Annotated in this window: 53 protein-coding genes, 3 tRNA genes and 5 pseudogenes (2 of these 61 cut by a window edge); 19 read left to right on the top strand and 42 right to left on the bottom strand. The window is 59.6% G+C overall.

The window, feature by feature from the left end:
• Positions 1-298, top strand: the 3' portion of a protein-coding gene (gene hspQ / locus G3A56_RS01230) for a heat shock protein HspQ (RefSeq protein ID WP_035242421.1). It extends 32 nt beyond the left edge of the window; the window shows 298 of its 330 coding nt (coding positions 33-330); its start codon lies off the left edge, out of view; it ends in the stop codon at positions 296-298.
• 95 nt (positions 299-393) lie between these two features.
• On the opposite strand, the pseudogene G3A56_RS01225 reads toward hspQ, so the two are convergent.
• Positions 394-1,049, bottom strand: a pseudogene (locus G3A56_RS01225) (invasion associated locus B family protein).
• 326 nt (positions 1,050-1,375) lie between these two features.
• Between G3A56_RS01225 and G3A56_RS01220 the strand changes: the two are divergent.
• From G3A56_RS01220 to G3A56_RS01210, 3 genes and pseudogenes are all read left to right on the top strand, one after another.
• Positions 1,376-3,222 (top strand): annotated as a pseudogene (locus G3A56_RS01220) (extracellular solute-binding protein).
• Between the two features lie 39 nt (positions 3,223-3,261).
• Positions 3,262-3,930, top strand: coding sequence for a DsbA family oxidoreductase (locus G3A56_RS01215; RefSeq protein WP_082184389.1), 669 nt, complete (start codon positions 3,262-3,264; stop codon positions 3,928-3,930).
• 52 nt (positions 3,931-3,982) lie between these two features.
• A complete protein-coding gene (locus G3A56_RS01210; protein WP_082184390.1) occupies positions 3,983-4,924 on the top strand; it encodes a DMT family transporter in 942 nt (313 codons plus the stop codon).
• 46 nt (positions 4,925-4,970) lie between these two features.
• Here G3A56_RS01210 and G3A56_RS01205 read toward each other — a convergent pair whose 3' ends face one another.
• The 3 genes from G3A56_RS01205 to G3A56_RS01195 form a co-directional block, all read right to left on the bottom strand.
• Positions 4,971-5,309: a hypothetical protein gene (locus G3A56_RS01205; RefSeq protein WP_035242419.1), complete on the bottom strand. Its 339-nt coding sequence runs from the start codon at positions 5,307-5,309 to the stop codon at positions 4,971-4,973.
• Positions 5,310-5,748: 439 nt separating this feature from the next.
• Positions 5,749-9,246: a transcription-repair coupling factor gene (mfd, locus tag G3A56_RS01200; RefSeq protein ID WP_082184391.1), complete on the bottom strand. Its 3,498-nt coding sequence runs from the start codon at positions 9,244-9,246 to the stop codon at positions 5,749-5,751.
• Positions 9,247-9,249: 3 nt separating this feature from the next.
• Entirely contained in the window at positions 9,250-9,561 is a 312-nt protein-coding gene (locus tag G3A56_RS01195) for an FAD assembly factor SdhE (protein ID WP_082184711.1), read from the bottom strand.
• A 406-nt stretch (positions 9,562-9,967) separates the two neighbouring features.
• Here G3A56_RS01195 and recG point away from each other — a divergent pair, with 406 nt between their 5' ends.
• Positions 9,968-12,073, top strand: coding sequence for an ATP-dependent DNA helicase RecG (gene recG / locus G3A56_RS01190; protein WP_082184393.1), 2,106 nt, complete (start codon positions 9,968-9,970; stop codon positions 12,071-12,073).
• 14 nt (positions 12,074-12,087) lie between these two features.
• Positions 12,088-12,360: a hypothetical protein gene (locus G3A56_RS01185; RefSeq protein ID WP_082184394.1), complete on the top strand. Its 273-nt coding sequence runs from the start codon at positions 12,088-12,090 to the stop codon at positions 12,358-12,360.
• A gap of 24 nt (positions 12,361-12,384) precedes the next feature.
• Here the strand turns inward: G3A56_RS01185 and G3A56_RS01180 are convergent, their stop codons facing one another.
• The 12 genes from G3A56_RS01180 to pcsA form a co-directional block, all read right to left on the bottom strand.
• Entirely contained in the window at positions 12,385-12,675 is a 291-nt protein-coding gene (locus G3A56_RS01180; protein ID WP_082184395.1) for a type II toxin-antitoxin system RelE/ParE family toxin, read from the bottom strand.
• The gene (locus G3A56_RS01175; protein WP_164056573.1) at positions 12,672-12,920 is read right to left on the bottom strand and encodes a CopG family ribbon-helix-helix protein; all 249 of its coding nucleotides are present in this window, start codon (positions 12,918-12,920) and stop codon (positions 12,672-12,674) included. The genes G3A56_RS01180 and G3A56_RS01175 overlap by 4 nt, the downstream gene beginning before the upstream one ends.
• Before the next feature lie 98 nt (positions 12,921-13,018).
• A complete protein-coding gene (locus G3A56_RS01170) occupies positions 13,019-13,687 on the bottom strand; it encodes a DUF502 domain-containing protein (RefSeq protein WP_003495510.1) in 669 nt (222 codons plus the stop codon).
• 13 nt (positions 13,688-13,700) lie between these two features.
• Positions 13,701-14,204: a GNAT family N-acetyltransferase gene (locus G3A56_RS01165; RefSeq protein WP_082184397.1), complete on the bottom strand. Its 504-nt coding sequence runs from the start codon at positions 14,202-14,204 to the stop codon at positions 13,701-13,703.
• The gene (gene glmS / locus G3A56_RS01160) at positions 14,201-16,027 is read right to left on the bottom strand and encodes a glutamine--fructose-6-phosphate transaminase (isomerizing) (RefSeq protein ID WP_082184398.1); all 1,827 of its coding nucleotides are present in this window, start codon (positions 16,025-16,027) and stop codon (positions 14,201-14,203) included. The genes G3A56_RS01165 and glmS overlap by 4 nt, the downstream gene beginning before the upstream one ends.
• 102 nt (positions 16,028-16,129) lie before the next feature.
• Positions 16,130-17,491: a bifunctional UDP-N-acetylglucosamine diphosphorylase/glucosamine-1-phosphate N-acetyltransferase GlmU gene (gene glmU, locus G3A56_RS01155; protein ID WP_035242412.1), complete on the bottom strand. Its 1,362-nt coding sequence runs from the start codon at positions 17,489-17,491 to the stop codon at positions 16,130-16,132.
• 206 nt (positions 17,492-17,697) lie between these two features.
• Positions 17,698-18,435 carry a FadR/GntR family transcriptional regulator gene (locus tag G3A56_RS01150; protein ID WP_082184399.1) on the bottom strand — a complete coding sequence of 246 codons (738 nt, stop codon included), beginning with the start codon at positions 18,433-18,435 and terminating at the stop codon, positions 17,698-17,700.
• A 311-nt stretch (positions 18,436-18,746) separates the two neighbouring features.
• On the bottom strand, positions 18,747-19,820 hold the full coding sequence (locus G3A56_RS01145; RefSeq protein ID WP_003495497.1) for a BMP family ABC transporter substrate-binding protein: 1,074 nt from the start codon (positions 19,818-19,820) through the stop codon (positions 18,747-18,749).
• 35 nt (positions 19,821-19,855) lie between these two features.
• A complete protein-coding gene (locus tag G3A56_RS01140) occupies positions 19,856-20,776 on the bottom strand; it encodes an ABC transporter permease (RefSeq protein WP_164056571.1) in 921 nt (306 codons plus the stop codon).
• The gene (locus tag G3A56_RS01135) at positions 20,776-21,867 is read right to left on the bottom strand and encodes an ABC transporter permease (protein ID WP_082184401.1); all 1,092 of its coding nucleotides are present in this window, start codon (positions 21,865-21,867) and stop codon (positions 20,776-20,778) included. Before G3A56_RS01135 ends, G3A56_RS01140 begins: the two co-directional genes overlap by 1 nt.
• The gene (locus tag G3A56_RS01130; protein WP_164056569.1) at positions 21,857-23,413 is read right to left on the bottom strand and encodes an ABC transporter ATP-binding protein; all 1,557 of its coding nucleotides are present in this window, start codon (positions 23,411-23,413) and stop codon (positions 21,857-21,859) included. Before G3A56_RS01130 ends, G3A56_RS01135 begins: the two co-directional genes overlap by 11 nt.
• A 351-nt stretch (positions 23,414-23,764) precedes the next feature.
• Entirely contained in the window at positions 23,765-24,490 is a 726-nt protein-coding gene (gene pcsA / locus G3A56_RS01125; protein WP_082184713.1) for a phosphatidylcholine synthase, read from the bottom strand.
• Positions 24,491-24,699: 209 nt separating this feature from the next.
• Between pcsA and G3A56_RS01120 the strand changes: the two genes are divergently transcribed.
• Positions 24,700-25,908 (top strand): UbiH/UbiF family hydroxylase, encoded by a 1,209-nt coding sequence (locus G3A56_RS01120; protein ID WP_082184402.1) that lies wholly within the window; start codon positions 24,700-24,702, stop codon positions 25,906-25,908.
• On the opposite strand, the gene G3A56_RS01115 is transcribed toward G3A56_RS01120, so the two are convergent.
• Positions 25,892-26,830, bottom strand: a complete 939-nt coding sequence (locus G3A56_RS01115; RefSeq protein WP_082184403.1) for an AEC family transporter — start codon at positions 26,828-26,830, stop codon at positions 25,892-25,894. The two genes, G3A56_RS01120 and G3A56_RS01115, sit on opposite strands and share 17 nt — an antisense overlap.
• 34 nt (positions 26,831-26,864) lie before the next feature.
• Positions 26,865-27,610, bottom strand: a pseudogene (locus tag G3A56_RS01110) (cytochrome c biogenesis CcdA family protein).
• Positions 27,611-27,895: 285 nt separating this feature from the next.
• Between G3A56_RS01110 and G3A56_RS01105 the strand changes: the two are divergent.
• A tRNA-Lys gene (locus G3A56_RS01105) sits at positions 27,896-27,971 on the top strand.
• Between the two features lie 183 nt (positions 27,972-28,154).
• Here G3A56_RS01105 and G3A56_RS01100 read toward each other — a convergent pair.
• From G3A56_RS01100 to G3A56_RS01090, 3 genes and pseudogenes are all read right to left on the bottom strand, one after another.
• Positions 28,155-28,898, bottom strand: a complete 744-nt coding sequence (locus G3A56_RS01100) for a glycosyltransferase family 25 protein (RefSeq protein WP_082184405.1) — start codon at positions 28,896-28,898, stop codon at positions 28,155-28,157.
• Between the two features lie 128 nt (positions 28,899-29,026).
• Positions 29,027-30,271, bottom strand: a complete 1,245-nt coding sequence (locus tag G3A56_RS01095) for a YcbK family protein (protein ID WP_164056029.1) — start codon at positions 30,269-30,271, stop codon at positions 29,027-29,029.
• A 157-nt stretch (positions 30,272-30,428) separates the two neighbouring features.
• A pseudogene (locus G3A56_RS01090) lies at positions 30,429-30,868 on the bottom strand (VOC family protein).
• Positions 30,869-31,060: 192 nt separating this feature from the next.
• Between G3A56_RS01090 and G3A56_RS01085 the strand changes: the two are divergent.
• Both G3A56_RS01085 and G3A56_RS01080 read left to right on the top strand, forming a co-directional pair.
• A complete protein-coding gene (locus G3A56_RS01085) occupies positions 31,061-31,639 on the top strand; it encodes a cold-shock protein (RefSeq protein WP_035242409.1) in 579 nt (192 codons plus the stop codon).
• Positions 31,639-32,121 carry a DUF192 domain-containing protein gene (locus G3A56_RS01080; protein ID WP_164056028.1) on the top strand — a complete coding sequence of 161 codons (483 nt, stop codon included), beginning with the start codon at positions 31,639-31,641 and terminating at the stop codon, positions 32,119-32,121. The genes G3A56_RS01085 and G3A56_RS01080 overlap by 1 nt, the downstream gene beginning before the upstream one ends.
• Before the next feature lie 59 nt (positions 32,122-32,180).
• Here the strand turns inward: G3A56_RS01080 and G3A56_RS01075 are convergent, their stop codons facing one another.
• On the bottom strand, positions 32,181-32,429 hold the full coding sequence (locus G3A56_RS01075) for a BON domain-containing protein (protein ID WP_003495474.1): 249 nt from the start codon (positions 32,427-32,429) through the stop codon (positions 32,181-32,183).
• Positions 32,430-32,642: 213 nt separating this feature from the next.
• On the opposite strand from G3A56_RS01075, the gene G3A56_RS01070 reads away from it, so the two are divergent.
• Positions 32,643-32,912: a DUF982 domain-containing protein gene (locus G3A56_RS01070; RefSeq protein ID WP_035242407.1), complete on the top strand. Its 270-nt coding sequence runs from the start codon at positions 32,643-32,645 to the stop codon at positions 32,910-32,912.
• Positions 32,913-33,127: 215 nt separating this feature from the next.
• Positions 33,128-34,270, top strand: a complete 1,143-nt coding sequence (locus G3A56_RS01065) for a ceramide glucosyltransferase (protein ID WP_164056027.1) — start codon at positions 33,128-33,130, stop codon at positions 34,268-34,270.
• Between the two features lie 55 nt (positions 34,271-34,325).
• Here G3A56_RS01065 and G3A56_RS01060 read toward each other — a convergent pair.
• Positions 34,326-34,402: transfer RNA gene (locus tag G3A56_RS01060), tRNA-Pro, on the bottom strand.
• Positions 34,403-34,669: 267 nt separating this feature from the next.
• Between G3A56_RS01060 and G3A56_RS01055 the strand changes: the two genes are divergently transcribed.
• A complete protein-coding gene (locus G3A56_RS01055; protein ID WP_003495468.1) occupies positions 34,670-34,975 on the top strand; it encodes an ETC complex I subunit in 306 nt (101 codons plus the stop codon).
• Between the two features lie 42 nt (positions 34,976-35,017).
• A tRNA-Arg gene (locus tag G3A56_RS01050) sits at positions 35,018-35,094 on the top strand.
• Positions 35,095-35,168: 74 nt separating this feature from the next.
• Here G3A56_RS01050 and G3A56_RS01045 read toward each other — a convergent pair.
• The 7 genes and pseudogenes from G3A56_RS01045 to G3A56_RS01015 form a co-directional block, all read right to left on the bottom strand.
• Positions 35,169-35,852 carry a DUF4405 domain-containing protein gene (locus G3A56_RS01045; protein ID WP_003495433.1) on the bottom strand — a complete coding sequence of 228 codons (684 nt, stop codon included), beginning with the start codon at positions 35,850-35,852 and terminating at the stop codon, positions 35,169-35,171.
• A complete protein-coding gene (locus G3A56_RS01040) occupies positions 35,849-36,310 on the bottom strand; it encodes a cytochrome P460 family protein (RefSeq protein WP_003495432.1) in 462 nt (153 codons plus the stop codon). The genes G3A56_RS01045 and G3A56_RS01040 overlap by 4 nt, the downstream gene beginning before the upstream one ends.
• Positions 36,311-36,318: 8 nt before the next feature.
• Positions 36,319-36,807, bottom strand: coding sequence for a (R)-mandelonitrile lyase (locus tag G3A56_RS01035; RefSeq protein WP_082182502.1), 489 nt, complete (start codon positions 36,805-36,807; stop codon positions 36,319-36,321).
• Between the two features lie 3 nt (positions 36,808-36,810).
• The gene (locus G3A56_RS01030; protein ID WP_082184452.1) at positions 36,811-37,167 is read right to left on the bottom strand and encodes a carboxymuconolactone decarboxylase family protein; all 357 of its coding nucleotides are present in this window, start codon (positions 37,165-37,167) and stop codon (positions 36,811-36,813) included.
• Between the two features lie 185 nt (positions 37,168-37,352).
• Entirely contained in the window at positions 37,353-38,363 is a 1,011-nt protein-coding gene (locus G3A56_RS01025) for an alpha/beta hydrolase (protein ID WP_246231050.1), read from the bottom strand.
• Positions 38,364-38,530: 167 nt separating this feature from the next.
• Positions 38,531-39,616, bottom strand: a complete 1,086-nt coding sequence (locus tag G3A56_RS01020) for an alpha/beta hydrolase (RefSeq protein WP_175414377.1) — start codon at positions 39,614-39,616, stop codon at positions 38,531-38,533.
• Positions 39,617-39,736: 120 nt separating this feature from the next.
• A pseudogene (locus tag G3A56_RS01015) lies at positions 39,737-40,629 on the bottom strand (LysR family transcriptional regulator).
• Between the two features lie 114 nt (positions 40,630-40,743).
• Here G3A56_RS01015 and G3A56_RS01010 point away from each other — a divergent pair.
• Positions 40,744-41,733, top strand: a complete 990-nt coding sequence (locus tag G3A56_RS01010; RefSeq protein ID WP_082182504.1) for an aldo/keto reductase — start codon at positions 40,744-40,746, stop codon at positions 41,731-41,733.
• A gap of 123 nt (positions 41,734-41,856) precedes the next feature.
• Here G3A56_RS01010 and G3A56_RS01005 read toward each other — a convergent pair whose 3' ends face one another.
• The 6 genes from G3A56_RS01005 to G3A56_RS28365 form a co-directional block, all read right to left on the bottom strand.
• Positions 41,857-43,149 (bottom strand): ABC transporter substrate-binding protein, encoded by a 1,293-nt coding sequence (locus G3A56_RS01005; protein ID WP_082184454.1) that lies wholly within the window; start codon positions 43,147-43,149, stop codon positions 41,857-41,859.
• Between the two features lie 72 nt (positions 43,150-43,221).
• Positions 43,222-44,058: a carbohydrate ABC transporter permease gene (locus G3A56_RS01000; RefSeq protein WP_082182505.1), complete on the bottom strand. Its 837-nt coding sequence runs from the start codon at positions 44,056-44,058 to the stop codon at positions 43,222-43,224.
• Positions 44,055-44,957, bottom strand: a complete 903-nt coding sequence (locus G3A56_RS00995; RefSeq protein WP_082182506.1) for a carbohydrate ABC transporter permease — start codon at positions 44,955-44,957, stop codon at positions 44,055-44,057. The genes G3A56_RS01000 and G3A56_RS00995 overlap by 4 nt, the downstream gene beginning before the upstream one ends.
• Positions 44,941-46,140 carry an ABC transporter ATP-binding protein gene (locus G3A56_RS00990; protein WP_246231048.1) on the bottom strand — a complete coding sequence of 400 codons (1,200 nt, stop codon included), beginning with the start codon at positions 46,138-46,140 and terminating at the stop codon, positions 44,941-44,943. Before G3A56_RS00990 ends, G3A56_RS00995 begins: the two co-directional genes overlap by 17 nt.
• 167 nt (positions 46,141-46,307) lie before the next feature.
• On the bottom strand, positions 46,308-47,264 hold the full coding sequence (locus G3A56_RS00985; protein ID WP_082182507.1) for a MurR/RpiR family transcriptional regulator: 957 nt from the start codon (positions 47,262-47,264) through the stop codon (positions 46,308-46,310).
• Positions 47,265-47,277: 13 nt separating this feature from the next.
• Entirely contained in the window at positions 47,278-47,433 is a 156-nt protein-coding gene (locus G3A56_RS28365; protein ID WP_003495420.1) for a hypothetical protein, read from the bottom strand.
• A 236-nt stretch (positions 47,434-47,669) separates the two neighbouring features.
• On the opposite strand from G3A56_RS28365, the gene G3A56_RS00980 reads away from it, so the two are divergent.
• The 4 genes from G3A56_RS00980 (at position 47,670) to G3A56_RS00965 (ending at position 51,238) form a co-directional block, all read left to right on the top strand.
• Entirely contained in the window at positions 47,670-48,968 is a 1,299-nt protein-coding gene (locus G3A56_RS00980; RefSeq protein WP_082182508.1) for an efflux RND transporter periplasmic adaptor subunit, read from the top strand.
• Positions 48,969-48,982: 14 nt separating this feature from the next.
• Entirely contained in the window at positions 48,983-49,702 is a 720-nt protein-coding gene (locus G3A56_RS00975; protein ID WP_003495418.1) for an ABC transporter ATP-binding protein, read from the top strand.
• Positions 49,692-50,900 carry an ABC transporter permease gene (locus G3A56_RS00970; RefSeq protein WP_082182509.1) on the top strand — a complete coding sequence of 403 codons (1,209 nt, stop codon included), beginning with the start codon at positions 49,692-49,694 and terminating at the stop codon, positions 50,898-50,900. Before G3A56_RS00975 ends, G3A56_RS00970 begins: the two co-directional genes overlap by 11 nt.
• Before the next feature lie 62 nt (positions 50,901-50,962).
• Entirely contained in the window at positions 50,963-51,238 is a 276-nt protein-coding gene (locus G3A56_RS00965; protein WP_082182510.1) for a hypothetical protein, read from the top strand.
• A gap of 217 nt (positions 51,239-51,455) precedes the next feature.
• Here the strand turns inward: G3A56_RS00965 and sufA are convergent, their stop codons facing one another.
• The 6 genes from sufA to sufB all read right to left on the bottom strand — a co-directional run.
• Positions 51,456-51,845, bottom strand: coding sequence for a Fe-S cluster assembly scaffold SufA (gene sufA / locus G3A56_RS00960; RefSeq protein ID WP_082182511.1), 390 nt, complete (start codon positions 51,843-51,845; stop codon positions 51,456-51,458).
• A 105-nt stretch (positions 51,846-51,950) separates the two neighbouring features.
• Positions 51,951-52,334, bottom strand: a complete 384-nt coding sequence (locus G3A56_RS00955; protein ID WP_003495414.1) for an SUF system Fe-S cluster assembly protein — start codon at positions 52,332-52,334, stop codon at positions 51,951-51,953.
• A 36-nt stretch (positions 52,335-52,370) separates the two neighbouring features.
• The gene (locus G3A56_RS00950; protein WP_082182512.1) at positions 52,371-53,621 is read right to left on the bottom strand and encodes a cysteine desulfurase; all 1,251 of its coding nucleotides are present in this window, start codon (positions 53,619-53,621) and stop codon (positions 52,371-52,373) included.
• Complete coding sequence (gene sufD / locus G3A56_RS00945; RefSeq protein ID WP_082184456.1) at positions 53,614-54,885, bottom strand: Fe-S cluster assembly protein SufD; 1,272 nt, start codon at positions 54,883-54,885, stop codon at positions 53,614-53,616. Before sufD ends, G3A56_RS00950 begins: the two co-directional genes overlap by 8 nt.
• A 22-nt stretch (positions 54,886-54,907) precedes the next feature.
• Positions 54,908-55,663: a Fe-S cluster assembly ATPase SufC gene (gene sufC / locus G3A56_RS00940; RefSeq protein ID WP_003522658.1), complete on the bottom strand. Its 756-nt coding sequence runs from the start codon at positions 55,661-55,663 to the stop codon at positions 54,908-54,910.
• A 72-nt stretch (positions 55,664-55,735) separates the two neighbouring features.
• Positions 55,736-56,516: the 3' portion of a Fe-S cluster assembly protein SufB gene (gene sufB, locus G3A56_RS00935; RefSeq protein ID WP_006698793.1), read on the bottom strand. Its footprint extends 689 nt past the window's final position; only the last 781 of its 1,470 coding nucleotides appear in the window; its start codon lies off the right edge, out of view; its stop codon occupies positions 55,736-55,738.

Here is a 56,516-nt window from a genome sequence, read left to right as displayed (position 1 = left end):
CGAGATCGTCCGCCACAAGGTGTTTCCGTTCCGCGGTGTGGTCATCGACGTGGACCCGGAATATGCCAATACCGAGGAATGGTGGAACGCCATCCCTGCGGAAATCAGGCCGGATCGCGACCAGCCCTTCTATCATCTTCTGGCCGAAAACGAGGAGACTGAATATGTCGCCTATGTTTCCGAGCAGAACCTCGTCCACGACGAAAGCGAGACACCGCTGCGCAATCCCAATATCGGCCGCATCTTCGACAAGGCGCCGAATGGAGAATGGCGTCCGAAGATGTCGACCGCACATTGAACGCGGTTCAGGCGGCGGATCTCACCAATCCCGAGACATAAAAAAACCGGTCTGTTTCCAGACCGGTTTTTTGTTCTTGAAGCTTGGGCTCGCAATCAGGGCTTCGGCGCGCCCTTGGCGGCGTCCTGGGCGGCTTCCAGCTTCTTGCGGGCTTCCTCAGCCTTCTTCTGCATGCCTTCCTGAAGGCTGCGCTGGCTTTCGGCAAGCTGCGACTGGCTGATCGCGGGGCCGTCATAAGCACCCGTGAAGCCGGTCAGCGCAATCTTGATGGGGTTCGGCGCGCGGCGGAAGTTGATCGAGGTGAAGACCACCTCACTACCCTTCTTCAGCGATGCGATCATGGCGTCCGTCAGCGGAACTTCGGCCGTGCACTTGTCGGGAAGGCAAACGGCATAATCGAGCTTCTGGCCCTTGCCGCCGTCGATCTGCATCATCACGCCCGGGGCACGAGACGCGCGGTCGGAACGGAGACCTGCAGCAGCTTGCGGTTAACCTTGCCTTCAACGGTGATGAGGCCGACAGCGGTGATCATCTGGCCGTTCTGGGCAAGAACCACGTTCTGCACGACGCAGACATCGTTGTCTTCCTGCTTGGAGCAGGTCTTGAACCAGCCGAGCGGAGGAGCGCCGGCGCCCTGAGCGGCGGGAGCAGCATCCTGCGCCTGCGAGATGGCCGGAGCGGACATTGCGCCGAGAGAGAGGACCAGAGCGGACAGAGCCGTCCGGGTGAATGTGTTTGCCTTTTGCATCATAAGAGTTCCGTCTCCTGAATGTCTGCCAGAACAGCACCGCTGAGGTTCTGCTCGCCGATGGCGGTATCCTTCTGCCCGTTCAACTGTCGTTTAAATGAGGCAAATGCGTGACCCGTCTCTTCCGGCCACCCTGTTACATGCCGATCGCGGCGATATCCAGCACTTCTTTAACTTTTTCTTGAGGTGGGCCAAGATTTCCCGCCCTCGCATGGGTCCGGCCATGGGCCTGTGCTACATATTTGCCAGAATCATAACGAAAAAACCAATCATGACGATAAACCGATCATCATGACAAATCGGACGGACAGTTGAGACAGGATAATAAGATGCGCGACCTTGCGGCCCTCATCCCCGCATTGTTTCTTTTGGGTTCATCCCTGCTTCCCGCCGGGAGCGCCCAGGCGCAGCCGCTTCATGGCATTTCCATGCACGGCACGCCCGCGCTGCCGGCAGATTTCCACCACTTCCCCTATGTCAATCCGGATGTGAAGAAAGGCGGCCGCATTTCCTATGGTGTCGTCGGTACCTTCGACAGCCTCAACCCCTTCGTTCTCAAGGGAATGCGCACCACGGCGCGCGGCGTCTGGGACCCGGAATTCGGCAATCTGCTCTACGAACCGCTGATGCAGCGCTCAAGCGACGAGCCTTTCAGCCTTTACGGCCTGCTGGCCGAAACCGCGGAATGGGATGAAGAGCGCACTTTCATCCAGTTCAACATCAATCCCAGGGCCAAGTGGTCGGATGGCGAACCGGTGACGCCTGACGATGTGATCTTCACCTTCAACCTGCTGAAAGAGAAAGGCCGCCCGCCTTTCAACAGCCGCCTCGACGGTGTGGCGAAGCTGGAAAAGATCGGCGATCACGGCGTGCGTTTCACCTTCAACGACAGGGCGAACCGCGAAACGCCGCTCATTCTCGCCTCCTCCACTCCGATTTTGCCGAAACATGCAATCGATCCGGAAAAATTCGAGCAGGCGGGCCTCGGCGCGGTCGTCGGTTCGGGTCCGTACCGAATCAAGACCCTGCGGCCCGGCGAGCGAATCATCTGGGAGCGAAACCCCGACTACTGGGGCAAGGACATTCCAAGCAAGGTCGGCTTCGAGAATTACGACGAGATCAGCGTCACCTATTTCCTCCAGGTCACCACCATGTTCGAGGCCTTCAAGAAGGGCGATATCGACATCTATCCCGAAGGCGACGCCATCAACGGTACCTCCGACACCTCGCATTGGGGGCAGGCCTACAACTTTCCCGCCGTCCATCGCGGCGATATCGTCAAGGACGTTTTCCAGCCGCGCCTGCCATCCGGTATGTTCGGTCTTGTCTTCAACACCCGCCGCGCGGTCTTTGCCGACGAAAAGGTGCGCGAGGGCCTGTCCTACGCGCTTGATTTCGAATGGATGAACAAGAACATCCTCGGCGGCGCCTTCAAGCGTACGCAGAGCTATTGGCAGAACTCCGCGCTTGGTGCCTATGGCAATGCCGCCGACGAGCGCGAGCTTGCGCTGCTCGGCGATGCGGCCAAAACCATGCCACCCGAACTTCTGGCGGGAACCTACGCCCTGCCGACCACAGACGGGACCGGTGCGGATCGCAAGGTTCTGAAATTGGCAGTCGATAAGCTGAAAGAGGCCGGATACAGCATCAAGAATGGCAAAATGTCCGACGCCAATGGCCGTCAGCTTGCATTCGAGATCATGACGCAGAACCCGGCGCAGGAGCGCATCGCACTTGCCTATCAGCGTTCGCTGAACCTGATCGGCGTCGCCATGGGCATCCGTTCTGTTGACGACGGCCAGTATCAGGCCCGCTCCAACAGCTTCGATTACGACATGATCATCCGCTCCCTGCCCTCCTCGCTTTCGCCGGGGCCGAGCAGCTCAACCGCTGGAGTTCACTGTCGCGGGATGCACAGGGCAGCTTCAACTATGCGGGCGCGGCGAGCCCCGACATAGACCGCATGATCGAGGCCCTTTTGCAGGCCCGCTCGACGGAGGATTTCCAGGCGGCTGTGCGCGGTTATGACCGCCTGCTGGTTGCCGGTCACTACGTCATTCCGCTCTACTACATCGGCGCACAATGGATAGCCCGCTGGAAATATATCGACCGCCCGGATATGACCCCGATATCAGGCAATCAGAAACAGACCTGGTGGGATGCACGGGCGCAATAGACCGCCCCTGCCCGGTCCAAGACAACGGAAGATAAAGCCATGGAACGCATCGTTATCGACGTCGTATCGGATATGGTCTGCCCCTGGTGTTATCTGGGCAAGGCGAGACTCGATCTCGCCATTGCCGAGGTGCAGGACGAAATCAGCATCGACGTGAACTGGCGGCCTTACCGCCTCAACCCGGATTATCGGCCGGAAGGCGTCGACCAGAAAGCTGCTCTCGAAGAAAAGCTCGGCAAGGAGCGCCTCGAACAGGCGCACACCACTCTGGTGCAACTCGGCAGGGAAGTCGGCATCCATTACGATTTCGATGCGATCAAGATCGGCCCGAACACGCTCGACGCCCACCGCCTGTCGCTCTGGGCACATGCCGAAGGTCGCGACGTTCAGGAGAAGGTCGTCACCGGCCTGTTCAAGGCGAATTTCGAGGAAGGCCGCAACATCGGCGATCACGCCGTACTGACCGACATTGCCGAAAAGGCAGGCATGGACGCCAAGGTGGTGACGCGGCTGCTCGCATCGGATGCGGACAAGGACACCGTCATTGCAGAAATTGATGCGGCGCAGCAAATGGGCGTCGCCGGCGTGCCGTTTTTCATCCTCGACCAGAAATATGCCATCAGCGGCGCGCAAACGCCTGATGTATTGATTGCTGCACTGCGGGATATTGCAAAAATCAAGGCGGACGAGCATAAGTCGATGAACTGACGGTCGAACCACCGGCAGCTTACCCTAACCGATAAACTGTTGGTGTTTTCCCGTGTCCGACCAGACCCTGAAAGGCATTCTGCTTGCCTTTGCCGCCTTCGCTGCCTACGCATGGAGCGACGCGAGCGTTAAACTCATAGAAGGCCAGATTTCACCGATCGAATCGGCCTTCTTCGGCGCCGTCTTCGGCCTCGTCGCCCTGCCCCTCATCCGAAAGCGCAACGACCGCTGGATGGACATCGTCAGGACGACAAACCGCCCGCTCTGGCTCATCCGCTTTTTTGCCTCCGGCATCGGGGCGGTCGGCAGCGTCACCGCCTTCACGCACCTCTCCATGGCCGAAGCCTTTGCGCTGATTTTCCTGCTGCCTTCCTTCGTCACCATTATGTCTGTGGTGTTTTTGAAGGAACAGGTCGGCATCAAGCGCTGGTCGGCGGTCATCATCGGCTTTATTGGTGTGCTGATCATCCTGCGGCCCGGCTTCCGCGAACTGGGCATCGGCCATCTCGGCGCTATCCTCGGTGGTCTAAGCGGCGCGCTGTCCATCGTGATCTTCCGCGCCATGGGGCCGTCGGAAAAAAACGTCTCGCTTTATGGCGCGGGCGTGCTGGGCTGTCTGGTGATCAGCGGCCTGGCCATGATCCCCACTTTCGTGCCGCCAAGCGGCGAGCAATGGCTGCTTCTGGCCGGTTACGGCCTGTTTGCCGCCGTCGGCAACGTGCTGGTCATGTATGCCGCCCGTTACGCCCCGGCCGCCATGATCGGACCGACGCAATATAGCCAGATGCTCTGGGCCATCCTGTTCGGTTACCTTATCTTTGGCGACCATATCGATGGCTGGATGCTGATCGGCATAGCGCTCATTGTCGGCTCGGGTCTTCTGACGCTCATCCGTGAAAAACAGCGAAAAGTGCCGATGCCGGCCTCCATCGCCGCCACCGACCAGAATGTCGCCGTCGGCATCACGCCGGAAGACGCGCCCAGAACCCTTTAGTCGCGGCTCGTTCTTCCATAGCTATTTTACTGTTGGCAGCGAAGGGTCAGTCGCAGACGCGCGCGCGGTACATATCACCCCAGCTATTCTGCCGCCAGACGACGTGGCAGCGTGGATATGCGGGCTGATAGATCACCGGAGGGCCATAAACCGGCGGGCCGTAAAAAGGCTCGTCATAATAGGGGCCGCCATAGGGATGCCGCGCCCCGGCGATGATGGCGCCGCCGATAATTGCTCCAGCGATACCCGCGGCAATGCCCGCGCCGCCATGCCCATGTCCGAAATGACCGCGTGCTTCCGCCTGGCTGGTGGTGGCAATTGTGGTGCCCGCAATTGTCAAAGCAACCAGACCTGCGGAGACGAACCTGTTCATCCTGGTCCACATTGTCTTGCTCCTTCGTCTTCCGGCTGCGTGTAGGTGAACGCAGCACAGGACAGAAAGACAAGACTACGCCCGCCGACGCTACCGGCGCATGTCCGTTTCATTACATCGCTGTAATGTTTGTGGAGGTTGTCAGGTCCGGTAAAGCAGACGATGTCGGACCCTTCTGTTTTCGTTTGTCTGGACGTGCTTTAGGTCTTGGCTTTCAGGGGTTTCCCATTGACGGTCGACCGGAGGCGTGTGGGGCTTACCCCCCTCTGCCCTGCCGGGCATCTCCCCCTCAAGGGGGAGATCGGAAAGAGGCGCTGACACCACTTCATTCTCGAACATCGAGATGGGCGAAACCTAGCCGCATATCGATCTCCCCCTTGAGGGGGAGATGCCCGGCAGGGCAGAGGGGGGTAAACCCCACGCGCCTCGGTCCGCTATGGATCGACAAACCTCAGGAACGCGCCAGTTCCGCAAGCTGTGTCATGACCATAGCGGCACCCGTCAGCCGTTTTTCCGGCGTGGGCAGATCGCGGGTCAGGAACAGGCTGTGATCGGGGCGGATCTTCGCCATCGTGCCCTGTTTGCCGATATAGGCGACGAGGGCCGCCGGGTTCGGGAATTCCTTGTTACGGAATTGCAGGACCACGCCCTTCGGCCCGGCATCGACTTTCTCGACATTGGCGGTGCGGCAGAGCGACTTGATGTAGACGATCTTGAGGAGATGCTGGACTTCCTTCGGCAGCGGGCCGAAACGGTCGATCATTTCCGCACCAAAACCGTCGATCTCGCCGATATCGGCAAGCTCGCCGAGACGGCGGTAAAGCCCCATGCGCAGATGCAGATCCGGAACATAGTCTTCCGGGATCATGACAGAGGTGCCGACCGAGATTTGCGGCGACCAGCCGCTATCCTGCACCTGCTCGTCACCCTTCACCTCGGCCACGGCTTCTTCCAGCATCTGCTGGTAAAGCTCGAAACCGACTTCCTTGATGTGGCCCGACTGCTCCTCGCCCAAGAGATTACCCGCGCCGCGAATATCGAGATCGTGGCTGGCAAGCTGGAAACCGGCGCCCAGCGTATCGAGCGATTGCAGCACTTTCAGCCGCCGCTCCGCCATCGTCGTCAATACCTTGTTGACCGGCAGGGTGAACAGCGCAAAGGCGCGCACCTTGGAACGGCCGACACGACCGCGCAGCTGGTAAAGCTGGGCGAGACCGAACATATCGGCGCGATGCACGATCAGCGTATTGGCAGTTGGTACATCAAGGCCGGATTCGACGATGGTGGTCGACAGCAGCACATCATATTTGCCGTCATAGAAGGCGTTCATGATGTCTTCGAGTTCGCCCGCCGCCATCTGGCCATGCGCCACCGCCACTTTCAGCTCCGGCACATCCGATTGCAGGAAAGCATGGATATCGGCGAGATCGGCAAGACGCGGGCAGACGTAGAAACTCTGGCCGCCGCGATAATGCTCGCGCATCAGCGTTTCGCGGATCACCAGCGGATCGAAGGGCGAAATGAAGGTACGCACCGCCATGCGGTCCACCGGCGGCGTGGTGATCAGCGACAATTCGCGCACGCCAGTCATGGCCAGCTGCAGGGTGCGCGGAATGGGCGTTGCCGAAAGCGTCAGCACATGCACGTCGCTCTTCAGCTCCTTCAGGCGCTCCTTGTGCTTCACGCCGAAATGCTGCTCCTCATCGATGATCAGCAGGCCGAGATTGGCGAAATTGATGCCCGCACCAAGCAGCGCGTGTGTACCGACGACGATATCCGTCTTGCCGTCGGCCACTTCCTTCTTGGTGAGCGCAAGCTCCTTGGAACCGACAAGCCGCGAGGCCTGCTGAACCCGGATCGGCAGCCCGCGAAAACGCTCCGAAAAGGTGCGGAAATGCTGGCGGGAAAGCAGCGTGGTTGGCACGACGACCGCCACCTGAACGCCGTTCATGGCGGCAAGAAAGGCGGCGCGCAACGCCACTTCGGTCTTGCCGAAACCGACATCGCCGCAGATGAGGCGATCCATCGGACGCCCGGCACCGAGATCCTCGCGAACCGCTTCGATGGCGTTCAGCTGGTCTTCGGTCTCGTCATAGGGGAAGCGGGCGGCAAACTCATCGTAAAGACCGTCCGGCGCGGCCAGAACCGGCGCATGGCGCACCAGACGCGCGGCTGCGATGCGGATAAGCTCGTCTGCCATGTCGAGCAGGCGCTTCTTGAGCTTGGCCTTGCGCATCTGCCATGCGCCGCCACCCAGTCTGTCAAGCGTGGCTTCAGCGGCGTCAGAACCGTATCGCGAGAGAAGATCGATGTTTTCGACCGGCAGGAACAGCTTGGCATCGTCGGCGTAATGCAGTTCCAGGCAGGCGCGCGGTGCACCCGCCGCCTCGATGGTCTGCAGACCGACGAAACGGCCGATACCGTGTTCGGCGTGAACGACGAGCGAACCCTCGTCCAGCCCCGCCACTTCCGAAATGAAATCCGCGCCGCGCTTGCGGCGTCTGGAGCGGCGCACCATACGGTCGCCGAGAATATCCTGCTCGCCGATGATCGCGAGCGTTCCGGTCTCGAAACCGGCTTCGAGGCTGAGAACTGCCGAAGCCGCCTCGCCCTTGCCGAGCGTGTCGACCTCTTTCAGAGATGCCACCGGCTTGATCTTTTCAAGCCCGTGCTCGTTCAAGACCTGCAGCAGCCGGTCGAGAGAGCCTTCCGACCAGCCGGTGATCAGCACCTTCCAGCCCTTGGCGCGGCGCTCGGCAATGTGCTTCACCGCCAGATCGAAGACGTTGACCCGCTCTTCGCTATCGCCTTCGGTCGGTGGGCGTGCCCAGCGTGGCCCGACATGAGCGTCCAGCGTCGCAACCGGACGGCCTTCGGTATCGTGTTCGTTGAAGGGCGTCAGCCGCACCGCATTGACGGCGGAAAGTGCCGCCTCGAAGCTCTTGCCGTCGAGATAGATTTGCCCCGGCGATACCGGCTTGTAAGGCGCGCCCTGCGTCGATCCCTTGGTCTCGCCGGAAGCGCGGCGCGCCTCGTAATAGTCGAGGACCAGTTTGGAACGTTCCTTCGCCGCCTCCCGCGCCGTATGATCGGTGACTATGCGGAAACCCTTGAGATAATCGAAGGCGGTTTCCAGCTGTTCGTAAAACAGCGGCAGCCAATGCTCCATGCCAGCGTAACGGCGGCCCTCGGAGACGGCCTGATAAAGCGCATCGTCGCGCGTCGCCGCACCGAATAGCGACAGATAATTTTTGCGAAAACGGCCGATCGTATCCGGCGTCAGCGTCACTTCGCTCATCGGGTTCAGATCAAGCGAGCGCGCCTGACCGATGGTGCGCTGGCTGGCCGGATCGAAGGTGCGGATGCTTTCCAGCGTATCGCCGAAGAAATCGAGCCGTACCGGCTCTTCCGTACCGGGAACGAAAACATCGAGAATGCCGCCGCGCACGGCAAATTCACCCACTTCACGCACCGTCGCCACCCGGTCGAAACCGTTGCGCTCCAGTCGCGCGGCGATGTCTTCCATACGGATCTGGTTGCCGGGTTTTGCGGAAAAGCCGAGGCTCTCGATGATGTCGCGCGGCGCCATCTTCTGCAGCATGGCGTTGACGGTGACGAGAACGATGGCCGGATGCGGTTTCTTCGCGTGACTGATGAGGCCGGAGAGCGCAGCCAGCCTGCGCGCCGAGGTGTCTGCGCTCGGTGACACGCGGTCATAGGGCAGGCAGTCCCAGGCAGGCAAAGTCAGCACCGGAATGTCAGGCGCGACGAAACCGAGGATCTGTTCGAGATCGGCGACCCGCTGGCCGTCCGACATCACATAGGCCACCGATGTCCCTGCCCGCGCCATGTCGGCCAAAAGCAGGGCTTCCATGCCGGAGGGCACATTTCCGATGGTCAGCGGCGTATCGGCCGACGCCACCAGCTTTGCATCGAATCCGGCTATCATGTTTCAGGCTTTCAGGGTTTCGGCTGTGACGAGATCGAAATCGGGACGATAGGAGGCGATCTTCTCAAACAGCGGCGTCTGGAATTTTTCCGGTATGGCAAGAGCGCCCGTCACCATCTTGACGAGGTCGTTATCCTCTTCCGCCATGATGATCTCAAGCTCATCGAGCTGAGCGTCGGTAAGTCCGGCAATATTGTCTTCCGCGAATTGCCCGAGCACGAGATCCATCTCGCGAATGCCCCGGTGCCAGCAGCGGTAAAGTATCCGCCTGCGTCTCGGATCGAGGTCGGCACTCGTGCGCACCAGTCCAGTCATCGCATTTTCCTTCCCGTATCGGTTTTCAAGGCCTGACTGAACGGTTTTACCCGCCGCTTCCATCCCCACCATCCTCATTCCTGTGCTTGTCACAGGAATCCAGCCGGCGCGCGTCGGCGCGACGGAGAGACTCCTTTCAGCCCAAGGACTTGGGCTGGCTGGATCCCCGTAACGAGCACAGGGATGAGGAAGAGGAGAGCACAATGGACAATAGCCAGTCTCGCACTTGCAGCGGCCGTTCAATCTTTGCCTCACCTATTACGACCTCCTATAGAACAGGAGGCGAACGCTTGGGAACCGGTTTTTATCGAAATAATGCCACGGCAGCTAAAAACTGCCGGTGATAACCCGTCTTTGTCGGCGGGCACGTCTTGCATAACCCGCCCCTTCCCCGATTTTGCGACACATGCGTCCGGCCATTCTCGATCCGCTGTTTGCCTCCGTTTCCACCCTTGGCGGTGTGGGGCCGAAGCTTGCCGATCTTCTGGCAAAGCTCCTCAGCCGGGAAAACGCCGACGATACCCGTGTGATCGACCTTCTGTTCCATGCGCCGTCAAACGTCATCGACCGGCGCAACCGCCCCGGCATTGCGCTCGCGGCCCCCGGCGCCATTGTCACCATTCAGGGACGTATCGATCGCCATCAACCTCCGCCACCCGGCAATCGTTCCGCGCCTTACCGCGTGTTCCTGCATGACGAGACCGGCGAACTGACGCTGACCTTTTTCCGCGCCAAGGGCGACTGGCTCTCCAAGGCCCTGCCCGTCGATGAAGAAGTTCTCGTCAGCGGCAAGGTGGACTGGTTCAACGGCCGCGCCTCCATGGTGCATCCGGATTTCATGGTGAAGCTTTCCGAAGCCGAAAACCTGCCTTTGGTGGAAGCCGTTTACCCGATGACGGCTGGACTGTCTCCCAAGGTGCTGCGGCGGGCGATCGAAGGCGGGCTTTCGAAACTGCCGGTCTTTCCCGAATGGATCGACGAAACGCTGAAGACCCGGCAGGGCTTCGGCGATGTGGCTTCGAGCTTCCGCGAACTGCACGACCCGCGCGACAGCGCCGATATCGAGCCGCAGGCCCCGGCGCGCAGACGTCTTGCCTATGACGAGTTCCTCGCCGGCCAGCTTTCGCTGGCGCTGGTGCGCCAGCGGCTGCGCAAGGTTGCGGGCCAGCCGATCCGCGCCAAGGGCGACGTTGCCGCAAAAATCCTCTCGCTGCTGCCATTCTCGCTGACACCTAGTCAGAACGCCGCGGTAAAGGACATCCTGACCGATATGGCAGGTGAAGACCGCATGTTGCGCCTGCTGCAGGGCGATGTCGGCGCCGGCAAGACGCTGGTGGCGCTGATGGCCATGGCAACCGCCGTCGAGGCCGGCGGACAGGCGGTGCTGATGGCCCCGACCGAAATCCTTGCCCGGCAACATTTCGCCACCATCTCCAAACTCGCCAATGCCGCAGGTATCACCGTCGAGGTCCTGACCGGCCGCACCAAGGGCAAGGAGCGCCGCGAGATCGAAGAGCGTGTTGCCTCTGGCGAAGCACAGATCGTCATCGGCACCCATGCGCTGTTTCAGGACAGCGTGAGTTACAAAAACCTCGTGCTGGCCGTGGTGGATGAGCAGCACCGTTTCGGCGTGCATCAGCGCCTGCGCCTCACCGCCAAGGGCATCACCCCGCATATGCTGGTGATGACCGCCACCCCCATTCCACGCACGCTGGTGCTGGCCGCCTTCGGCGACATGGATGTGTCGAAACTCACCGAAAAACCCGCCGGCCGCAAACCCATCCAGACCGTGACGATCCCCACCGAGCGCATCGGCGACATTGTCGAGCGGCTGCGCGCAGCGCTGAAGGATGGCAAGAAGGCCTACTGGATTTGCCCACTGGTGGAGGAAACGGAAGAATCCGACCTGATGTCGGCCGAAGAGCGGCATGCGGTTCTCTCGCAGATGCTCGGAGCCAATATCGGCCTCATCCACGGGCGCATGAGCGGCCCGGAGAAGGACGCCGCCATGCTGGCCTTCAAGAGCGGCGAAACCCGCCTGCTGGTGGCGACAACGGTGGTGGAAGTCGGCGTTGACGTGCCGGATGCAACGATCATGGTCATCGAACATGCCGAACGTTTCGGCCTTGCCCAGCTTCACCAGTTGCGCGGCCGCGTCGGGCGTGGCGACGAGGCCTCCACCTGCATCCTGCTCTACAAAGGGCCGCTCAGCGAAAACGGCCGCGCCCGGCTTTCCATCCTGCGCGACAGCGAGGACGGCTTCCTGATTGCGGAGGAAGACCTGAAGCTGCGTGGCGAAGGCGAACTCCTCGGCACCCGCCAGTCCGGCACACCGGGCTTCCGCATCGCCAGCCTGGAGGCCCATGCCGACCTTCTGGAAATCGCCCGCAAGGACGCGGCCTATGTCATCGAGCGTGACCCCGAACTGACCGGCCCGCGCGGCGCCGCGCTCCGCACCCTGCTCTATCTGCACCGCCGCGACGAAGCGATCCGCTTCCTGCACGCCGGCTGAAAGTTGTGACCGCCATGAACATGATCGACCCGCGCCGCCCGCCGCCCGCCTTCAGAAAGGGCTACGCGCTCTGCTCGCCTCAGAATATCCTGCAGCCCGAGACATTTGCGAAGAGCGCGAAAAAGGCAATCGGCAAGGCGTTCAAGAAGCCCGGCCGCAAGAAGGCCTGGACGCAGGCACTGGAGGAAGGCTGGAGCGTGCGGCTGGTCTATATGCGGCTTTTCGTTCCCGTGTTCCACGCCACGAGCACCGGCAGGGAAGTGGATGATCTGGATGACGAGGATTGATCGGCTAGTCTAAAGATTATTTGCTTAGAGCGACGAAGGCCATTGCTGCGAGGCATGGATAATCGTCAGGATTTCGATGTCCCGGCCGACACGATAGGCAATGATGTAAGAAATGTCGGGAAGCACAGCTTCCCGTGTTCCCCTGATACGCCCGACCCGTCCCATTGCCGGCTGCTCCACCAACATATCAACCGCCGAAACAATGCGAGAAATCACACGGGCCGCAGCCGCTGGATTATCCTTTTCGATATGCGCACCAATTTCATCGAGCCGTCGCAGCGCCCGTAAGGTCCAACGAATTCTCCGGTCACTCATGACGGCCGGGTGGATTTCACGTATTTCTCGACAATATTTGCGAGATCATCGGTCGTACCGAACTCGCCGCGATCGGCTTCCGCCACACCCGCCTCGATCTCGGCAAGCTGCCACTCCTCGCGGGCAACGAAGTCCTCAATCGCCCGCACCGCCATGTAGGATCGTGAGCGATCAAGTTTTTCCGCCAATTGGTCGAGTTTGTCGGCAACCTCATCAGGCAGACGCACGGTGAATGCAGTCATGATAATCTCTCTCAGTTCACTATGATTATTAGTGAACCACATTGGTTCGTCAACCGTATGGCCCTTCACTCTGAAATGAGACTAGCGACTCGCAAATGCCCTCAAACCGGTGCGATCATCTTCGGCGGCGTGAAATCCGGCGCCACGAGACCGCCGGATATCAGCAGTTTCGCCGCGTCTTCCGGCGTCATGTCCAGCATCACGATCTTGTCCTTGGGCACGAACAGCAGGAAACCCGCTGTCGGCACCGGTGTCGGCGGCAGGAAGACGGCGACCATCTGCTGGCCCATCTCGTTGAAACGGTGAGCGAGTTCGCCCTTGACTTCGGAGGATACGAACACCATCGCCCAGGTGCCGGACGAGGGAAACTCGATAAGACCGACCTTCTTGAAGGAGTTCGAATGCTCCTTCAGAACGGATTCGAACAGCTGCTTGATGCTCTTGTAGATCGGCCGCACCAGCGGCATGCGGTTGAGGATGGATTCGCCGACGCCGACGATCCATTTGCCGATCAGGTTGTTGCCGAGAAAGCCGATGAGCGTGATGCCGATGACGGCGATCAGCAGGCCGAAACCGGGGATTGCCACATCGAAATATTGCTCGGGATCGTAACGGGCGGGAATATAGGGCTTAACCCAGCTATCCGCCCATTGCAGGAAGCTCCACACCAGCCACATGGTGATGGTGACGGGCGCAAGGATGAGCACGCCCGTGAGGAAGCTGTTGCGCAGACGGGCTGCGAATGAAATTTTGACTGGAATATCGGTCATTTACCGTTCGGAATTAAGCGTTGACGCTATCGAAACCCGGATGAAAACCGACAATGCCGGATGGAGTTCCGCCATGCAAGCGCAGGGCCAACAAATATTTGTCAGGAATGCCTTTGCTGTGCAGGCCGTCGAAACGCTCGAATCCGAACCGGCCGTAATAGGTGGGACTACCCGCCAGAACGCACCCTGCCGCTTCGAGCCGATCTAGCATTGAAAGCCCCTCATGGACGAGGCGCGATCCAATGCCCTGACCTTGCCTCTCGGGAGAGACCGAAATCGGGCCAAGAGCAAACCAGCGGCCTTCCGCATCCGAAACGGTAACGGGCGAAAAGGCGATATGACCGACGATCTGTCCGCCATCCTCCGCCACCAGTGAAACGGTGAGCGCATCCGCATCGCGCAGCCTGCCGACGATCAGGTGTTCGGTCTGGTCGCTAAACGGCATATCCCGGAACGCTGCTTCCGTCAGCGTTCCGATCGCCTCTTCGTCACCCTGCCGCTCCGGCCGGATGATCATTCCACGGTTACCGATTTCGCCAGATTGCGCGGCTGGTCCACATCCGTGCCCATGAAGACGGCGGTGTGATAGGCGAGCAGCTGGATCGGCAGCGAGAAGACCATCGGCGCGATCAGCTCATCGACATTGGGCAGCGTGATCGTCGCCATGGTATCGAGCTTGGAGGCCGCAGCCCCCTTCTCGTCGGTGATGAGGATGATGCGACCGCCTCGCGCGGCAACTTCCTGCATGTTCGAAACGGTCTTTTCGAAGAAGCGGTCATGCGGCGCGATGACGATAACGGGCATGTTCTCGTCGATCAGCGCGATCGGCCCGTGCTTCAGCTCACCGGCGGCATAACCCTCGGCATGGATATAGGAAATTTCCTTGAGCTTCAGCGCGCCTTCCAGCGCCAGCGGGAAGCTGGTGCCGCGTCCGAGATAAAGCACATCCTTGAAACGCGACAGATCACGCGACAGCGCCTCTATCTGCGGCTGGATTATGTTCAGCACCTTGCTCATGATGCGCGGCATCTCGATCAGATGCTGCACCAATTCCTTTTCCTCACCCGGCTTCAGCGTGCCGCGCGCCTTACCGGCGGCGACGGCTAGCGATGCGAGCACTGCAAGCTGGCAGGTGAAGGCCTTGGTGGAGGCGACGCCGATTTCCGGACCGGCGAGGATCGGAAAGATCGCATCAGATTCGCGGGCCATGGTCGATTCACGCGTATTGACCACCGCGCCGATCTTCAGTCCCTCCTGCTGACAATAGCGCAGGGCCGCCAGCGTATCGGCGGTTTCTCCCGATTGAGAAATGAACAGCGCCGCCTGCGTGGGAACGAGCGGGATTTCGCGGTAACGGAATTCCGAGGCGACATCGATTTCCACCGGCAGGCGCGCATAACGCTCGAACCAGTATTTGCCGATCAGGCCGGAAAGATAGGCCGTGCCGCAGGCGGAAATGGCAAGGCCGGAAAGCTTGGCGAAATCGATTGCCTTATCGGCTTCCTTCACGGTCTTGGAGGCGAAATCCACATAATGGCTGAGCGCATGGGAAATGACTTCCGGCTGCTCGTAGATTTCCTTTTCCATGAAGTGACGATGATTGCCCTTGTCGACCACGAAAGCCGTCGCCTGCGACATCTGGCGCTCGCGCTTCACCGGCTTGCCGGAGAAATCGATAATTTCCGCACCTTCACGGGTGACAATGGCGCAGTCGCCATCCACCAGATAGGTGATTTCGTTGGTGAAGGGCGAGAGCGCGATGGCATCCGATCCGAGGAACATTTCACCGCGGCCATAACCGACGGCAAGCGGCGGACCGGAACGCGCCGAAAGCAGCGTGCCGGGATCATCCTTGAACATGACGACCAGCGCATAGGCGCCGGTGACGCGGTTCAGCATCTTCAGCATCGCCTCGCGATGGCCAAGGCCTTCGCGGGTGTATTTTGCCAGAAGCTGCGCCACCACTTCGGTGTCGGTCTGGGTGGTGAAGGTGGCACCTTCAGCACTCAGCTCCTCGCGCAATTTGGAGAAATTTTCGATGATGCCGTTATGAACGACCGCAACGCCGTCGACGAAATGCGGGTGGGCGTTGGTTTCGTTCGGCACACCATGCGTCGCCCAGCGCGTATGCGCAATGCCGACCACGCCCGGCAGCGGCTCTTCGGACAACCGCTTCTCCAGATTGAAGAGCTTGCCTTCCGCCCGGCGGCGGTCCATCGCGCCATTGTCGATGGTGGCGACACCAGCCGAATCGTAACCGCGATATTCGAGACGCTTCAGCGCATCGACAAGCCGTTCAGCAACAGGCTGGGTTCCGACAATTCCGACAATTCCGCACATATATTTCTCCAGACGGCGATCTCTTCGCCGAAACTACTAATCGTTTCCCTGAAATCGGCAATTACGCCGCCGGTCACTTTCGGTATCTCTCGGTAACGTCTTTCAAGAGGACTTTTTCTTCGCTTCCTTCAGCGCTTTCGCCCGCTCGCGCACGACGGTGGCCCGGCCCGGCTTGACCTCCTGCCGCGCGCGTCCGAAAGCGAGCGCATCAGCGGGAACGTCATCGGTAATCACACTGCCCGAGGCGATATAGGCACCGTCGCCAATGGTGACGGGAGCGACCAGCGATGAGTTAGAGCCGATGAAGCTATTGGCCCCAATCCGCGTTTCGAACTTGTTGTAACCGTCATAATTGCAGGTGATGGTGCCAGCACCGATATTGCTGCCTGCGCCGATGAAGGCATCGCCGATATAGGTCAAATGGTTGACCTTGGCGCCCTCGCCGATTTCCGCCTTCTTGACCTCGCAGAAATTACCGACCTTGGCATTGGCGTGCAGATTGGCGCCGGGGCGCAATCGCGCATAGGGTCCGACTGCCGCACCCTCGGCCACATAGGCCCCTTCCAGATGCGAAAACGCATGGATGACGGCACCGGGCTCGATCGTCACGCCGGGACCAATAACGACATTGGGCTCGATCAGCACGTCCTGACCGATCTTGGTGTCGAAGGAGAGGAACACGGTCTCAGGCGCAATCATCGAAACGCCATCGACCATCAATTCGTGGCGGCGGCGCTGCTGCCAGCGGCTTTCGATCAAGGCGAGTTCGGCGCGGTTGTTGCAGCCGATCAGCTCGGTTTCCGGCGCATCGATGGCAACGGCACGGCGGCCGAGCGAGCGGGCGATTTCAACGATGTCGGTAAGATAATATTCGCCCTTCACATTGCTGTTGCCGATCCGGTCGAGCAAGTCCAGCGCATTGCGTCCGTTGACGGCCATCAACCCGCTGTTGCACCAGGTGACCTTGCGCTCCTCGTCGGTGGCATCCTTTTCCTCGCGGATCGCCACCAGCTCGCCATTCTCGACCAGCAGCCGGCCATAACCCGTGGGGCGCTCGGTATGGAAACCGATCACGGCGACATCGGCACCGGCAGCAATCGCCTCCCGCGCCCTGTCAAGCGTTGCGGACGTGATGAGCGGCACGTCACCATAGGCGACGATCAGGTCGTCGAAGCCGCGCTCGATCGCCTCGCGTGCGGCAAGAACCGCATGGCCCGTACCCTTGCGTTCCTTCTGCAGGAAAGCTTCGACCTGAACACCCTTGAGACCGGCGGCGGCGGCAACATTATCTGCATCGCGCCCGACCACCAGCGCCACTGCGCCGACGCCCGCTCCAGCCACCGCCTCCACCACATGCCCGATCATCGGACGTCCGGCGACCGTATGAAGCACCTTGGATTTCGAAGACTTCATGCGCGTGCTGTCGCCCGCTGCGAGAATAACGGCTAGAGAGCTACGCTCCATAAGACCTCCAACACCCTGTCACGGCCAAAGAACGACCGCGACAGTGGCAATGTTTGACTTTACGCCGGCCGCTTTAACGGACAGGCGTATCGGTGATTTCTTTCCGGCATTGCTATAACGGCACCCCACTTAAGAAACCATGCAAATCTCCACCAAATTTCCACGCAGATTTTCATCAAACGTGATCAGCGGCGGGCCGGCATGATCTATCGGCGGGGGTTGCGGGCGGTGAATTCCAGTATTTGCTGACGGCCGTTTTCAATCAGCCTTTCCATCTCGCGTCGGGCGGTAGTGTCGTCACGCAGCCGAAACGCTTCGACCAGTCGCAGGTGAGAGGCAGACACGTCGGAAATCTCGTTGGGGTCGGCTTCCGGGTTGCTCATCCGGAAAATGCCTGCGAGAGCCGCCTTTATCAGCGAACCGACAGTGCGCATGAAAGGGTTGCCGGACATTTCGGTGATGAGGACATGGAAGTTCATATCCGCAAGCGCGCGCTTTTCCTTCGAATACGCCGTATTGCCCATCTCGTTGGCGTAAGCGGCGAGCTTTGCGATATCCGCATCTTTTGCCCTGACAGCCGCAAGCCCCGCGCCATAGGGTTCGAAAGCCTGGCGGATATCATAGAGATGCAAAAGGAATTCGTCGCTGACACCCGCCTCGAAGTGCCAGAGCAGCACCTCGCTGTCGAACATGTTCCAGCTTTCGCGCTCCGTCACCCGGGTGCCGATACGCGCCTTGGGAGAAATCATGCCCTTGGCCGTCAGCGTCTTCATCGCTTCGCGCAGAACCGTGCGGGATACTTTCAGCCGCTCCATTAGCTCGGCGTCGCCCGGCAGGATGTCACCCGTCTTGAAAACGCCGGACACGATATCGAGACCGAGCTTGTGAACGACCTGTGCATGATTTGTCCGCAACTTTCGAAAACCGATCGCCGCATCGAGCATTCCGCGCTGCAAATGTCATGTCCTTCCGTTCGGCCGGCGATCTCAAAAATCGCGCCAGACGTGTGTATCTCAAGTCAGACTATAGTGAAAAACATCAAGTCGCATGAAAAGCAAAGGCAAACTTCGTTCGCGGCGTAAAACACATGAAAATAACAAAGGCCGCGCATGAATGTCATGCGCGGCCAGAATGTGAACGATGATTAGCCTCTCCCACGTCATCCTTGCCCTTGAGGCGAAGAGCCATAAGCCGTCGAAGGCAGGGATCCTCGGGTCAAGCCCGAGGATGACGCTGAGTTTGGCGAAATCACCTATTACTGCGGCAGCTTGTCGTCCACGCCGGCAACGTAGAAGTTGAGGCCGAGCAGAACCTTGTCTTCAGCCTTTTCACCCGCCTTCAGCCATTCCGAACCGTCCTGCTTCTTCACCGGACCGGTGAAGGGGTGCAGCTCGCCGGACTTGATCTTGGCTTCGGTATCCTCGGCCATCTTCTTCACGTCATCCGGCATGTTGGTGTAGGGCGCCATGGTCAGGATGCCATCCTTCAGGCCGTCCCAGACGGATTCGGACTTCCAGGTGCCATCGAGAAGAGCCTGCGTGCGCTTGATGTAATAGGCGCCCCAGGTGTCCTTGATCGCGGTCAGCTGCGTCTTCGGGCCGGCCGCGATCATGTCGGAGGCCTGGCCGAAGGCCTTGATGCCGCGTTCCGCCGCAACCTGCATCGGCGCTGTCGTATCGGTGTGCTGCGTCAGGATATCGACGCCCTGGTCGATCAGCGCCTTGGCTGCATCGGCTTCCTTGCCGGGGTCGAACCAGGTGTTGGCCCAGACGACCTTGACCTTGAACTCCGGATTGACAGACTGCGCGCCGAGAACGAAGGCGTCGATGCCCATCACCACTTCCGGGATCGGGAAGGAAGCGATGTAGCCGGCGAGACCTTTCTGCGACATCTTCGCTGCAATCTGGCCCTGAATGTAACGGCCTTCATAGAAGCGCGAATTGTAGGTCGCGACGTTTTCAGCGGTCTTGAAGCCGGTGGCGTGCTCGAACTTCACCTTGGGGAACTTCTGGGCGACCTTCACGGTCGCATCCATGAAGCCGAAGGAGGTGGTGAAGACCAGTTCGCAGCCCGAGCGGGCCATGCGCTCGATGGCGCGTTCGGCATCCGGGCCTTCCGGAACGCTTTCAAGGAACGGCGTCTCGATCTTGTCGCCGAAATGCGCCTGAAGTTCCTGGCGGCCGATATCATGCGCCTGCGTCCAGCCGCCGTCGGTCTTTGAACCGACATAGATGAAGCAGACCTTCTTGGCGTCGGCGGCCTCAGCCGAGGAAACGACGCCGCCGAGAGCCGCAACGGAAGCGGCGAGTGCGATGACCAGTTTTTTCATTTTTACCCCTGTTGGTTTGGAGACTTAAGACTTCTTCACCTGTCCGGCACGAAGGATTTGCCCAACGATGCCGGCGTGTTGATCAAGGTCGTGCGGCGATTATGCGAGATGATGACGAGCACGACAATAGTTGCAAGGTAAGGTAGTGCCGAAAGCAGTTGCGACGGCACACCGATGCCGAAGGCCTGCGCGTGCAATTGCCCGATGGTGACGGCGCCGAACAGATACCCGCCCGCCAGCAGGCGCCAGGGACGCCAGGAGGCGAAGACGACGAGCGCCAGCGCAATCCAGCCGCGCCCGGCCGACATGTTTTCCACCCATTGCGGCGTGTAGACAAGCGACAGCTGCGCGCCGGCGAGACCCGCGCAGGCGCCACCGAACATGACAGCCAGATACCGCGTGCGGATGACATTGATGCCAAGCGCATGGGCGGAACCATGATTGTCCCCGATCGCGCGCATCTTGAGACCCGTTCGGCTTTTGAACAGAAACCAGCTGATACCGGCAACGAGCGCAATGGACATGTAGAAGATCAGGTCCTGCCGGAACAGCAAGGGACCGAGGAAGGGGATTTCCGACAACACCGGAAAGACGATGGGCTGCAGCTTGACGCCCGGCAGGCCGACGAAACTTTCGCCCAGCATGCCGGAAACACCAAGACCGAGAATGGTAAGCGCAAGGCCCGTCGCCACCTGGTTGGTCACCAGCGTCAGTGTCAGGAAGCCGAACAGCAGCGAGAAAACCGCGCCGGAAGCGATGCCGGCCAGAATGCCGAGATAGGGAGACCCCGTCATATGGGCGGTCGCAAAAGCGCAGACCGCACCCATGATCATCATGCCCTCGACACCGAGATTGAGGACGCCGGAGCGCTCCGCCACAAGCTCGCCGGAGGCGGCAAGGACGAGCGGCGTCGCCGCAGTGATGACGGTGAGAAGAATGGCCTGAAGCATATCCATCATGCCGCTCCTTCTTTGTGATGCGCCTTGCCGGTGAAGACGACCCTGATGCGATAGAAGATCAGCGTGTCGCAGGAGAGCACGAAGAACAGCATCAGCCCCTGAAACACGCGCGTCACCTTGTCCGAGACGCCAATCGAAAGCTGCGCCGCCTCGCCGCCCAGATAGGTCAGCGCCAGCACCAGCCCGGAAAGGATGATGCCGAGCGGATTGAGACGACCGAGAAAGGCGACGATGATGGCCGTGAAGCCGTAACCCGGCGAAATGCTGGGCTGGAGATGGCCAATGGAGCCGGACGCTTCCGAAATGCCCGCAAGCCCCGCCAGCGCACCGGAGAGCAGCAGAGAAAACCACACCATGCGGCTTGATGAGAAACCGGCAAAACGCCCTGCCCGCGCCGACTGGCCGAGCACGGTAACTTCGAAGCCTTTCAGCATGTAGCGCATCATGAACCACAGCGCGATGGCCGCGACGATGGCGAAAGCGAAACCCCAATGCGCGCGGCCCGATGCCAGCATTTCCGGCAGCACGGCGCTGTCGTTGAAGGGCTTGGTCTGCGGGAAGTTATAGCCACCCGGATCGCGCCAGATGCCGCGCGTCAGCCAGTCGAGAAAAAGCTGCGCGACATAGACGAGCATCAGGCTGACGAGGATTTCGTTCGTGTTGAACTTCGTCTTCAAAAGTGCGGGAATACCGGCATAAAGCGCACCGCCAATGGCGCCCATCACCATCATCAGCGGCAGGATGAGCGGCGAATGCCAGTCGGGATAAAGCACCGGCAGGATGGAACCCGTAATCGCGCCGATGGTGAATTGCCCCTCCGCGCCGATGTTCCAGTTATTGGAGCGATAACAGATCGACAGGCCGACGCCGATCAGGATCAGCGGCGCGGCCTTGATCGCCAGCTCATGCAGCGACCAGACCTCCAGAAGCGGCTCGACGAAAAAGGCGTAAAGCGCATCCAGCGGGTTCTTGCCGAGCATAGCGAACATGACAGCGCCGACAAGCAGCGTCAGCGTGAGCGCCAGAAGCGGCGAAAGAAGAGTGAATAGCTTTGAGACCCCTGCCCGTTTTTCAAGCTCAATGCGCATGCTGGGCGGCTCCCGAATGTGTGTGGATGCCGCCCATCAGCAGGCCGATCTTTTCAAGCGTCATGTCTTCCACGGGATGGGTCTCTGACAGCTTCCCGTCGGAAATGACAGCGATATTGGTGGCGACCTCAAAGATTTCATCGAGATCCTGGCTGATGACGATAACCGCCGAGCCCGCCTTGGCGAGATCGACAAGCGCCTGGCGAATTCGGCTCGCCGCACCCGCATCCACACCCCAGGTCGGCTGGTTGACCACCAGCACGGCGGGCTGGCGGTCAAGTTCACGCCCGACGATGAATTTTTGCAGATTGCCGCCCGACAGCGACCCCGCCAGCGGATCGGCCCCGCTTTTGCGCACATCCATGGTTTCCGAGATGCGCCGCGCCGCCGCCTTGATGGTCGAGCCACGGATGATGCGCAGGAAACCGCCAGTCAGAAACGCCTTCCGATCAGAACGCGCCCGCGCCAGCAACAGATTGTCGGAAAGGCTCATGCCGGGAACGGCGGCGTGGCCATGGCGCTCTTCCGGCACGAAACCCGCGCCCATCAGCCGGCGGCCATTGATGCCGATGCGGCCAACCGGCTTGCCGCGCAGATGGATCGCATCATTATTATAGACCGGATATTCGCCGGAAAGCGCATCGAACAGCTCGCCCTGGCCGTTTCCGGCCACACCGGCAATCGCCAGCACCTCGCCTGCACGCACATTCATGGAAATCGATTTCAGCGCCACGGCAAAAGGCGTGCGTGGCGCAACCGAAAGCCCCATGACCTCGATCTGCGGTTGCCCCAGCGCGGCTCCCGTCGGCCGCGAAACGCTCGCGACATCGCTGCCGACCATCATACGCGCCAGAGATGCAGGCGTTTCCCTGCGCGGATCGCAGGCGCCCGTCACCTTGCCATGGCGCAGAACGGTGGCGCGATCACAGATGCGCTGCACCTCTTCCAGACGGTGGCTGATATAAAGTACGGACCTGCCTTCGGCCTTCAGCTTTGCCAGCGTTTCGAACAGCTTGTCGGCCTCCTGCGGCGTCAGCACCGAGGTCGGCTCGTCGAGAATGATGAGGCGCGGGTTCTGCAACAGCGCGCGCACGATTTCGATACGCTGGCGCTCGCCGACCGAAAGATCGGCCACGTGCGCATAAGGGTCGAGGGGCAGGCCATAGGCGCGCGACAGCGTTTCCGCTTCCCTGGCGATTTCCTTCAGTGAAATTTTCGGGTCGAGAGACAGGGCAATGTTTTCAGCGACCGTCAACGCCTCGAACAGGGAAAAATGCTGGAAAACCATGCCGATACCGAGGCTTCGGGCCTCGCTTGGGGAGCCCACGGAAACCGGCCGGCCCTGCCAGATAATATCACCCTCGGTCGGCGAAAGAACGCCGAACAGCATCTTGACGAGCGTGGACTTGCCCGCGCCGTTTTCACCCAGAAGCGCGTGGATTTCGCCCGGCGCTATATCGAGATCGATGCCGTTGCAGGCGGCGAAATTGCCGAACAGCTTTGTCAGCTTGCGAACGGACAGGAGAGGCACGGCCTCCGGCGCCAAATTTCCAGTCACTGGTCCCTCTCTCACCGGCAGCTCATGCTTTCTTTGAAGCACTTCACCAGCTGCGGTTATTGTTCCCAATCACGGGGCAATGCGTATGCAATGCTGCGCGACCATGATGTATTGATAACTGTTTTGCTGCTGCGCACAACTGAAAAACACGTTGCTTAAATGCAATTTGCACAAGCAATAAACGGCACCGCATCCCTTTCCCAATAGTAGCGTCGAAATCTCTACCGTGTCACCCTCGGGCTTGACCCGAGGATCCATAACCCGTTGAAATCATGGATTCTCGGGTCAAGCCCGAGAATGACGTCGAGTGTGCAGAACCGCTCCGAAACGCCATGCATACTACTTCGCGCCGAGCGAGGGGAAAAACTGCAATATTCCACCGATGCAGTAAAGATAGATACCGCTCGCTACGAATGCGATCACCGCCCACATGGGGGTTTCGAAATGCATCAGCAGCGCATAACCGCCAAGCGCGCACCAGATGAAGACGACGAACAAATTGAGCGGCCGCAGGCGCTTCACCCGCACCGGATGCAGGAAATTGATCGGAAGGAACGTGAGGAACACCGAGACGGTAACCACGGTCATGGCCGTGGTGGCGCTGGCATCCATGACGAAGAGCGTGAACACCACCATGTTCCACACCACTGGAAAGCCGGAGAAGAAATATTCATCCGTCTTCATGCCCATATCGGCATAATAGATGGCGCTCGACACCACGATCATGCCCGCCGCCACGAAGGATAACGGCTCGCCGATCATGCCGCTCTGGTAGAGCGCAAAGGCAGGCAACAGCACATAGGTGACGTAGTCGATGATATTGTCGAGCGTATCGCCGGACCAGTTGGGCAGGACTTCCTTCACCCGAACCTTGCGGGCGATGGGTCCATCGATACCGTCGACCAGCAGGGCAAGCCCCAGCCACCAGAACATATCGACAAATCGGTGCTCGGCAGCCGCGACAACGCCGAGAAAGGCCAGAAACGAACCGGAAGCCGTAAGCATATGGACGGAAAAGGCGCGGATTTCCGCGTAGGGAACACGCTTGTAGTTGAAAATTTTCATGGTCAGCGTCTGCGCCCCGCTTTTCATCCGCCCTGTTCATTCCGGTATGCGGCCATTCACCACGCTTTGCAACCGGCTCAATCCGCTTATCCTAAGACTAATATAGCGGCACAACCAACGAATCTTCGTGACTGAATGTTCCGGCCCCGAAGTGGATTTGCCCGCGCAAAGACACTATGATGTTCTGGAAATAACAACGGATCAGGACCATGAGACACTTCGATATCGCCATCACAGGTGCGGGGCTTGCGGGCCAGATCGCGGCCATCGCGCTGGCGCGGGCGGGCCGCCACGTGGCGCTCATTGCACCTTCCAGCGACAGGAAGGACCAGCGCACCACGGCGCTGATGGACCAGTCCATCCGTTTCATGGACCGCCTCGGCCTCTGGTCTCGCATCGCCCCTGCGGCCGCACGCCTTTCCACCATGCAGATCATTGACGGCACCGAGCGCCTGCTGCGCGCGCCGACCGTACAGTTCCGCTCCTCCGAAATAGGGCTCGACGCCTTCGGCTGGAACATTCCGAACGAGGCGCTGCTCGGCGTGCTTGGCGAGGCTGTCGAACAGGAACACAATATTACCCGCCTCGACACCACCGCCGAGACGATCGACATCGGCAACGACCGCGTCTCCGTGACGCTTGCAGACGGCGAAACGCTCTCTGCCGATTTCCTCATCGGCGCGGATGGCAGGAAGTCGATGGTGCGGGATGCGGCCGGCATCGGCGTCAAATCCTGGTCCTATCCGCAGACGGCCATTGTTTTGAACTTCGGCCATAGCCGGTCGCATGGCAATGTCTCGACGGAATTCCATACGCCCACCGGTCCTTTCACCCAGGTTCCCCTGCCCGGCAACCGCTCCAGCCTCGTCTGGGTCGTCACCCCGCAACAGGCGGAGGAACTGACGGTACTGCCGCTGGAGGCGCTCAGCCTTAAGATCGAGGAGCGCATGCAATCCATGCTGGGCGCTGTTACCGTGGAGGACAGCGTGCAGGCATGGCCGCTTTCTTCCATGACGGCACATCGCTTCGGCAAGGGCCGTGTGGCACTGATTGGCGAAGCCGCGCATGGTTTCCCGCCCATCGGCGCTCAGGGGTTGAACCTCAGCCTGCGCGACATCATTTCGCTGACGGAACTGCTCGGTGCCGTCTCCGACCGCCCCATTGCCGCTGACGCCGGCAGCAGCTTTGACCGCAGGCGGCGGGCGGATGTCTACAGCCGCACGTTGAGCGTCGACCTTCTGAACCGCTCTTTGCTTTCCGACCTCCTGCCGGTGCAGATGGCGCGCGCGGCGGGCCTGCATGTCCTCTCCGGCATCGGCACGCTTAGAAGCATGGTCATGCGCGAAGGCATCGAGCCGGGCCGCGGGCTGAAGGCCTTGCCCTCGCTCCTATTCGGCAGCTTCAAAAAGGCTGGATGAAATAGACCACGCCTGTCAGCGTGAGGACCGACAACACCGTGGAGATGAGAATCGTCGCCGACGCCCGCTCCTGCCAGACATGATATTGCTGGCCGATGACAAAAACATTCGTCGCGGTCGGCAGCGCCGCCAACAGCACGGCGGAATAGATCCACACCGGCTCGAAACGCCCGAGCGACGAGAGCACGAGATAAGCCGCGAGCGGATGCAGGATCAGCTTTGCCGGCACGATATAGCTGATTTCCACCGGCACCCGTTTCATCGGCCGAAGCGCCAGCGTCACGCCCATGGCAAACAGCGCGCAGGGTGCTGCCGATTGCGCCAGATAATCCACCAGCCGCTGCACCGCCTCCGGCGGTTGCCATGACAGCGAGGCAGCGAGAAAGCCCGCAATCACCGACACGATGAAGGGATGGGTAATGACCTTGCGCGCCACATCCAGTGCAAGCTGCGCCGGGGAGCGCTTGTCACCGCCCGCAATCGCCATCATCGCCGGCGCGACGATGAAATGGGCAGCATTTTCCAGGCAGACGATCAGCGCCACCGGCACCGCCGCCTTTTCGCCCAGCGCCAGCAGCGCAAGACCCGGCCCCATATAGCCGATATTGCCATAGCTCGCCGCGAAGCTCTGGATGGTGGTTTCGGCAAGGCTGTTCTTTCGCACGAACCGGCCGATCAGGAACACAGCCAAGAAAATGCCGTAGGTGCAGGCAAGACTGGCGGCAACAAAATCCATGCGCGCCAGCTCTTCCACCGGCGTTTTCGACACCAGCTTGAAAAACAGCGCCGGAAGCGCGGCGTAGATGATGAATGTATTCAGCCAGCCCATCGCCTCAACGGGCTGTTTCGTGATGCGCGCCGCGCCGTAACCGATGAAGATCAGGCCGAAAAACGGCAAAAGCAATCCGACGATATCGGCCACGGTCTTTCCCCTGCGTCTAAAATACGCGGGAGGCTTAGCCGATTTTCATCAGGATCGGAAAGGTCTCTTGGAACCAGATCGCCACATTGGTGATGAAACCGGACATGAAAGCGATGCCGGTAAGCACCAGCAACACGCCCATCAGCTTTTCCACAAGGCCGAGATGGCGGCGGAAGCGCACGAGGAAACGCATGAAGGAGCCGGAAAAAGCAGCCGCGATCCAGAACGGCACGGCAAGGCCAAGCGAATAGATGGCAAGCAGCATCGCCCCGTCGCCAACCGTGTCGCGCGAAGCGGCAACACCGAGGATCGCGCCCAGAACCGGGCCGATGCAGGGCGTCCAGCCGAAGGCAAAGGCAAGGCCCATGACATAGGCTCCGGAAAGCGTGGCCGGCTTGCCCGCCCCTGAAACCGCGCTTCGCGCGAAAACATACCGATGCGGAAAACACCGAGAAAGTTGAGGCCCATCAGAATGATGATGAAACCGCCGATCTTGGCGAGAATATCGAGATTCTGGCGCAACAATGTGCCGATGGTTGAAGCGCCGGCACCCAGCGCCACGAAAACCGTGGCGAAACCGAGCGTAAAGAAGAAAGCCGAAAACAGCACGGCCTTGCGCACTTCGGGCCGCGGCGCGACATCCTCCGTCTTGAACTGCTCGACCGAAATACCCGCCATGTAACAGAGATAAGGCGGCACCAGCGGCAGAACGCAGGGCGACAGGAAAGACAAGGCACCGGCCAGAAGCGCGCTGAACAGGGAAATATCGGCAATCGACAAGAAAGAACTCCGGATCCCGCAAAGCCCGTCGCGATTCGTCAAAGATTCGCCGGCACTTCACGCTTTCATTTTCGCACATGTCATTGCCGTAAAACGATTTCACCCGTCTGCCCGACATGTCTGAGCCGCTTTTATCCCCAGCCGCCCCCTGTCTCCAATCACCTTTTCGGGGGTGCGACAAAAAAAACCGGATTGATTGTAGAAAGCGCTTTTTTTGGGTTGACCGAACGGATCGCTCTACCTATGTTCCGCGCACTTCCGAAGGGCAGCCAAGCCCTGACACGGGAGAGCGTAGCTCAGCCGGTAGAGCAACTGACTTTTAATCAGTAGGTCCAGGGTTCGAATCCCTGCGCTCTCACCACCTCAAGCATATATTTTTCAATAACTTATGAATTGCCATCAGTAACTGATGACAGCAGCCGGCAGAAAATCGAAAAGCCGATTCCCGTTTTCCCGGGGCATAACACAGCCCCTTCTCAACATCGGGTTCGGAAAATCGATATCGCGAGCGAGCCGTTATCAGACAGCCCGCAAACGACCACCGCTAAAGATAAGCATAAACATATCGCGCAATATTGTCGTAAAAACTCGACAGATAAGCCGGCACCCGCTTGAACCGGGCAAACTTGCTGCCGCGATATTCGGCACGCGTGCCGACCAGCGTGTCCGGGTCGCCAAAGGGCAGGAAATCCTTGTCAGTCACATAAACGCGCGTGCCATAGCCCCAGCCGCATTCCAGCGCCCGGTCAAAGGGCAGCGTCATTACCCTTGCAGCTTTCAGGAAACGTTCAGCGCCGCAGCGTGAGATGATGTAGCAGGCCGAGGATCCCTGCGGGCCGAAAATGCAGCGCCCGAACGTGTCTCCGAGAGCGCTGGTCTTCCTGCCCTTGAAGCCGCTGCGGCGGTGGTTGGTCAGCTTCACGATCGCTTTTTCCGGCATGATCGCAGCCATGGCTTTGACCCGTTCGGAAAAGTCCGGGGTAAAGGCAACGTCGTCCTCGACGATCACCGCAACCGGCGCGTCACTCGCCAGAAAAATCTCCAGCGCCTTGATGTGGCTGGCATAGCAGCCATATTCACCCGGCAAGGCATGGCGGCCGTTGCGCAGCTCGAAGCCGCGTTGGTTGAAGTCCGTCCACTCGGCAGGAGGAATAGTCTTGCCGTCGACACCCTCGACCGGCCGCAAATCAAGACCGAGACCGGAAGCGCCGTCCAGCATCTTGTCGAGCCGTGCACGCGCCCTGGCAATGGAGATGATATAGACGGGAAAGGTGGAGATCGGCAGCATTTACAGGACACCATGCGCATGGAGACAGGGAACCGTCTCCTACAGCATGGCGTGCCGCACGTCCATTCGCACTCAGACTGGATGGATTTCAGGCGCGAACGCTCCGGATTTTGCAGTCACGCCGGAGATTATTTCCGCGCAGCGGTGCGGCGGCAGCGCCAGTTCCAGTCTCGCGGTTCGCCCGTATCCATGTGCACCGATTCGGTATGGCAATAGGTGCCGACACCACCGCGCTCCGGCAGGGAACGCAGATAGGTTGCAAGCTCCCATTTGGAGACGCCCTTGATCTGAATGTCGGCAGCATCGCAGGTATAATGCTTGGAACCCTGCCTTATGCCCTTTGGCGGACGATAACCCGAGGTGACGATGGCCGGGCTGTTATAATGACGCTCGACATCCTTGATCATCCGAACCAGCTCCGGCTTGAAACAACCGACTTCAACGTGATCCGTCTGCAGGAAAAGCCCGTTCGGCGAAACGCGGGTGAGGCCGGAGAGCGAAGCAAGCTTCATCAGGCCGGTCGGTTGATCATCCTCGTCTTCGAGATGCGCGTCATCGAATTCATCGGACATCATCGAGCGGCCCGAAAGCGCAATGCCCATCGTCCTGTCCGCAGCGCCGGGCAGCGCCGCAACCTGCGTGTTCTCGGCGGAACCGCTTTCAATCATTTTCGGCAGGCGCTTCTTGGCCGCGCCGGCGAAAAACGCCGCAAGCGTCACGCCCTTGCCCTCGCCTTCCTGCCCACTTTCGCCAGCCGGCTGTGCGGCAGCCACCGCAGCAAGTTGCTCAGACGCCGTCTGCGGCACGGGAACTGCCTGGCGGTTTTCACTGTGCTGTTCCGCTGGCAGCTGCGCCGCTGCCGGCACCTGAACCGGCGCTGCAACGGGCTGGGGCTGTGCCGCCTGCACCGGTGCCGAATAGACGCTGCTGACGGCGGGGATGATTTTCTGCGATGGCGCGCCGGGCGTGCCAACCGTACCGGATGCGCCCGCCGCCGCAACGGCAGGTGCTGTGGAATAGATGCTGGATGTCCCGGCGGAAATCGCAGTCGGCTGCGTTGTAAGCCCGCCAATATCGGCAGCAGCACCGTAACCCTGGGCCGGACCGGCCGCAGCCTGCTGCTGGGCCGGGCCTGCTGCGCCGGCCGCCGATGCCACGGCAGGATCGACATAATGCCCCTGCTGCGCGCCCGCCGCCGGAGTGGCGGCGGCCGTCTGCGGCTTCTGCTGTGCGGCAATCTCCGGCTTCTTGTTATTGGCGACCATCTCGTCGTCAGTCATGGCCGAAACGCATCCGGAAAGCCCGAGCAGCGAAACGGCAATGACAAGACGCTGACAGGAAACGCGTCCTTTCGCGCCATCTGCAGCTTTCATGGGTGGCCTCCGTATCTTGCATTTACAACAGCAGCACGGGAACGGAATCGTCTGCTTTCCCCAAAACGGGATTGGCCGTTTCGATTCGCGGACTATGCCTCATCCGATTGTGACAAGGCAAGAGCGCCCGAAACCGCTGCTGTTGGCGGGAAAATCCCTACCAGGAACCGGTATTCTGCATAGATATCCACGGTTCGGCTGGTGCGAGGCTTTCGCCCTTCTGAAGAATTTCGAAGGAAATACCATCGGGGAACGGACAAAGGCCATGTGACCGTCACGCGGCGGCCGGTTGATCACGACGCCATTTTGCTGAAGCCGCGCACAGAAGTCGTAAATATTATCGACCTCATAGGCCAGATGCCCGAAATTGCGGCCACCGGTGTAATCCTCGGTATCCCAATTGTAGGTGAGTTCAAGCGAAGGCGCTTTTTTTTCTCGTGCGGCAGCAATGTCGTCGCGCGCCGCAAGAAACACCAGAGTGAATCGGCCTTTTTCGTTTTCGATTCGGCGTATTTCCTCGAGACCAAGCAGGTCGCAATAGAATTTCATTGATTCGCCAAGGTCTTTGACGCGAACCATTGTGTGCAGATACCGCATTTTCTTCCTCTCCAATACACGGGTCCGGTGCCGTTAAACGCATCATGGCAAGCCCCGGACAAGGACCGCGACATAAAAGCAGCTACGCAAATCAAAAACTAGGGCTTGCGTGGAACCGTTACCAAGATGTTAATCTGGTAATCAGGAATCAGTTGACCGGTGTATGGCGCGTAATCGAGGGGTTGGCAGGATATGGCTGATAGGATGTCATCGAAAACGATAGTCGATGTCGAGGACCTTTCGGGCGATGCCGTGGACCTGGTCGAGATCACCGGCGTCGTGAAATGGTTCGACGTCGCCAAGGGCTTCGGCTTCATCGTGCCCGATAACGGCATTCAGGACGTGCTGCTGCATGTCTCCTGCCTGCGCCGCGACGGATACCAGACCATTCTCGAAGGAACCCGCATCGTCGCCCTCATCCAGCGGCGCGACCGGGGCTTTCAGGCTTTCCGCATCCTGTCGATGGATCAGTCGACTGCCGTTCACCCCTCGCAGCTGCCGCCGGTGCGCACCCATGTGCAGGTCACACCCTCGAGCGGGCTTGAGCGCGCCATCGTCAAGTGGTTCAACCGCACCAAGGGTTTCGGCTTCCTGACGCGTGGCGAAGGAACCGAGGATATTTTCGTGCATATGGAAACGCTGCGTCGTTTCGGCCTGACGGAACTGCGCCCCGGCCAGGTGGTGCTGGTGCGTTATGGTGATGGCGATAAGGGTTTGATGGCGGCGGAAATCCATCCCGATAATCCTGCCCCGATCGGGATGTCCCACTGATGACCGCCTTGTTTCGCACAGTGATGAAGAGCGCCGTTCTGGCGCTTCTTTTTTTCACCTTCGCAGGCGTCGCCCAAGCCCAGCAGCAGAATTTCAGATCCGAGCCGCTGACGATCGAAAGCGCCGCCGGGAAAAGCCATGACTTCGTTGCGGAACTTGCCCTCAACAACGCCCAGCGCGAACAGGGGCTGATGTTTCGCAAATCAATGCCACTTGAAAACGGCATGCTGTTCGATTTTGGCCAAGAGCGGGACGTGGCTATGTGGATGAGGAATACCCTTATTCCACTCGATATGCTGTTCATCGCCCGGGACGGCCGAATCACCCATATCCACGAAAACGCGGTTCCCCATTCGGAAGCGATCATCAGCTCCCGCGGAGTGGTAAAATTTGTGCTTGAACTGAATGGCGGCATTGCGAAGCGTTATGGCATCAAGCCTGGCGACATGGTGCGCAGTGCTCAGATCGGCAACCGGAAATAACATTGCCGCGTTATGGTGTCTGAAAAAGCCGGACGACGTTTCGCCCGGCTTGCAGAATATCAGTATACCGGCTCGATATGGCTCAAAATCCGGCAATTGGAGATGGAGGCGGCAAGGTTGATGGCAATATCGATCGCCTCGACCGAATCGGCCGTGCCTTCCAGATAGATCACGTCATTTTCGACGATTGCGGAAATACGCGACTTCTCAAGTCCCGTTTCGAAGGCCAGGGCAGAGGTGATCGCCTGACATACGCCAGCCATGCGGTCTCCGAAGAAGCTTTCCTGAATGCCTGACAAATTGAACATATGCGTTCTCCTTCTTATGGACATTACAACGCGCCAATAGCGGTTTTGTTCATCTCCGGTTCATCATTTCGTTCATCTTCCATTCATCTTGGAAAATTGGAACCCCCTGACCGATCACATTTTAGGTGATCGGGAACCATTTCGTGAGGCGAGCATTTCGCGCATGGGAGAGAGAACAGCCTGAAAGGGACATGAAACAGGGAGGAGAATGACATGCTGATAAACAGAACGGAGCCGTGTCACCACGCCTCGTGGATGAAGCCGGTAGCGATCCATCTGCCGCTTTGCGTAGCGGTGGAGATTTACAGCCCTCTGGTGGCGCTGGACATGTTGATGTACCGCTGGCCCGAGGAACATGGCCCGGAATATGAGGAAGCGCGCAGGAACTGCCTCGATGCGATCGCCGGAAAATGCGATATCGAAAAAGCGCGGGAATCGTTTCTCGTCGCAAGCAGTCACGCGCATATCCTGAACATCCACTAAGGTTCGTTAGCTGCGATGATGACTTTGCCCTTCTTCACGAAGGGCTTTTCTTTGCCGCCGGATCGGTGCTGCGGCGCCGTTTCCCGCACCGCGCACCCTGCCCGCCTGCCGATGATGACATGTAACTGTCACTCAAACGTTATAATCGGCAGGAACGAATTCCATGGAATCGATTGGCGCAAATCGCCGAAAGCTTGGGAGTGGAACTGGCCAGCATGGAAACTGTTTTTGCCCTTTGCGCAATTCTGCTCCTCGCCTTCAATCTTCTCGGGATTGTTCTCGCCGGCTGGCGCCTGACAAGACGTGACACGGAAAACGCACTTGTTCGGCAAAAACCGCCGGTCTCGCTGGTAGTGCCGCTGCGTGGCGTGGAAAACTTCACACCGTTGACACTCTCGCGCGCCTTTGAGCTCGACTGGCCGGATTACGAGCTGCTGTTCTGCGTTGCCGACGAACTCGATCCCGTGATCGAGGAAGTGCGCAAAGCCAGCGCCGCCTCGCCTGCGGTTTCAGCGCAATTGCTCATCGGTGATGACCGCATCAGCGCCAATCCGAAACTGAACAATTGCGTGAAAGGCTGGCGCGCCGCCCGCCACGAATGGGTCATTCTGGCCGATTCGAACGTGCTGATGCCGCCATCCTATATCGCGACCATGATGTCAGCCTGGCGGCCGGATAGCGGGCTTGTCTGCTCGCCGCCGCTCGGCTCCCGCCCGACGGGCTTCTGGGCCCATGTCGAGTGCGCTTTCCTCAACGGCTCACAGGGCCGCTGGCAATATGCGGCCGAAGCGATCGGCATGGGTTTTGCGCAGGGCAAATCGATGTTGTGGAACAAGCCGTTCCTGGAAGAGCATGGCGGCATTCGCGCGCTTGCCGCTGAAATCGCCGAGGACGCCGCCTCGACGAAGCTGGTCAGAAATGCCGGCCGCAGCGTGCACCTGGTCTCCGCCCCCTTCGAACAGCCGCTCGGCCAGCGTCATGCCGGCGAGATCTGGTCGCGGCAGACCCGCTGGGCGCGGCTGCGGCGCGTGACCTTCCCGCAATATTTCGCCCCGGAAATCCTCACCGGCGCGCTGCCCCCGCTCCTCTTCGCGCTCGCCGCCGCCCTTGCCGCGGACGTCGATCTTAGCGTCACCGCCATCGCCGTTCTCACCATCATGTACGGCCCGGAGCTGGCGCTCACAGCACTCAACCGGTGGCCGGTCTCTCTTTATACCCTGCCGGCCATGATCGCGCGCGACGTGATCATGCCCTTTGTCTGGGGGCGCAGCTGGATCGGCAGCGCGGTCGCATGGCGCGGCAATGTCATGACGATCGGCACAGCCGAGAGCACTTTGGCCGGACCATCAGCGGACTGAACGGAAGCTTTTCTTTTAAGGAGGTTGCGCCGACAAGCGGATATATTGCTTTAAATGGTCGGAGTGGAGAGATTCGAACTCCCGACCCTCTGGTCCCAAACCAGATGCGCTACCAGACTGCGCTACACTCCGCCGAGGCGATGGCTGGGGAATACACGGTTCACCCAAACTCCGCAACAGGGAAATTCATCTTTGTTCAGCCCATTCTCTCCATCGCCCAAAAGCGCCTTGGCGCCACGGGGCAGCAAAGCGATGGCAAGGGATAATCGTCTTGACTCTCACATGAAGTCGGTCCATTTCAAATTTCAGCGTTCCTGACACGATTTGGTTATTCTATTCAGGTACGTGAAGAGTAATCTGGGGTGTTGTGCCCCACCGCCCAACCGGAGCAGTTTCGACATGTCTGCGAAGATTTACCGCCCTGCAAAAACCGCCATGCAATCCGGCAAGGCGAAAACCAATGTCTGGGTTCTGGAATTCGACGCCGAAGTTCCGCGCAAGATCGATCCGATCATGGGATACACGTCCACCTCCGACATGAAGCAGCAGGTCAAGCTGACATTCGAGACGCAGGAACAGGCCGAAGCCTATGCGCAGCGCAAGGGCATCGAATACCGCGTCATCCAGCCGAAGGAAGCGACCCGCAAGGTGGTTTCCTATACCGACAATTTCCGTTTCAACCGCACCCAGCCCTGGACGCACTGAAACAAGACGACTTTAGACCGGAGCATCCCTGCCCGGCATGACGGCCCCTTAGCTCAACTGGATAGAGCAACTGCCTTCTAAGCAGTAGGTCGCAGGTTCGAGTCCTGCAGGGGTCGCCACCTTCCCTTGAAAAAACTGATGAGAAAGTCTGCTCGGATATCTGGGCAGAATGCGCCGATCGTTTCCGATGCGGTTACCTTGCCGGCGCTCCGGAGCGCATGGAAATCAGCCTCAAGCCGTAATGGGTGATGGCGGCATACAAGCCGACTATCGAGGCATAATTCACGAAAAATTCGAGCGTCGACTCGTTGAAATCCCACATGTCCAGCGAATAGCTCAGCATCAACTTCCGCCCGAACGCCATCTCGAAAGAGCTTCTTATTCCCCAAACCGCCACTGCGAGCGACATCAGCCGCAGAATGGCGGTCCGAAAGGAACTCGCGTCTGAAACGCCAACCAGTCCACGGCCGACGCTCATCACCACCTGCCAGCGCGTCCCGAGATGGATGGCGATGATGAGCAGAACCCAGTATCCCGCAAACATATGGATTTCCCGGACGGCGAAAGCGCCGCCCATCGAAGTGAAGGGCAAGAGGTCGCGGGATATCAGCAGGCTGGTCACGAGCATGATCGTCATCGCGATTGCAAGGCTTGCAATCGTCACCAGATTGACAATGCGGACGGCATCCAGCCTCCGTTTCGTCACGCCGCCATACCAGCGACGATTGAAGACGTTGTGGACGATGACCAGCGTGAAAAGCGCCGCCCCGAACAGTTCATGCGAGAGATTGTCGAGCCACCAATAGGCAAGGCAGGCAATAATCAGACCGACGGCGATGAGATCGAGCACCAGACGAAACCGCAGGACGCCGTTCATTTCAGTTCGAACCGGCGCATGTCGTTGAACGTGTAGAGAAAGTCCCTGTCGGACCGTGAGGTGTGACAGCGCTGACAGCGGGCGGTGTTCTCCTCCATGTTGATCGTGCCATCCGGCTTGAACCACTGGAACTGCCAGTCGGCGGTGCGGCGGTTCTCGTCGTAGTCCTGTCCCCAGCCCTCGCCTTTCTCCATGATGAAATAACGGAAGACCTTGCCGCCGCGATAGTCGACGAGCGCCACGTGGGTGCCGTTGGGAATGGGATCGCCGCGCTTGACGGCCTCGATCGCCTCGCGGGTGGTCATGATATGCTCGGTAACCTCACCCCGCTCCACCGTCGTATAGTGTATGAGCTTGCCGATGTCAGGCATCGTCGCACGGGTCGGCTCGGCGCGGACCTGCATGCCGACGAGGAATACGGCGCTTGTTACGAAGGCGGCGGCGCCCGCCATCTGCATGACTTTATTCAATCCATGCCTCCATCCGTCTTGGCGTATTGCTCGTCGGTCACGTGTTCCATCCACTCGACGGTCTTTCCATCAAGGGCTTCCGCCACGGCGATATGCGACATCCCGTATTCCGGTGATGCGCCGTGCCAGTGTTTGACGCCCGGAGGGATCCAGACGACGTCTCCGGGTCCGATTTCCTGAATGTCGCCATCCCAGTGCTGGACGCGGCCCTCACCCTCCGTCACGATCAGTGTCTGACCCAGAGGATGTGTATGCCACGCGGTGCGGGCGGCGGGTTCGAAGGAGACGAGACCCCCGCCGACGCGAGCGGGCGGTGGGGTCTGGAAGCGTGACTGCACCTTGACGGAACCGGTAAAATAGTCCGGCGACCCCATAGTCGTCGCCTCATTGCCGAAACGGGTCACCGTTATGGCACGGTCCGGTTCGGCAAAAGCAGTCGTGGCGCCAAGGGCCATGGCGGCGGTGATCATCGATTTTGTGTTCATGGCTTATTTCTCCGCAAACACATCTTTGGCGACCGCGACTGCGGAAACGCCGCTCGGCCAGCCCGAATAAAAAGCCATATGGGTGATGGTTTCGACGATCTCCTCCTTCGTCAGCCCGTTCTGCAGGCCGAGACGGATATGGGAGCGAAGCTGGTCAGGACGATTGAGCGCGATCAGCGCCGTGATTGTCACGAGGCTTCGGTCACGTTTGGATATTTCGGGGCGTTCCCATATGTCGCTGTAGAGAACCCCGTCGGTGAGTTCGGCCAGTTTCGGTGCGGTATCGCCCATCAATTGCTGGGCGCGCGTCTGCTGCTTTTCCGGCTGTGCCGAAGGCGTTGCTGTCTGGGCGTTTGTCATGGTGATCGAACCGAGAATGAGAGTGATACCCGTTGCGAGAAAGAGGCTCTTGGTAGGTCGTTTCAAAGGGAACTCCTTGGATGGCTTGTGTAGCAGACTCGCACGCAACGACAGGCATCGAGATGCCCGGTGCCGCCACGAAACCTGGATTTGGATGAAGGGTGGATAAACCGTCGTTGACGGTCTTAGGCCAGCGTCCGGCCGAAGAACGGTGTGAGCTTGTCAAGCGCCGCCTGCACATATTCGGGCACCCAATAGGTCTCGATATGCTTTGCGCCCCTGATCAGGAAGAGTTCCTTGTCCTTCGTGCCGGTAGCCTTGGCGAAAGCATCTTCCGTTAGGTAAAGCGTGTCTGCTTCACTACCGGCAATCATCAACAGCGGAACGTCGATGAGTTCGAGTTCGTCCGTCGCATCCCAGCGCATCAGGTCCATCAGGCTGCTCATCGTATATTTGAAGGTCGAGCCCGGATGCGCGTTGGTTCGCCAGTAGTAGTGATAGCCCTGCCGATAGAGATCGAAGGGCAGAGCCTCGATCTGCGCATCCGTGAGGTTCGCGTCGCCGGCATAAAGAACGTCGCCACCGGCCGCTTCCTGCGCCCGGGCCAAAGAGGCCTGCTGCAGCCGCTTCTGGATCGTATCCATCTGGCTGTCCTTGAAGCCGTTGCGGCGCACGCGCCCGGAGTTGAACATGCTGAGCGTCGCCACCGCCCTAAAACGCTTGTCGGTCTTGGCCGCCGCCAGCGAGTAACCGCCACCGCCGCAGATGCCGAGCAGCCCCAGACGCGCCGTATCCACGCCGGGGAAGCCGCTGATGAAGTCCGCCATCCCGTGGATGTCCTCGATGCGGTTCTGGGGCTTGTCGACGCTGCGTGGCGTGCCGCCGCTGCCACCCTGATAGGCGGCATCGGCCGAAATGGTGATAAAGCCCCGTTCGGCCAGACGCTGGGCGTAGAGGCCGGTCGTCTGCTCCTTCACGCCGCCATTCGGATGCGCAAGCACGATGGCAGGATACGTCTTGCCGGGATCGTAATTGGCCGGAGTATAGACGTTGGCGACGATGTCGAGGCTGTTCAGCCTGTATGTCACCGGGTGGATGTTCACCTTGCCGGGTTCGTTTTTGGTGATCGCCCCATCATAAGCAAGCGTGAAAGGGTTCTGCCTGTAGTCGGCTGCGGCAGCTTGGGTCGTCGTCATGGTTGACACTCCTAACATTGCACCGGAGATGAAGAGAGCCGACGCTCCGAGGAACTCGCGTCTCTTTCCGTTAATGATATCATTCGCCATCGTCAGGCTCCTTGTTGATCGGAAATGGTCTGATGGGGATGCGCGCAACGGCAGTTTCACGCGAACGCACCCGTGCTTCAGTCCAGCTTCTTGTCGGCGAGGAACTTCGAGATCTGGTCGGCAATCTCGACATTGTTCTGGTCCGACATCAGGAAATGCGTGCCGCCCTTGATGCCGATCTCCGGCAGGTGGACAAGCGCTGCATCGCCGCCATGCTTATTGACTGTCTCCACCCACAGCTTCGCCATGGCCAGCCTTACACGCCAGTTGTCCTGTCCACGCTCCGTGGTCGGTTCGGTCGGGAAATTGTCGCCGTAATAAATGACGATCGGCAGGCGTGTCAGCTTCTCGAAGTCGGCAACAGGCACGGCCTCAGCCTTCAGCGTGCCGGCGGCACTCGGCATTTCAGCAGGCACCTCACCTTCCGGGAAGATGAAACCACTGCCGGGCTCCAGCGCCACGATGCCCTTCACATTCGGGTTCTTGATGGCCGTCAGCCAGCCGGGACCACCTGCCTGCGAATGGGTGAACAGGATGCCGGGTCCTGTTTTGGTAAAAAGTGCCGACATGGCATCCGAAATCAGCTTGGCGTCGTATGGCCCGGTGTTCGGCGTGACCGAGCGCAGGAACTGGTCGAGCGCTGCCGGATCACGGGAGAATTGCGCGTTGTCAAAATAGTTCGGCCACTTGCCGATGCGGAACTGGTCGAAGAACAGCTGGTCGTAGGGCGTCGGCTCGATCGTCGTTGCGACCGTGCTGTTGCCCGCGCGACCTCGGCGCGGCTGGTCGACGAGGTAGGTGGAGTAGCCACGGCGCAGGAAGATATTCTGAAAACCTTCGCGACCGTCAGGCGTCGTCTCCCAGCTCCGTCCCGACTGAAATGCGCCATGCAGCATGACGATCGGCAGCGGCTTCGGGTTTTGTGGAACCTGATGGAACACATAGGCATGGTCGCCATGCAGCGTCTGGCCTTCGGCCGTCGGCGCGTTGTTATTATAGGTGCCGGGCTTGCTCGACACCGTGCCGCCAACCGCGAAGCTGCCCTGCTGCTCAATGACAAACGGCTCGGCCTTTGTCGCGGTCTGCGCAAACGCGACGCTCGAAGACGCGGCAATGGCGGAAAATATGAAGACTGAAATGGTTTTGGTAAAAATTCTTGGCATGGCTCTCTCACAACATGACGTTGAAAGAAGGCTACGCGACCGGCATTCCGGTGATTAGATACCCATTTACGATTGAAGCCATTAGCTCCGCTTATCAATCACTTTTAGTTCATTAGGGCGTTATCCGCGATATCGCAGCGCGTCCACCACGAGTGCGAAAGCCGGAGACGCGTGACGCCGATTTGGATAATAAAGATGGTAGCCGGAAAAAGGCGCGCACCAATCTTCGAGAACCCGGATCAGCGTTCCCTTCGCGATATCCTCCGCAACGATGTCCTCAGGCATATAGGCAAGGCCAAGACCCCGTTTCGCGGCATCGAGGCGCATGGCGATGTTGTTGAAGACGAGTTGCCCTTCCACTCTCACCTTGAGTTCATGGCCATCCTTTTCGAACTCCCAGAAAAGGATGTTGCCGTAGGTCGGCATGCGTATCTGGATGCAATTATGCGCCGTCAGATCCTCGGGCACCTCTGGCCAGGGGTTCTGCCGGAAATAGGATGGCGCACCCACCACGGCCATGCGCATTTCGGGGCGATCTTGACCGCGATCATGTCCTTCGCAAGTTGCTCGCCGAGCCGCACGCCGGCGTCGTAACGCTCCGCAACGATATCCGTCAGCCCGTAATCGACGGTAATCTCGACATTGATATCAGGGTAATTCGGAAGGATTTTGTCCAGCGCTGGCGCAAGGACGGAAATGGCGGCATGTTCCCCCGCCGTGATGCGCACTGTGCCCGCGGGCTTATCCCGCATGTCGCTCAGTGCCGAAAGCTCGGACTGAATCTCGTCGAACCTTGGACCTGCTGTCTGAAGCAGACGCTCACCGGCGGCCGTGGGTGAAACGCGCCTCGTCGTTCTCGTCAACAACCTCAGGCCCAGCCGCTCTTCAAGGCCGCGCACCGTCTGGCTCAACGCGGACTGCGAGACACCCAGCTTGACGGCCGCCCGGGTAAAGCTCTGCTCGCGCGCCACCGTGACGAAGGCGGCCAGATCGTTGAAGTTCTCCTGCGGCATTCATTAGGCATCCTTATAGCTTCATGCTGATTACTGCCCCTATTCGAAAATGTCGGCAAGGAATATCTTTTCCATCAGACGCGGCCTCAAATGGCCCGATCAAGGAGTAGAGAAATGCTGAAACGCAAAATCGGAAGCCTCGAAGTCTCCGCCCTCGGCCTCGGCTGCATGAGCATGAGCGCGGCCTATGGGCCAGCGGCCGATAAAGCGGAGATGATCAAGCTGATCCGTTTCGCCCATGAGCAGGGCATCACGCTGTTCGATACCGCCGAGGCTTATGGCCCCTTCGTCAACGAGGAACTTCTCGGCGAGGCGCTCGCCCCCATCCGCGGCGGGGTCGTCATCGCCACCAAGTTCGGCTTCGACATCGACCTTGAAACAGGTGAACGTCGCCACGGCACCAACAGCCGCCCGGAACATATCAAAGCCGTCGCAGAAGCGAGCCTCAGGCGTCTCAGGACCGACCGCATCGACCTGTTCTACCAGCACCGCGTCGATCCGGCTGTGCCGATCGAGGATGTCGCAGGCGCTGTGAAAGATCTGATCGATGCAGGCAAGGTCAAGCATTTCGGCCTCTCCGAAGCGGGTGTGGGCACCATCCGCAGGGCTCATGCCGTTCAGCCCGTCACCGCCGTCCAGAGTGAATATTCCCTGTTCTGGCGCGGGCCTGAGGCAGAACTCCTTCCCGCACTTGAAGAACTTGGGATCGGCTTCGTACCGTTCAGCCCACTCGGTGCCGGCTTCCTGACGGGCAAGATCGACGAAAATACCAAATTCGACCCAACCGATTTCCGCAATGCCGTTCCCCGGTTTTCCCCCGAGGCCCGCAAGACCAACCTCGCCCTGGTCGACGCCATCAAGGTCATAGCAGACACCAAGCGATCGACGCCTGCCCAGGTAGCGCTCGCCTGGCTACTGGCGCAGAAACCCTGGATCGCCCCGATCCCCGGCACGACCAGGCAGCACCGTCTTGAAGAAAACCTTGGGAGTGTCGATCTTGAACTGACGTCGACCGATCTTGCGGACATCAACACGGTTCTTTCGAAGATTGAAGTTGTCGGCAACAGGCTTCCAGACGCGGTCCTGAAGATGACCGGCCTCTGATTTGGACGGCAATGCCGTAGGGACCTGTTGGAAAATCGACTGTCCGATCTAAGCCTCAAGGGCGTTCGACAATATTCATCGAGACCACGACGCGCCGGAAAATGCTCCGGCGCGTCGTGTTTTTCAGGATCCCTTTTTCAAGATTGCAGCCACCCGCTCGGCCATTCTGGCGAGAGCATCCTTGGGCGTCAGCGCGCCGCGCTGGAGCTGATCGAGAATCTCAGCCTGCGCTTTCCAGACTGTGCTGCCCATATTGTTGGGATAGGCATACCAGGTGGCCGCATTGTCCATCTGCGCGAATACAGTTCGGAAATTCGGATTGGCGGCGTAGAATTCCGTCAGGAGGGCCGCGGAATTCCGGTTCGTCGGCATGTAACCCGTCGTCTGTGCAATTTGCGCCTGAACCTTGGCGCTGGTCAGATATTTGACGAATTTCCACGCCGCATCCTGCTTTGCGGGCTCCTGAGCCAGGATGACGACGGCGTTACCGCCGGTGGGCAGACCGCCCTTGTTCCTGTCGGGCATGGGATAACGGACCGTGCGCATATCGAAACGACCGCCAACGGCCTTGGTGAAGTTTGCGACGCCGGAGGGTGAAGCGACGACCATGCCGAGCTTGCCGGCGAAGAACTGCTGGTGGGCGGGGTCGGTGCTGGTATCGACGGCCATGCCGGTTTTCAGCGAAATGTCCTGCGCCAATTGCAGCGCCTTCAGGCCGGTTTCGTTGTCGAAACCGATCCCGGTCTCATCGGCATTGACGATGCGGCCGCCTTGCGAAAGCACCATGAGTTGCCAGTACCAGTCGCTGGCAAGTGCCCCGACCGAGAAGTTGAGACCGGCAACATCGCTGCTCGAAGCCTTGATCCTGTTGGCGAGGTCGATAACGGCCTGCCATTCATCGGGAAATTTATCCATCGAGCCGCCGGCTTTTGTCACCAGATCGGCGTTTACGTATAGGATGGGGGTGGATGCATTGAATGGAAGCGCAAATTGCTTGCCCTCGACCTGGCCAAGATTGAGTACGGATTCCGCATAATTCTCCTTGGTCCAGCCGGCCGTTTCCTTATCCATGAACGGCTGGAGGTTAACGGCGAGACCGCGCTCCTCAAGCGTCTTGACAAGCGGACGCAGCCACGAATATGCAGGCAGGTAAATATCCGGCAGGTTGTTGGTCAGCACATCGCGCATGATCGTCTGATGCGCCTTGGCATAATCTTCTGCCGGCACCTGCAGGTTGATGGCGATGCCCGGATTGTCCCGCATGAAATCCTTGACCACAGGCTGGAGAAACGCCGCCGTGCTGGGATAGGCATGGAAGAAATTGAGGGTGATATCGGTCGATTGCGCCTTGGCCGGAACGGCAAGGGCGCTGGCGATCGCCGCCGCGACAAATGCGAAGATTGTCTTGGTCTTCATGGTATTTTGATCCTTTGAGATACCGGTTGACTGCATCAGGCCTGTCGGGTTGCCGCCCGGCAGGCCTGTTTCTCATTTCACTCCGCTCATGGTTACGCCCTGGACGAAGCGTCGTTGCGATGCCAGAAACAGCAGTATGAGCGGGGCGGCAACAAGCGTGGCGCTGGCCATGAGCGCGCCGAAATTGTCGCCACCCTCCTGACCTTTGAAAAACAATATGCCGAGCGTCGGCGGAGCCAGCTCGGCCGACCTGATGACGATCATCGGCCAATAAAGATCGTTCCAGTGAAAGCTGACGGAAAATACCGCGAAGGCCGCAATGGCGGGCAGCATGGCTGGCAGGACGACGCGGGCGACAATTTCGATTTCCGTCATGCCGTCAAGTCGCGCTGCTGCGAGAATATCGTCGGGAAAGGATTTGATGAACTGGCGAAACAGGAGGATTGCGAAAGCCGAGGTGAGATAGGGCAGCATCATGGCAAAGTAACTGTCCAGCAGCCCGAATTCGGCAAGCGTCAGGAAGATCGGCAAGGCGGGCACCTGAGCGGGCACGGCCAGCGTCACAAGCACCAGGGCGAACATGAACCGCGCCCCCCGAAACTCATATTTCGCAAGCGCGAAGGCACAGGTAACGGTGGTCAATATTTGAAAGAACAGGATGCCGCCACAGACGATGATGCCATTGGCTATGAAGCGCAGCAACGGCGTCTCGAACAGCGCGCGACCGTAATTGTCGGACAGCGCCTGAATGGGCGTGATCGGATCAGCCACCGCCCCAAAAATTTCGCCGCTTGACCGCAACGACGCCTGCACCATCCACAGGAAGGGATAGGCGATGACGAAGGCGCCACTCAGCAGGACGATGTGCGCTGTCACGGAATTGAACAGGGAGCGTGACACGGGCTTCATCGGTAGTGCGCTCTCTTATCCAGCAGGAAAGCCTGCACAATGGAAAATGCGGCAAGCAGGGCGAGGAAAACCACCGTCAGGGCGCTGCCATAACCGATCTTCAGGGCCTCGAAGGTCTCGCTGTAGACTTTATAGAGCAGCATGTCGGTCGCGCCGTTCGGTCCCCCGCGCGTCAGCACTGCAACCGTATCGAACACCTGGAAGGCCTGGATCGAACTGAGCATCACAACGACAATGGTGGTCGGTGAAAGCAGCGGCCAGACGACATAACGCAGCCGGTCGAAAAAGCCATCGACGCCGTCGAGCCGGGAGGCTTCCTGTAACTCCTTGGATACGGTCGCCAGACCGGCGAGAAAGAGAACCAGATTGAAGCCGACGAGATGCCAGATACCAATGATCGCCAGACCGAAGAGAGCATAGTCGGCATTCGCGAAGAAATCGATCGGCGTCAACCCGACCGATGCCATCAGTTGCGCAAGCGGGCCGATGCGTCCGTTCAGAAGGAAACTCCACACGATGGACATTGCCGTGAGCGTACCGGTCACGGGCAGAAAATAGATGATTTCGTAAAAGCGGCGCGTCGTCGTCCGTCCATGAACCAGCAAAGCGAGGACGAGTGCCAGCACTACCGAGCCGGGCACGACGATCGCGGTGTAGATGGCGCTGTTGTTGAGCGCCCGCCAGAAATAGGGATCCTGCAACAGCTGCGCATAGTGGCTGAGACCGATGAAACGCACCGCAACGCTTCCCAGTTCATAGTCGGTGAAGCTCAGGGCAAAGACCGTCAGCACCGGCAGAATCGTCGTCGCCGTCAGAAGAAAGAAGGCCGGACCCGCGAATAGATAGGCAAGGGCCGCAAACCCCGGTCCGCTGGCGGAGACCCTAACGGAAAGCAGCATGTGAGCCTCCCGCCGCAACGCCCGCATCCACGATCCCGGCGTCGATCCGCACTCCCAGGCTGTCGAACAGCAGCGCATCCGCACACGTGATGCGCAGCCATGCGATGTCACCGGACCTGCTGTATTTTGGCTGTGTGTTGAAAGTTTCGGTACGAAGCTGCACCCGCACCGGACCTGAACCGAGCCGCGCTCCATCCAGTCGCAGGATCACTTCCGCGCCGAGACGCTCCGTCCTGACGACGGGAAGTGCAAAATGCGCCCCGCCACCCTCAGCCGACACAAGCTCGATCGATTCCGGGCGCACACCGAGACGGTAGCTTCCGTTACCGACGGACGGCGCGCGCAAACCCAACTGTACGCCAGCGGCAACGAGATCGCCCCTCTCCTCCACATCGACCGGCAGGATGTTGATCGGTGTCGCACCAATAAAACGGGCAACCGACAGGCGCGCCGGACGCCGGTAAATATCGTCCGGGGAACCGAACTGAACGATTCTCCCCTCGTCCATGACCGCAATACGATCGGAGAGCGCCATTGCTTCCGTCTGATCATGGGTCACGAAAATGAATGTAATACCGGTGCGGCGGTGCAGCTCGGAAATCTCGTCCCGCAGCTGCAGCCGCAACCGGGCATCCAGATTGGAGAGCGGCTCATCCATCAGAAAAACGGCGGGCTGGCGTACCATGGCCCGCCCAACCGCCACCCTTTGACGCTGGCCGCCGGAAAGTTGTGATGGCCGGCGCTCCAGAAAAGCGTCCAGTTCCAGCTGCGTGGCGACGGCCTGAACATCCTTATCGATACCGCTCCAGATCGCCCTCGCCCCGCCGATATGACGGCCGATCAACGGCAGACGTTGCAAAAAGGAAAGCCGGTTCATCATCAGCGGAATGGCGATATTCTGCCGCACGCTCATATGCGGATAAAGCGCATAGGACTGGAAGACCATGGCGACATCACGCATTTTCGGCGCAAGCCCGTTCAGCGGTACCGAACCGATGCGAATTTCACCTGTATCCGGCGTATCCAGTCCGGCGATGAGACGCAGAAGTGTGGATTTGCCGCATCCGGACGGCCCAAGCAGGGTCACAAACTCCCCTGACTCAACCTCAAGGCTCACGTCGCGCAATATCTCGACATTGCCGAAGCGTTTTCCCAAGCCGTTGATCGTGAGTTGCCGTCCCACAAATTTCTCCACCAAGAATGAATGCGTGAAAAACTCTAAAAATTAAAAACAATGGAGATTTTCTTCATGCCTATGCAAAAAAAATATCGCCCGTAAGGAGCGAATTTAGCTATGCAGCAGAACTAATCGATCGACATGACAGCAGGATGAAGCGTGAGGCTGGCCACTCAAATCCCTCGTCGTTCCAGCATCTCGTCGTCCAGCGCCTGGGCCAGCGCTTCGACCACGACGACGAAAGGCGCTATATAGCGGATCGATCCCTCCATGGGCCAGGGCCCGGGCAGGTGAAACGGCAGGACGTGGTCGGCAATGTCGGCAAGTGGTCCTTTTTCCCGCGCGGTGATCGCCACGGTTTTCGCGCCCGCTTCCTGCGCCGCCTTCATAAAATCCAGCGTATCGGCTGTAATGCCCGAAAGCGAAACGGCAAAAGCCATGCCGTTCGCGGGCAGTTTCTGTGCCGCAATATAGGCCAGGCGACTGTCGGTCACACAGAAGACGGGAACACCCAATCGCAGCAGCCGGTATTCCAGCAGCGAGGCGCATATCTGCGAAACGCCGCCGCCAAACACCACCGCCCGCGGCGTCGCCGAAATGACGCGAGCCAGAGTCGCCATGTCGGCAACATCGACAAGCTCGGCGGTTTTTTGAATGGACAATTGCAAAGACGAATTCAGGCGTTCGATCCCCAGGTCGGCATTTGCCTTGGCTTGCCCAGAAACGAAGTTGCGTTCCGTTGCAATATCATCGACGAGGGCAAGCTTTATGTCGCGAAAGCCGTGAAAACCCAGAAGCCGACAAAACCGGATGATCGTTGCCTGCCCGGTGTTCGTCGCCTCCCCCAGCTCGACGATCGTCTGGTTGATAACCCGTTCCGGATAGAGTGACACATAGCGGCCGATGCGCGCCACCGCACCGGACATATCATCGATCCGCCTGGCAATAAGATCAGCAACGCTATTTTTCCCGCTGAGGGTCTTGCGGTATTCTTTCAACGATCTGCTTTCGGTTTGCGCCAGCAAGGCCGGCAGCACTCGTGTGGAAACTCGGGCAAGGAAATTTCTCTCACATCTGTGCGGCATGCCGCTTTGTCCGATCTCAACCAATAGAACACAGGCCGCGTTCATTGCTTTGGAGGCATTACCCCTGCCCGAACAACGTGAAGTACCCCCACGCGGCCGCGAAGAATAAGATCACGGCGGCAATCGTCAGGGCCTTTTTTGCTTTCGGCCCCAGCGGTTCGCGCGGTTTTTTCGGCGGCACCGGTTTGCGGAACTTCACCACATTGTCGTTCATTCTATCATCGTCCTGCATGTCGCGGCTGAAACCGGTGCCACATCAATGGCATCGGCCTTTACGGATTCCTATCTACCAGACCAGAGCTATCATAAATATTACCAAGTTTTCACTTCCTCCTTGGGGCAAGCTATGTCACTTCCCACAATCAGAGGAATACAAACAGCGACAGACGGACCGGAAAACAGGGTTGGCGACAATCCCCTGTGGTATTTTGAATTTTGCGGGTGACGAGAATGAATGATGCCAACAGCAATGGCCACGACACGGAAAACAGCCAGCCCGATCTGCGGGAGATTCTGGGTACGAACAGGTCAGGCAGGAAGAAGAAGTCGCGCCGCTATCTCTATGTCGCAGCTGCCATCGTGCTGATCGGCGGCGGCCTTGGCTATTACTACCAGTCGCGTGCCGCAGGCGTCGCCTATAATTACGTCACGGAAGCGGCGAAACAGGGTGACCTTTCCGTCATCGTCACCTCCACCGGTTCAGTCCAGCCAACGGATCAGGTTGATATATCGAGCGAATTGTCCGGCACGGTGCGCAAGGTCAATGTCACCTACAATACCCCGGTCAAATCAGGTGATATTCTGGCGGAGCTCGACACCAACAAGCTGGAAGCCGACGTGCAGAGCGCCCGCGCCAAGCTCGCCTCCGCCAAGGCCAATGTGCTGAAGGCGCGCGCCGATCTCGGCTCGGCAAAGACCTCCATGGAGCGCCTGCGGTCCCTCGTGCAGAGCCGGGTGTCCAGCCAGCAGGATCTGGACGCCGCGCAATTCAGCCACGATGCCGCCGCGGCCACGCTTGAAGTCAACGAGGCCACCGTGCTTTCGGCGGAAGCGGATCTGAGGCTTGCCGAGGTCAATCTCGGCAAGGCCAAGATCGTCTCGCCCATCGATGGCGTCATCCTCACCCGCAGCGTCGATCCCGGCGCCACCGTCGCCTCCTCGCTCAATGCCCCTGTTCTCTTCACCATCGCCGGCGATCTGCGCCATATGGAGTTGCAGGTCTCGGTGGATGAGGCGGATGTGGGTAAGGTCGAAACCGGCCAGAAGGCCAATTTTAACGTCGATGCCTATCCCGACCGCAGCTTTCCGGCTGAGATCGAAACCGTCCGCTTCGCCTCGGAAACCGTATCCAACGTCGTGACCTACAAGGGGATATTGACAGTCGACAATGAGGAGTTGCTGCTGCGCCCGGGCATGACGGCGACCGCCAATATCATCGTCGAGGAAATCAAGGATGCCCTGCTGGTGCCGAATTCCGCGCTTCGTTATACACCGCCGCGCGAATCCGCCTCCCGTGGCGGTGGGCTGATGAGCCTGTTCCGCCCGCCCCGCATGGGCCGCTCGCAGAACCGCGACGCCGGCCCGGCGGCAACGGCCAAAAGAACGGTCTGGGTGTTGCGCAACAACAATCCGGTCTCCGTCGCCATCGAAACCGGTTCCACCGACGGCCAGCATACCGTGGTAAAATCGGGCGAGTTGAAAGCCGATGACCAGGTGATTACCGACGCAACGGCCCGCAACGCAGGCTGACGGAGGACAAGCCCATGCAACAGCCGCCGCTCATCGAATTCCGCAATGTCGTCAAGCAATATGGCCGCGGCGAAGCGACGATCCGCGCGCTTGACGGCGTCAGCCTGTCTATCCGCGAAAAGGAATTTGTCGCCATCATGGGACCATCGGGCTCGGGCAAATCCACCTCGATGAACATCATCGGCTGCCTGGATGTACCGACAGCTGGCGAATATCTGTTTCAGGGCGTGCCGACCAGCGGCTTCGACAATGAACATCTGACGCTGCTGCGCCGGCATATGCTCGGCTTCGTCTTTCAGGGCTTCAATCTGCTGTCACGCACCTCGGCGGTGGAAAATGTCGAGCTGCCGCTGGTCTATCGCGGCATGAAGGCATCGGAGCGGCGCGCCCGCGCCATGGAGGCGCTGGCGCAGGTGGGTCTGAAAGGCCGCGAGGATCACACCACGCAGGAGCTTTCCGGCGGCCAGCAGCAGCGTGTGGCCATTGCGCGCGCCATCGTCACCCGCCCTGCCCTGCTTCTCGCCGACGAGCCGACCGGCAATCTTGATACGAAAACCAGCGCCGAGATCATGGATCTTATCACCTCCCTCAACCGCGACAGGGGCATCACGGTGGTCATGGTCACCCATGAAGAGGATATCGCCGCCCATGCCGGGCGTCTCCTGCGTTTCGTCGATGGCCATCTTGCCTCCGACAGCGCGACGGACAAAAAGGAGACCGCCGATGTTCTTTGAAACGTCGCGCCTTGCGCTGCGCGCCATCAGCCGCAACCTGCTGCGCTCCTTCCTCACCGTGCTCGGCGTCGTCATTGGCGTCGCCGCCGTCATCGCCATGGTCACCATCGGCAACGGCACGACGGAACAGGTGAAATCGGAATTGTCACGGCTCGGCACCAACATGCTGTTCGTACGCCCCGGACAGTTCGGGCCCGGAAGGGCGAGCACCGAGGCCAAGCGCTTCGATGACCGCGATGTCGAGGCCATTCGCAACCAGATCAGCGGCGTGCGTGCCGTGGCGCCGCAGAACCGCAGCTCGGCCGCCACCGTCATTTTCGGTGGCAAGAACCACCAGACAAGTGTCATCGGCACCACCAACGACTATCTGATCGCGCAGGACTGGACCATCGCGCTCGGGCGCGATTTCCAGCCGGCCGAAGATCGCGGCGGCCAGATCGGCTGCATCATCGGCGAAACGGTGCGGCAGGAACTCTTCGGTGCAGAGAACCCGGTGGGACAGACGATCCGCGTCAGCAACATCTCCTGCCCCGTCATCGGTGTGTTGGGCAGAAAAGGCCAGTCCGGCCTCGGCGACGATCAGGACGACACGGTCATCATGCCGCTGAAAATCCACCAACGGCGCATCGGCGGCACCACCACCATTTCCTCGATCATGGTTTCGGCGCAGGACGGCGTTTCGACTGCCAAGGTGCAGAGCGACCTGCAGAACCTGCTGCGCGAACGCCGCCGCATCGGCATCGGCCGCGAGGATGATTTCACCGTCAACGACATGACACAGATCGCTTCGGCCATGACCGGCACAACGACGCTGCTGACCGGGCTTTTGGGCGCAGTCGCAGCCGTCAGCCTGCTGGTTGGCGGCATCGGCATCATGAACATCATGCTGGTCTCGGTGACGGAACGCACCCGCGAGATCGGCATTCGTCTCGCCATCGGTGCGCTGGAGAAGCAGGTCCTGACGCAGTTTCTGGTGGAAGCCGTGATGCTCTCCGCCTTCGGCGGCATCGTCGGCATCCTGACCGGCCTGGGTCTGGCTTACGGCGTCGTCAGCTTTCTCAACGTGCCCTTCGTCACCAGCCCGTCGATCATCTTCCTCGCCTTTGCCTTCTCGGCTGCCATCGGGGTGATTTTCGGCTATTTCCCGGCGCGACGGGCGGCAAGCCTGAGCCCGATCGAGGCTTTGCGGCACGAGTGAGACAAGCCGTCGAGGCTGCAACGGCCCCGACGTAACAGATTGATGATTCACGGAGGGCTTCGATGTTCAAATCGGTATCTGACAGCGCCGCCGCCGCGGACGGCGGTTCGCTCGCGCTCTTCGTGGAACGAATTGACGGACAGACGGAGCTGTTTGTGATCAATCGCTCCCTCGCATCACGCGGAACGCCTGACTATAACAAGATCACTTCGAGCCTTCGGCCGCTTGCCAACAAGGATTGCGCGATGATCGCGGCGGCTCTCGAGCCGCTGTTGACAACGACACCATCGATTCATCCGCTGGCGGATTTCATCGATACGCTGAAACAGCAGTCATGATCCTTCGAAAGCTGATTTGCGCGTGGCGCAGTTTGCGGAAAATGAATCTGAAACCTCTCATCCGTCATCCTCGAGCTTGACCCGGGGATCTACAAAGGTCTCAAGGCATTTGACGGGAATGGATCCTCCGGTCAAGCCCGAGGATGACGTCGTGTTTGTGGGAGCGCTGTGTGCATAGGAAAGGTCTGTCTCTCCCTCGCAGAGATAGCGTAACCAATCAAACGCTGGCTTCAGCCTCACGCTGCTTCGCCAGCGCCGCCAGATCGGCGGGCTTCAACTCGACCGATTCACCGCAGCCGCAGGCGGATGTCTGGTTCGGATTGTTGAAGGTGAAACCGGAGCGCATCTTGGTCACTTCGAAATCCATCCGCGTGCCGAGCAGATAAAGCACGGCGGAAGGCTGAACCCAGACCTTTGCGCCTTCGAATTCAACCAGATCATCCTTCGCATCCGGTTCGGTCACGAGGTCGATGGTATATTCCATGCCCGCGCAGCCGCCCTTCTTGATGCCGACGCGCACGCCCCTGGCATCCGGTCCGGAATTTTCGACGATTGCTTTAACGCGCGAGGCGGCAGCCCCGGTCATGGTCATGATCGCAAAGCCCATGGGCTTAATTCTCCTTCGACAATCGAGTTCAAGGCTCGATGCTTATGGATTTCAATTTAGTAGCGCCTGAGAGTGTCATCAAGGGATGACATCAGTCAAATCACGTCAATACCAGCCGACAGCGACCTGTGCTTCTTCCGACATGCGGTCCGGCGTCCATGGCGGATCGAAGGTCATTTCGACCACGACACCGGAGACACCCTCGACGGCGCCCACGGCATTTTCCACCCAGCCTGGCATTTCACCGGCCACCGGGCAACCGGGCGCCGTCAGCGTCATGACGATCTTGACCATCCGGTCATCCTCGATGTCGATCTTGTAGACGAGACCGAGTTCGAAGATATCGGCCGGAATTTCCGGGTCGTAGACGGTCTTCAGCGCCGCGATCACGTCATCGCTGAGGCGCGCCAGTTCATCAGGCGGGATAGACGACGGCTTTGCCGCGTCTTCGGTCGTATCCTGGGTCTTTGCAGTGGCTTCGGCAGTCATGGTCTTAAACCTCAATCCTGATCTCTTATCCCGATATCAGGCGAAAAATTTGCGCGCATATTCCAGCGCCTCAACAAGAGAGTCTACTTCGCCGCGGGTATTGTAAAGGCCGAACGATGCCCGGCATGTGGAGGTGACGCCGAAGCGTTTCAAGAGCGGCATGGCGCAATGGGTGCCCGCACGCACGGCAACGCCGCGCCGGTCGATCACCATCGAGACATCATGGGCGTGAATGCCCTCAAGCTCGAAGGAGAAGATGCCGCCCTTGTCCGGCGCATTGCCGATGATGCGCAGCGAATTGATCTCGCGCAACCGCTCGGCAGCATAAGCGGCAAGATCGGCCTCGTGTGCTGCAATCGCGGCGCGGCCGAGATTGTCCATGTAATCCAGCGCGTAACCGAGGCCGATGGCCTGCACGATGGGCGGCGTACCGGCTTCGAAACGGTGCGGCGGCTCGTTATAAGTTACATTGTCTTCGGTAACGTCGAGGATCATCTCGCCGCCGCCCTGGAACGGCCGCATCTCGCGCAAGCGGTCGGCCTTGCCATAAAGCACGCCGATGCCCGAGGGACCGTAAAGCTTGTGGCCGGTCATCACATACCAGTCGCAATCGATATCGCGCACATCGACCGGCATGTGAACCGCGCCCTGCGAACCATCGATCAACACCGGAATGCCGCGCTCATGCGCGATACGGCAGATTTCCTTGACCGGCACGATGGTGCCGAGCGCATTCGACATATGGGTGATGGCAACAAGCTTGGTGCGCTCCGTCAGGCTCTTTTCGAAAGCCTCGATATGAAACGCGCCGTCATCATCGACAGGCACCCAGACGAGCTTCGCACCCTGCCGCTCGCGGATGAAATGCCATGGCACGATGTTGGAATGATGCTCCATGATCGAGATGACGATCTCGTCGCCTTCGCCGATCTTCGGCATGCCATAACCGTAAGCGACCGTATTGATCGCCTCGGTGGAGGATTTGGTGAAGACGATCTCATCCACCGAACCGGCGTTCAGGAAACGGCGCACCTTTTCGCGCGCCGCCTCATAGGCGTCGGTTGCGGCATTGGAGAGAAAATGCAGGCCGCGATGCACATTCGCATACTCATTGGCATAAGCATGCGAAACGGCGTCGATCACCACCTGCGGTTTTTGAGCGGACGCGCCGTTGTCGAGATAGACCAGCGGCTTGCCATAGACCTCGCGCGACAGGATCGGGAAATCCTTGCGCACGGCTTCGATGTCATAAGGGGCCGCCAATGCGGCGCGTTCGCTCTCAGGCATGATGTTCCAGCCAGCCGGAGATGATCGTCTCCAGCGCCTCTACCAGATTTTCTTCTTCCAGTTCCTCGACGATCTCGGCGACGAAGGCGTTGACGAGCATCGCCCGTGCCTTCGCCCGCGGCACGCCGCGCGCCATCAGATAATAGAGATGATTGTCGCTGATATCGGCAACCGTCGCGCCATGGCCGCACTGAACGTCGTCAGCGAAGATTTCCAGTTCCGGCTTTGCCGAGAACTCGCCATCGTCGGACATCAGAAGCGTATTGCACGCCATCTTCGCGTCGGTCTTCTGGGCATCGGGAGCCACCCGGATCATGCCCTGGAAAATGCCCTTTGCACGATCGAACACCACGTTGCGGAACACTTCCGTGGAGGTCGTGTTCGGCACGTTGTGGCCAAGAACCATCGTCACGTCGGTATGGGTTTCGCCACCCAAAAGGTTGACGCCGCGAACGATTAGGTCCGTGCCCTCGCCTTCCACGTCGATGCGCAGTTCCTGCCGCGCCAGCTTGCCGCCGGCATTGACAATGAACAGGCGAATCTTGGCATCCGCGCCGATTTTCATGCGCAGCTGGCCAAGATGGATATCGGCCGCACCCTGTTGCTGCAGGATGATCCAGGTCACTTCCGCACCGTCTTCAACGACGATGTCGCTGACGGAGGAAACAAAGGCCGCATCCGAAGTCACCGAAAGGTGACGCTCTATGACGGTCGCCTTGGAGCCCTTGCCGAAACGGACCGGGAAGCGGCTGTGAACCTGGCCTGCGCCATGGACCGCCTGCAATTCGATCGGCTTCTCGATATCGGCATCGGCCGGGATCTCGAGCACCAGACCATCGCGCACGAAGCTGCCATTGATGCGGCCAATCGCGTCATCCTTGCTGGCTTCGGCAAGACCGGCAGCAGCGGAGCCATCGAGCAGGCTTTCGGCAAAACGCGACACGCGGACGTCTTCAATCTTGCCGATATCGGCCGTGCCATGCTGCACATAGGCGACCAGCGAACCGGCAACAGTGGGTGTCTGCTTTTCGATAACAGGCGCAGGCCGGTCTTCCGGAACGGCGCGCAGCAGGCTCTTCAGATCGGTATAATGCCACGCCTCGATGCGGCGGGTCGGAAGACCGCCGGTCTTCAGATCGTCGAACAGCACGTCACGCGCGGCGACAACAGCGCCGTCGCCCGGCAATTCGCTGAACTTGGCAGTGTAAGCGTCGACCAGCGCGGTTTCCGCTGGCGTCAGCCGGTTGGTAGCTTGAATGTTCATGGACATCACCTCCTGGCCCGACTTAGGCCGCTTCACCGATGATGTCGGCGTAACCGTTGTTTTCCAGTTCCAGCGCCAGAGCCTTGTCACCCGAGCGGATGATCTTGCCCTTGTAGAGAACGTGAACGCTATCAGGCACGATGTAATCAAGCAGGCGCTGATAGTGGGTGATGACGACGGTGGCGCGATCCGGCGACTTCAGCGCATTGACGCCATCAGCAACGATCTTCAGGGCGTCGATGTCGAGACCGCTATCGGTTTCGTCGAGAACGCAGAGCTTCGGCTCCAACAGCGCCATCTGCAGGATTTCGGCACGCTTCTTCTCACCGCCGGAGAAGCCGACGTTCAGCGGACGCTTCAGCATTTCCATGTCGATCTTCAGATCGCCGGCAGCTTCCTTGACGCGGCGGATGAAGTCCGGCGTCGTCAGCTCGGACTCGCCACGCGCCTTGCGCTGCTCGTTCATCGCGACCTTCAGGAACTGCATGGTGGCGACGCCGGGAATTTCGACCGGGTACTGGAAAGCAAGGAAGATGCCCTTGGCGGCGCGCTCGGCGGCGTCCAGTTCCAGAATGCTTTCGCCGTTATAGAGAATGTCACCGGAGGTGACTTCATAATCTTCGCGGCCGGACAGGATGTAGGACAGCGTCGACTTGCCGGAACCGTTCGGCCCCATGATGGCCGCAACCTCACCGGCGGCAACCTTCAGGTTGAGACCCTTGATGATCTCGGTTTCGGTATCGGCGATCTTTGCGTGCAGGTCGATGATTTCAAGCATGGATGTATCCTAAGAATTGTGTGAGCGACGGTGCGCGAACATCGCGCACTCAAATGCATGTTTGGGTGACGATCAGCCGACCGAGCCTTCCAGCGAAATGCCGATCAGCTTCTGCGCTTCCACGGCAAATTCCATCGGCAGTTCCTGAATGACTTCCTTGACGAAGCCGTTGACGATCAGCGCGATCGCCGCTTCCTCGGGAATGCCGCGCTGCAGGCAGTAGAACAGCTGGTCTTCGGAAATCTTCGACGTCGTCGCCTCATGCTCGAAGTGAGCGGAGGAATTCTTCGCCTCGATATAGGGCACGGTATGCGCGCCGCACTTGTCGCCGATCAGCAGCGAGTCGCACTGCGTGAAGTTACGCGTGTTGGTCGCCTTGCGGTGAGCCGAAACCTGGCCGCGATAGACGTTTTCCGAAAAGCCGGCGGCAATGCCCTTGGCGATGATGCGGCTCGACGTGTTCTTGCCGAGATGGATCATCTTGGTGCCGCTATCGATCTGCTGATGGCCGTTGGAGACCGCGATCGAATAGAATTCGCCACGGCTGTCATCACCGCGCAGGATGCAGGACGGGTATTTCCAGGTAATCGCCGAGCCGGTTTCCACCTGCGTCCACGAAATCTTCGAACGGTTACCACGGCAATCGCCGCGCTTGGTCACGAAGTTGTAGATACCGCCCTTGCCTTCCTTGTCGCCCGGATACCAGTTCTGGACGGTGGAATATTTGATTTCGGCGTCATCGAGCGCCACGAGTTCGACCACGGCGGCGTGAAGCTGGTTCTCGTCGCGCTGCGGCGCCGTGCAGCCTTCCAGATAGGAGACGTAGGCGCCCTCTTCGGCGATGATCAGCGTG

Origin of the sequence: Rhizobium oryzihabitans, assembly GCF_010669145.1 — a bacterium.
Classification (GTDB): domain Bacteria; phylum Pseudomonadota; class Alphaproteobacteria; order Rhizobiales; family Rhizobiaceae; genus Agrobacterium; species Agrobacterium oryzihabitans.
Note: the sequence above shows the minus strand (reverse complement) of the source record. Positions and strands in the feature narration are given on the sequence as shown.

Coding starts and splice junctions, on each gene's coding strand:
- G3A56_RS01215 (WP_082184389.1), top strand. CDS start 3,262: ATGGAACGCATCGTTATCGACGTCGTATCGGATATGGTCTGCCCCTGG.
- G3A56_RS01205 (WP_035242419.1), bottom strand. CDS start 5,309: ATGTGGACCAGGATGAACAGGTTCGTCTCCGCAGGTCTGGTTGCTTTG.
- mfd (WP_082184391.1), bottom strand. CDS start 9,246: ATGATAGCCGGATTCGATGCAAAGCTGGTGGCGTCGGCCGATACGCCG.
- G3A56_RS01195 (WP_082184711.1), bottom strand. CDS start 9,561: ATGACTGGACTGGTGCGCACGAGTGCCGACCTCGATCCGAGACGCAGG.
- recG (WP_082184393.1), top strand. CDS start 9,968: ATGCGTCCGGCCATTCTCGATCCGCTGTTTGCCTCCGTTTCCACCCTT.
- G3A56_RS01185 (WP_082184394.1), top strand. CDS start 12,088: ATGAACATGATCGACCCGCGCCGCCCGCCGCCCGCCTTCAGAAAGGGC.
- G3A56_RS01180 (WP_082184395.1), bottom strand. CDS start 12,675: ATGAGTGACCGGAGAATTCGTTGGACCTTACGGGCGCTGCGACGGCTC.
- G3A56_RS01170 (WP_003495510.1), bottom strand. CDS start 13,687: ATGACCGATATTCCAGTCAAAATTTCATTCGCAGCCCGTCTGCGCAAC.
- G3A56_RS01165 (WP_082184397.1), bottom strand. CDS start 14,204: ATGATCATCCGGCCGGAGCGGCAGGGTGACGAAGAGGCGATCGGAACG.
- glmS (WP_082184398.1), bottom strand. CDS start 16,027: ATGTGCGGAATTGTCGGAATTGTCGGAACCCAGCCTGTTGCTGAACGG.
- glmU (WP_035242412.1), bottom strand. CDS start 17,491: ATGGAGCGTAGCTCTCTAGCCGTTATTCTCGCAGCGGGCGACAGCACG.
- G3A56_RS01150 (WP_082184399.1), bottom strand. CDS start 18,435: ATGCTCGATGCGGCGATCGGTTTTCGAAAGTTGCGGACAAATCATGCA.
- G3A56_RS01145 (WP_003495497.1), bottom strand. CDS start 19,820: ATGAAAAAACTGGTCATCGCACTCGCCGCTTCCGTTGCGGCTCTCGGC.
- G3A56_RS01140 (WP_164056571.1), bottom strand. CDS start 20,776: ATGGATATGCTTCAGGCCATTCTTCTCACCGTCATCACTGCGGCGACG.
- G3A56_RS01135 (WP_082184401.1), bottom strand. CDS start 21,867: ATGCGCATTGAGCTTGAAAAACGGGCAGGGGTCTCAAAGCTATTCACT.
- pcsA (WP_082184713.1), bottom strand. CDS start 24,490: ATGAAAATTTTCAACTACAAGCGTGTTCCCTACGCGGAAATCCGCGCC.
- G3A56_RS01120 (WP_082184402.1), top strand. CDS start 24,700: ATGAGACACTTCGATATCGCCATCACAGGTGCGGGGCTTGCGGGCCAG.
- G3A56_RS01100 (WP_082184405.1), bottom strand. CDS start 28,898: ATGCTGCCGATCTCCACCTTTCCCGTCTATATCATCTCCATTGCCAGG.
- G3A56_RS01095 (WP_164056029.1), bottom strand. CDS start 30,271: ATGAAAGCTGCAGATGGCGCGAAAGGACGCGTTTCCTGTCAGCGTCTT.
- G3A56_RS01085 (WP_035242409.1), top strand. CDS start 31,061: ATGGCTGATAGGATGTCATCGAAAACGATAGTCGATGTCGAGGACCTT.
- G3A56_RS01080 (WP_164056028.1), top strand. CDS start 31,639: ATGACCGCCTTGTTTCGCACAGTGATGAAGAGCGCCGTTCTGGCGCTT.
- G3A56_RS01075 (WP_003495474.1), bottom strand. CDS start 32,429: ATGTTCAATTTGTCAGGCATTCAGGAAAGCTTCTTCGGAGACCGCATG.
- G3A56_RS01070 (WP_035242407.1), top strand. CDS start 32,643: ATGCTGATAAACAGAACGGAGCCGTGTCACCACGCCTCGTGGATGAAG.
- G3A56_RS01065 (WP_164056027.1), top strand. CDS start 33,128: ATGGAAACTGTTTTTGCCCTTTGCGCAATTCTGCTCCTCGCCTTCAAT.
- G3A56_RS01055 (WP_003495468.1), top strand. CDS start 34,670: ATGTCTGCGAAGATTTACCGCCCTGCAAAAACCGCCATGCAATCCGGC.
- G3A56_RS01045 (WP_003495433.1), bottom strand. CDS start 35,852: ATGAACGGCGTCCTGCGGTTTCGTCTGGTGCTCGATCTCATCGCCGTC.
- G3A56_RS01040 (WP_003495432.1), bottom strand. CDS start 36,310: ATGCAGATGGCGGGCGCCGCCGCCTTCGTAACAAGCGCCGTATTCCTC.
- G3A56_RS01035 (WP_082182502.1), bottom strand. CDS start 36,807: ATGAACACAAAATCGATGATCACCGCCGCCATGGCCCTTGGCGCCACG.
- G3A56_RS01030 (WP_082184452.1), bottom strand. CDS start 37,167: ATGACAAACGCCCAGACAGCAACGCCTTCGGCACAGCCGGAAAAGCAG.
- G3A56_RS01025 (WP_246231050.1), bottom strand. CDS start 38,363: ATGACGACGACCCAAGCTGCCGCAGCCGACTACAGGCAGAACCCTTTC.
- G3A56_RS01020 (WP_175414377.1), bottom strand. CDS start 39,616: ATGCCAAGAATTTTTACCAAAACCATTTCAGTCTTCATATTTTCCGCC.
- G3A56_RS01010 (WP_082182504.1), top strand. CDS start 40,744: ATGCTGAAACGCAAAATCGGAAGCCTCGAAGTCTCCGCCCTCGGCCTC.
- G3A56_RS01005 (WP_082184454.1), bottom strand. CDS start 43,149: ATGAAGACCAAGACAATCTTCGCATTTGTCGCGGCGGCGATCGCCAGC.
- G3A56_RS01000 (WP_082182505.1), bottom strand. CDS start 44,058: ATGAAGCCCGTGTCACGCTCCCTGTTCAATTCCGTGACAGCGCACATC.
- G3A56_RS00995 (WP_082182506.1), bottom strand. CDS start 44,957: ATGCTGCTTTCCGTTAGGGTCTCCGCCAGCGGACCGGGGTTTGCGGCC.
- G3A56_RS00985 (WP_082182507.1), bottom strand. CDS start 47,264: ATGAACGCGGCCTGTGTTCTATTGGTTGAGATCGGACAAAGCGGCATG.
- G3A56_RS28365 (WP_003495420.1), bottom strand. CDS start 47,433: ATGAACGACAATGTGGTGAAGTTCCGCAAACCGGTGCCGCCGAAAAAA.
- G3A56_RS00980 (WP_082182508.1), top strand. CDS start 47,670: ATGAATGATGCCAACAGCAATGGCCACGACACGGAAAACAGCCAGCCC.
- G3A56_RS00975 (WP_003495418.1), top strand. CDS start 48,983: ATGCAACAGCCGCCGCTCATCGAATTCCGCAATGTCGTCAAGCAATAT.
- G3A56_RS00970 (WP_082182509.1), top strand. CDS start 49,692: ATGTTCTTTGAAACGTCGCGCCTTGCGCTGCGCGCCATCAGCCGCAAC.
- G3A56_RS00965 (WP_082182510.1), top strand. CDS start 50,963: ATGTTCAAATCGGTATCTGACAGCGCCGCCGCCGCGGACGGCGGTTCG.
- sufA (WP_082182511.1), bottom strand. CDS start 51,845: ATGGGCTTTGCGATCATGACCATGACCGGGGCTGCCGCCTCGCGCGTT.
- G3A56_RS00955 (WP_003495414.1), bottom strand. CDS start 52,334: ATGACTGCCGAAGCCACTGCAAAGACCCAGGATACGACCGAAGACGCG.
- G3A56_RS00950 (WP_082182512.1), bottom strand. CDS start 53,621: ATGCCTGAGAGCGAACGCGCCGCATTGGCGGCCCCTTATGACATCGAA.
- sufD (WP_082184456.1), bottom strand. CDS start 54,885: ATGAACATTCAAGCTACCAACCGGCTGACGCCAGCGGAAACCGCGCTG.
- sufC (WP_003522658.1), bottom strand. CDS start 55,663: ATGCTTGAAATCATCGACCTGCACGCAAAGATCGCCGATACCGAAACC.